This window comes from Legionellales bacterium (assembly GCA_026125385.1).
Lineage (GTDB): Bacteria > Pseudomonadota > Gammaproteobacteria > JAHCLG01 > JAHCLG01 > JAHCLG01.
Window position 1 is genome coordinate 1 of record JAHCLG010000002.1, and the last position, 57,671, is coordinate 57,671.

At 38.7% G+C, this 57,671-nt stretch carries 58 protein-coding genes and 1 tRNA gene (1 of these 59 running past the window's edge); 38 read left to right on the forward strand and 21 right to left on the reverse strand.

All coding sequences use genetic code 11. From position 1 onward, the window contains the following. Positions 1 to 41: 41 nt before the first annotated feature. Positions 42 to 701, forward strand: coding sequence for a carboxylesterase (locus KIT27_00940; protein ID MCW5588204.1), 660 nt, complete (start codon positions 42 to 44; stop codon positions 699 to 701). 13 nt (positions 702 to 714) lie between these two features. After that, entirely contained in the window at positions 715 to 1,032 is a 318-nt protein-coding gene (locus tag KIT27_00945) for an NGG1p interacting factor NIF3 (GenBank protein MCW5588205.1), read from the forward strand. Here KIT27_00945 and KIT27_00950 read toward each other — a convergent pair. Both KIT27_00950 and KIT27_00955 read right to left on the reverse strand, forming a co-directional pair. Next, the gene (locus tag KIT27_00950) at positions 1,016 to 1,966 is read right to left on the reverse strand and encodes a nitronate monooxygenase (GenBank protein ID MCW5588206.1); all 951 of its coding nucleotides are present in this window, start codon (positions 1,964 to 1,966) and stop codon (positions 1,016 to 1,018) included. The two genes, KIT27_00945 and KIT27_00950, sit on opposite strands and share 17 nt — an antisense overlap. A gap of 32 nt (positions 1,967 to 1,998) precedes the next feature. Further along, positions 1,999 to 2,072, reverse strand: a tRNA-Arg gene (locus KIT27_00955). 82 nt (positions 2,073 to 2,154) lie between these two features. Here KIT27_00955 and KIT27_00960 point away from each other — a divergent pair. From KIT27_00960 to KIT27_00975, 4 genes are read left to right on the forward strand one after another with little or no spacing between them, the layout of a single operon-like run. Beyond that, the gene (locus tag KIT27_00960; GenBank protein ID MCW5588207.1) at positions 2,155 to 2,658 is read left to right on the forward strand and encodes a cytochrome c5 family protein; all 504 of its coding nucleotides are present in this window, start codon (positions 2,155 to 2,157) and stop codon (positions 2,656 to 2,658) included. Further along, the gene (gene folA, locus KIT27_00965; protein ID MCW5588208.1) at positions 2,658 to 3,146 is read left to right on the forward strand and encodes a type 3 dihydrofolate reductase; all 489 of its coding nucleotides are present in this window, start codon (positions 2,658 to 2,660) and stop codon (positions 3,144 to 3,146) included. Before KIT27_00960 ends, folA begins: the two co-directional genes overlap by 1 nt. 8 nt (positions 3,147 to 3,154) lie before the next feature. Further along, on the forward strand, positions 3,155 to 3,607 hold the full coding sequence (locus KIT27_00970) for a thioesterase family protein (GenBank protein MCW5588209.1): 453 nt from the start codon (positions 3,155 to 3,157) through the stop codon (positions 3,605 to 3,607). Between the two features lie 7 nt (positions 3,608 to 3,614). Beyond that, positions 3,615 to 4,202, forward strand: a complete 588-nt coding sequence (locus KIT27_00975; GenBank protein MCW5588210.1) for a DotI/IcmL family type IV secretion protein — start codon at positions 3,615 to 3,617, stop codon at positions 4,200 to 4,202. 197 nt (positions 4,203 to 4,399) lie between these two features. Here KIT27_00975 and KIT27_00980 read toward each other — a convergent pair whose 3' ends face one another. Both KIT27_00980 and KIT27_00985 read right to left on the reverse strand, forming a co-directional pair. Then, positions 4,400 to 6,322, reverse strand: a complete 1,923-nt coding sequence (locus tag KIT27_00980) for a hypothetical protein (protein ID MCW5588211.1) — start codon at positions 6,320 to 6,322, stop codon at positions 4,400 to 4,402. A gap of 286 nt (positions 6,323 to 6,608) precedes the next feature. Continuing rightward, complete coding sequence (locus KIT27_00985; protein ID MCW5588212.1) at positions 6,609 to 9,839, reverse strand: cobalamin-dependent protein; 3,231 nt, start codon at positions 9,837 to 9,839, stop codon at positions 6,609 to 6,611. Between the two features lie 125 nt (positions 9,840 to 9,964). On the opposite strand from KIT27_00985, the gene KIT27_00990 reads away from it, so the two are divergent. The 6 genes from KIT27_00990 to KIT27_01015 all read left to right on the forward strand — a co-directional run bounded on the left by KIT27_00990 (position 9,965) and on the right by KIT27_01015 (position 15,935). Continuing rightward, positions 9,965 to 10,744 (forward strand): thioredoxin domain-containing protein, encoded by a 780-nt coding sequence (locus KIT27_00990; protein MCW5588213.1) that lies wholly within the window; start codon positions 9,965 to 9,967, stop codon positions 10,742 to 10,744. A gap of 136 nt (positions 10,745 to 10,880) precedes the next feature. After that, on the forward strand, positions 10,881 to 11,789 hold the full coding sequence (gene glyQ / locus KIT27_00995) for a glycine--tRNA ligase subunit alpha (protein ID MCW5588214.1): 909 nt from the start codon (positions 10,881 to 10,883) through the stop codon (positions 11,787 to 11,789). Further along, a complete protein-coding gene (gene glyS, locus KIT27_01000; protein ID MCW5588215.1) occupies positions 11,786 to 13,858 on the forward strand; it encodes a glycine--tRNA ligase subunit beta in 2,073 nt (690 codons plus the stop codon). Before glyQ ends, glyS begins: the two co-directional genes overlap by 4 nt. 2 nt (positions 13,859 to 13,860) lie before the next feature. Next, entirely contained in the window at positions 13,861 to 14,406 is a 546-nt protein-coding gene (gmhB, locus tag KIT27_01005; protein MCW5588216.1) for a D-glycero-beta-D-manno-heptose 1,7-bisphosphate 7-phosphatase, read from the forward strand. 66 nt (positions 14,407 to 14,472) lie between these two features. Further along, a complete protein-coding gene (gene murB / locus KIT27_01010) occupies positions 14,473 to 15,486 on the forward strand; it encodes a UDP-N-acetylmuramate dehydrogenase (protein MCW5588217.1) in 1,014 nt (337 codons plus the stop codon). A 47-nt stretch (positions 15,487 to 15,533) separates the two neighbouring features. Continuing rightward, positions 15,534 to 15,935 carry a hypothetical protein gene (locus KIT27_01015; GenBank protein MCW5588218.1) on the forward strand — a complete coding sequence of 134 codons (402 nt, stop codon included), beginning with the start codon at positions 15,534 to 15,536 and terminating at the stop codon, positions 15,933 to 15,935. A 160-nt stretch (positions 15,936 to 16,095) separates the two neighbouring features. Here KIT27_01015 and KIT27_01020 read toward each other — a convergent pair whose 3' ends face one another. The 4 genes from KIT27_01020 to gshA form a co-directional block, all read right to left on the reverse strand. Further along, on the reverse strand, positions 16,096 to 17,772 hold the full coding sequence (locus KIT27_01020; protein MCW5588219.1) for an EAL domain-containing protein: 1,677 nt from the start codon (positions 17,770 to 17,772) through the stop codon (positions 16,096 to 16,098). Positions 17,773 to 17,940: 168 nt separating this feature from the next. Next, positions 17,941 to 18,606, reverse strand: coding sequence for a ribulose-phosphate 3-epimerase (rpe, locus tag KIT27_01025; protein MCW5588220.1), 666 nt, complete (start codon positions 18,604 to 18,606; stop codon positions 17,941 to 17,943). Positions 18,607 to 18,608: 2 nt separating this feature from the next. Continuing rightward, entirely contained in the window at positions 18,609 to 19,544 is a 936-nt protein-coding gene (gene gshB / locus KIT27_01030; GenBank protein MCW5588221.1) for a glutathione synthase, read from the reverse strand. After that, a complete protein-coding gene (gshA, locus tag KIT27_01035) occupies positions 19,541 to 20,824 on the reverse strand; it encodes a glutamate--cysteine ligase (protein MCW5588222.1) in 1,284 nt (427 codons plus the stop codon). Before gshA ends, gshB begins: the two co-directional genes overlap by 4 nt. A gap of 80 nt (positions 20,825 to 20,904) precedes the next feature. Here gshA and KIT27_01040 point away from each other — a divergent pair, with 80 nt between their 5' ends. Further along, the gene (locus KIT27_01040) at positions 20,905 to 21,162 is read left to right on the forward strand and encodes a hypothetical protein (protein ID MCW5588223.1); all 258 of its coding nucleotides are present in this window, start codon (positions 20,905 to 20,907) and stop codon (positions 21,160 to 21,162) included. Positions 21,163 to 21,195: 33 nt separating this feature from the next. Here the strand turns inward: KIT27_01040 and KIT27_01045 are convergent, their stop codons facing one another. Then, the gene (locus KIT27_01045) at positions 21,196 to 22,371 is read right to left on the reverse strand and encodes an ATP-binding protein (protein MCW5588224.1); all 1,176 of its coding nucleotides are present in this window, start codon (positions 22,369 to 22,371) and stop codon (positions 21,196 to 21,198) included. A 199-nt stretch (positions 22,372 to 22,570) separates the two neighbouring features. Here KIT27_01045 and KIT27_01050 point away from each other — a divergent pair, with 199 nt between their 5' ends. Next, the gene (locus KIT27_01050; GenBank protein MCW5588225.1) at positions 22,571 to 23,107 is read left to right on the forward strand and encodes a hypothetical protein; all 537 of its coding nucleotides are present in this window, start codon (positions 22,571 to 22,573) and stop codon (positions 23,105 to 23,107) included. Here KIT27_01050 and KIT27_01055 read toward each other — a convergent pair. Further along, positions 23,085 to 23,849, reverse strand: a complete 765-nt coding sequence (locus KIT27_01055; protein ID MCW5588226.1) for a class I SAM-dependent methyltransferase — start codon at positions 23,847 to 23,849, stop codon at positions 23,085 to 23,087. The two genes, KIT27_01050 and KIT27_01055, sit on opposite strands and share 23 nt — an antisense overlap. 112 nt (positions 23,850 to 23,961) lie before the next feature. Here KIT27_01055 and KIT27_01060 point away from each other — a divergent pair, with 112 nt between their 5' ends. After that, positions 23,962 to 25,761 (forward strand): protein kinase family protein, encoded by a 1,800-nt coding sequence (locus KIT27_01060; protein MCW5588227.1) that lies wholly within the window; start codon positions 23,962 to 23,964, stop codon positions 25,759 to 25,761. Between the two features lie 35 nt (positions 25,762 to 25,796). Here KIT27_01060 and KIT27_01065 read toward each other — a convergent pair whose 3' ends face one another. The 5 genes from KIT27_01065 to KIT27_01085 all read right to left on the reverse strand — a co-directional run bounded on the left by KIT27_01065 (position 25,797) and on the right by KIT27_01085 (position 30,789). Further along, entirely contained in the window at positions 25,797 to 27,083 is a 1,287-nt protein-coding gene (locus tag KIT27_01065) for a Glu/Leu/Phe/Val dehydrogenase (GenBank protein MCW5588228.1), read from the reverse strand. A 566-nt stretch (positions 27,084 to 27,649) separates the two neighbouring features. Then, positions 27,650 to 28,372, reverse strand: a complete 723-nt coding sequence (locus tag KIT27_01070; GenBank protein ID MCW5588229.1) for an outer membrane beta-barrel protein — start codon at positions 28,370 to 28,372, stop codon at positions 27,650 to 27,652. Between the two features lie 306 nt (positions 28,373 to 28,678). Then, on the reverse strand, positions 28,679 to 29,257 hold the full coding sequence (locus tag KIT27_01075; protein MCW5588230.1) for a YggT family protein: 579 nt from the start codon (positions 29,255 to 29,257) through the stop codon (positions 28,679 to 28,681). Between the two features lie 13 nt (positions 29,258 to 29,270). Beyond that, on the reverse strand, positions 29,271 to 30,098 hold the full coding sequence (locus KIT27_01080) for a pyrroline-5-carboxylate reductase (GenBank protein MCW5588231.1): 828 nt from the start codon (positions 30,096 to 30,098) through the stop codon (positions 29,271 to 29,273). A gap of 13 nt (positions 30,099 to 30,111) precedes the next feature. Continuing rightward, positions 30,112 to 30,789: a YggS family pyridoxal phosphate-dependent enzyme gene (locus tag KIT27_01085; GenBank protein ID MCW5588232.1), complete on the reverse strand. Its 678-nt coding sequence runs from the start codon at positions 30,787 to 30,789 to the stop codon at positions 30,112 to 30,114. 34 nt (positions 30,790 to 30,823) lie between these two features. Between KIT27_01085 and KIT27_01090 the strand changes: the two genes are divergently transcribed. After that, complete coding sequence (locus KIT27_01090; protein MCW5588233.1) at positions 30,824 to 31,861, forward strand: type IV pilus twitching motility protein PilT; 1,038 nt, start codon at positions 30,824 to 30,826, stop codon at positions 31,859 to 31,861. Positions 31,862 to 32,046: 185 nt separating this feature from the next. Here the strand turns inward: KIT27_01090 and KIT27_01095 are convergent, their stop codons facing one another. Then, entirely contained in the window at positions 32,047 to 33,618 is a 1,572-nt protein-coding gene (locus KIT27_01095; protein MCW5588234.1) for a phosphoenolpyruvate carboxykinase, read from the reverse strand. A 90-nt stretch (positions 33,619 to 33,708) separates the two neighbouring features. Here KIT27_01095 and KIT27_01100 point away from each other — a divergent pair, with 90 nt between their 5' ends. From KIT27_01100 to KIT27_01120, 5 genes are all read left to right on the forward strand, one after another. After that, positions 33,709 to 34,323, forward strand: a complete 615-nt coding sequence (locus KIT27_01100; GenBank protein MCW5588235.1) for a YqgE/AlgH family protein — start codon at positions 33,709 to 33,711, stop codon at positions 34,321 to 34,323. Further along, a complete protein-coding gene (gene ruvX, locus KIT27_01105; protein MCW5588236.1) occupies positions 34,323 to 34,748 on the forward strand; it encodes a Holliday junction resolvase RuvX in 426 nt (141 codons plus the stop codon). Before KIT27_01100 ends, ruvX begins: the two co-directional genes overlap by 1 nt. Then, positions 34,741 to 35,676: an aspartate carbamoyltransferase catalytic subunit gene (locus KIT27_01110; GenBank protein ID MCW5588237.1), complete on the forward strand. Its 936-nt coding sequence runs from the start codon at positions 34,741 to 34,743 to the stop codon at positions 35,674 to 35,676. Before ruvX ends, KIT27_01110 begins: the two co-directional genes overlap by 8 nt. A 72-nt stretch (positions 35,677 to 35,748) precedes the next feature. Beyond that, on the forward strand, positions 35,749 to 36,351 hold the full coding sequence (locus KIT27_01115) for an outer membrane beta-barrel protein (protein MCW5588238.1): 603 nt from the start codon (positions 35,749 to 35,751) through the stop codon (positions 36,349 to 36,351). Then, complete coding sequence (locus KIT27_01120) at positions 36,351 to 36,848, forward strand: disulfide bond formation protein B (protein ID MCW5588239.1); 498 nt, start codon at positions 36,351 to 36,353, stop codon at positions 36,846 to 36,848. The genes KIT27_01115 and KIT27_01120 overlap by 1 nt, the downstream gene beginning before the upstream one ends. A 522-nt stretch (positions 36,849 to 37,370) precedes the next feature. On the opposite strand, the gene KIT27_01125 is transcribed toward KIT27_01120, so the two are convergent. Further along, positions 37,371 to 38,543, reverse strand: coding sequence for an alpha/beta hydrolase (locus KIT27_01125; protein MCW5588240.1), 1,173 nt, complete (start codon positions 38,541 to 38,543; stop codon positions 37,371 to 37,373). 55 nt (positions 38,544 to 38,598) lie between these two features. Here KIT27_01125 and hemB point away from each other — a divergent pair, with 55 nt between their 5' ends. Together hemB and KIT27_01135 are read left to right on the forward strand one after the other, a co-directional pair. Continuing rightward, a complete protein-coding gene (gene hemB / locus KIT27_01130; GenBank protein MCW5588241.1) occupies positions 38,599 to 39,585 on the forward strand; it encodes a porphobilinogen synthase in 987 nt (328 codons plus the stop codon). A 103-nt stretch (positions 39,586 to 39,688) separates the two neighbouring features. Continuing rightward, the gene (locus KIT27_01135; GenBank protein MCW5588242.1) at positions 39,689 to 42,145 is read left to right on the forward strand and encodes a protein kinase family protein; all 2,457 of its coding nucleotides are present in this window, start codon (positions 39,689 to 39,691) and stop codon (positions 42,143 to 42,145) included. A 17-nt stretch (positions 42,146 to 42,162) separates the two neighbouring features. On the opposite strand, the gene KIT27_01140 is transcribed toward KIT27_01135, so the two are convergent. After that, positions 42,163 to 42,681 carry a hypothetical protein gene (locus KIT27_01140; GenBank protein ID MCW5588243.1) on the reverse strand — a complete coding sequence of 173 codons (519 nt, stop codon included), beginning with the start codon at positions 42,679 to 42,681 and terminating at the stop codon, positions 42,163 to 42,165. A gap of 207 nt (positions 42,682 to 42,888) precedes the next feature. On the opposite strand from KIT27_01140, the gene ubiE reads away from it, so the two are divergent. The 12 genes from ubiE to KIT27_01200 all read left to right on the forward strand — a co-directional run bounded on the left by ubiE (position 42,889) and on the right by KIT27_01200 (position 53,895). Continuing rightward, entirely contained in the window at positions 42,889 to 43,632 is a 744-nt protein-coding gene (gene ubiE, locus KIT27_01145; protein MCW5588244.1) for a bifunctional demethylmenaquinone methyltransferase/2-methoxy-6-polyprenyl-1,4-benzoquinol methylase UbiE, read from the forward strand. A 9-nt stretch (positions 43,633 to 43,641) separates the two neighbouring features. Beyond that, a complete protein-coding gene (locus KIT27_01150; protein ID MCW5588245.1) occupies positions 43,642 to 44,238 on the forward strand; it encodes an SCP2 sterol-binding domain-containing protein in 597 nt (198 codons plus the stop codon). Further along, positions 44,235 to 45,899, forward strand: a complete 1,665-nt coding sequence (gene ubiB / locus KIT27_01155; GenBank protein MCW5588246.1) for a ubiquinone biosynthesis regulatory protein kinase UbiB — start codon at positions 44,235 to 44,237, stop codon at positions 45,897 to 45,899. The genes KIT27_01150 and ubiB overlap by 4 nt, the downstream gene beginning before the upstream one ends. An 86-nt stretch (positions 45,900 to 45,985) precedes the next feature. Further along, positions 45,986 to 46,174, forward strand: coding sequence for a twin-arginine translocase TatA/TatE family subunit (gene tatA / locus KIT27_01160; protein MCW5588247.1), 189 nt, complete (start codon positions 45,986 to 45,988; stop codon positions 46,172 to 46,174). 9 nt (positions 46,175 to 46,183) lie between these two features. Next, on the forward strand, positions 46,184 to 46,408 hold the full coding sequence (tatB, locus tag KIT27_01165) for a Sec-independent protein translocase protein TatB (GenBank protein ID MCW5588248.1): 225 nt from the start codon (positions 46,184 to 46,186) through the stop codon (positions 46,406 to 46,408). Between the two features lie 3 nt (positions 46,409 to 46,411). Next, on the forward strand, positions 46,412 to 47,146 hold the full coding sequence (gene tatC, locus KIT27_01170; GenBank protein ID MCW5588249.1) for a twin-arginine translocase subunit TatC: 735 nt from the start codon (positions 46,412 to 46,414) through the stop codon (positions 47,144 to 47,146). 75 nt (positions 47,147 to 47,221) lie between these two features. Continuing rightward, the gene (gene trxA, locus KIT27_01175) at positions 47,222 to 47,548 is read left to right on the forward strand and encodes a thioredoxin TrxA (GenBank protein MCW5588250.1); all 327 of its coding nucleotides are present in this window, start codon (positions 47,222 to 47,224) and stop codon (positions 47,546 to 47,548) included. Between the two features lie 256 nt (positions 47,549 to 47,804). Continuing rightward, complete coding sequence (gene rho / locus KIT27_01180) at positions 47,805 to 49,061, forward strand: transcription termination factor Rho (protein MCW5588251.1); 1,257 nt, start codon at positions 47,805 to 47,807, stop codon at positions 49,059 to 49,061. Between the two features lie 78 nt (positions 49,062 to 49,139). Next, positions 49,140 to 50,615: a 4-hydroxy-3-polyprenylbenzoate decarboxylase gene (gene ubiD, locus KIT27_01185; GenBank protein MCW5588252.1), complete on the forward strand. Its 1,476-nt coding sequence runs from the start codon at positions 49,140 to 49,142 to the stop codon at positions 50,613 to 50,615. Continuing rightward, entirely contained in the window at positions 50,608 to 51,399 is a 792-nt protein-coding gene (locus KIT27_01190; GenBank protein MCW5588253.1) for a hypothetical protein, read from the forward strand. The genes ubiD and KIT27_01190 overlap by 8 nt, the downstream gene beginning before the upstream one ends. 97 nt (positions 51,400 to 51,496) lie before the next feature. Next, positions 51,497 to 53,134, forward strand: coding sequence for a hypothetical protein (locus KIT27_01195; protein ID MCW5588254.1), 1,638 nt, complete (start codon positions 51,497 to 51,499; stop codon positions 53,132 to 53,134). Between the two features lie 50 nt (positions 53,135 to 53,184). After that, positions 53,185 to 53,895 (forward strand): dienelactone hydrolase family protein, encoded by a 711-nt coding sequence (locus tag KIT27_01200; GenBank protein MCW5588255.1) that lies wholly within the window; start codon positions 53,185 to 53,187, stop codon positions 53,893 to 53,895. A gap of 20 nt (positions 53,896 to 53,915) precedes the next feature. Here KIT27_01200 and KIT27_01205 read toward each other — a convergent pair whose 3' ends face one another. The 3 genes from KIT27_01205 to KIT27_01215 all read right to left on the reverse strand — a co-directional run bounded on the left by KIT27_01205 (position 53,916) and on the right by KIT27_01215 (position 56,088). Further along, positions 53,916 to 54,614, reverse strand: coding sequence for an RES family NAD+ phosphorylase (locus KIT27_01205; GenBank protein MCW5588256.1), 699 nt, complete (start codon positions 54,612 to 54,614; stop codon positions 53,916 to 53,918). Position 54,615: 1 nt separating this feature from the next. Continuing rightward, the gene (locus KIT27_01210) at positions 54,616 to 55,008 is read right to left on the reverse strand and encodes a hypothetical protein (protein MCW5588257.1); all 393 of its coding nucleotides are present in this window, start codon (positions 55,006 to 55,008) and stop codon (positions 54,616 to 54,618) included. A 165-nt stretch (positions 55,009 to 55,173) separates the two neighbouring features. Further along, positions 55,174 to 56,088 carry a LysR family transcriptional regulator gene (locus tag KIT27_01215; GenBank protein MCW5588258.1) on the reverse strand — a complete coding sequence of 305 codons (915 nt, stop codon included), beginning with the start codon at positions 56,086 to 56,088 and terminating at the stop codon, positions 55,174 to 55,176. A gap of 112 nt (positions 56,089 to 56,200) precedes the next feature. On the opposite strand from KIT27_01215, the gene KIT27_01220 reads away from it, so the two are divergent. The 3 genes in view from KIT27_01220 to rdgB are tightly spaced (at most 5 nt apart) and all read left to right on the forward strand, a layout consistent with a single transcriptional unit that may run on beyond the window. After that, positions 56,201 to 56,689: a hypothetical protein gene (locus KIT27_01220; protein MCW5588259.1), complete on the forward strand. Its 489-nt coding sequence runs from the start codon at positions 56,201 to 56,203 to the stop codon at positions 56,687 to 56,689. A 3-nt stretch (positions 56,690 to 56,692) separates the two neighbouring features. After that, a complete protein-coding gene (locus KIT27_01225; protein MCW5588260.1) occupies positions 56,693 to 57,259 on the forward strand; it encodes a hypothetical protein in 567 nt (188 codons plus the stop codon). A gap of 5 nt (positions 57,260 to 57,264) precedes the next feature. Continuing rightward, positions 57,265 to 57,671, forward strand: partial view of an RdgB/HAM1 family non-canonical purine NTP pyrophosphatase gene (gene rdgB / locus KIT27_01230; protein MCW5588261.1) — the 5' portion only. 181 nt of this gene lie beyond the right edge of the window; the window shows 407 of its 588 coding nt (coding positions 1–407); the start codon lies at positions 57,265 to 57,267; its stop codon lies off the right edge, out of view.

Genomic DNA, 57,671 nt, shown 5'->3' on the forward strand with positions numbered 1-57,671 from the left:
TGCCTACTGAGATTATCCCGCTTGATGAAGGTAAATATTGCATGAATGAACAAGAAATTATTATTCACCACGGCTCACCCATCCACTATGCGGTAATTTGGTTGCATGGATTAGGTGCCGATGGCCACGATTTTGCCTCGATTGTGCCAGAGCTGCGGTTACCTTCAACGCCTGGAATACGGTTTATTTTCCCGCATGCGCCAGTCCGCCCAATTACTATTAATAATGGTTTTGCCATGCGCGGTTGGTATGATATTAGCGGATTCGATTTGAATGCCCGCGTCGATCGCGAAGGCATTTTAGCCTCAGAATTAATGATTCAACAATTAATTACCACCCAAATTGAACAAGGAATTCCGGCAAATAATATTGTACTCGCAGGGTTTTCTCAAGGCGGCGCGATGGCACTGCATACCGGTTTGCGTTTTCCAGAAAAATTAGCCGGTATATTAGCATTATCCTGTTATTTACCGTTACCTGCCGATATTCCACTAGCAACCTCAGACGAAACAGCCATTCTGCAAATTCATGGCGTATACGATCCGATAGTCCCCTTAAAATTTGGCGAACTATCTCGCGATCAATTACAAAAATTGAATTATCGAGTGGATTGGCAAACGTTTGCGATGGAACACAGTGTGTGTGCTGAGGAAATTCGTATGATAGGTGATTGGTTAGTACAAACTTTATATAGCCGATAGAGTGAGCATGATGATGACAGCGATTAATTATCTTTTAGGTGTTTATGTCCCAATGAATGCTGTAGAAAAAGTAAAATCGGCCTTGTTTGCTGCGGGTGCAGGAAAATTTAAACATTACGATCAATGTTGTTGGCAAACGCAAGGGGTAGGTCAATTTCGCCCACTTGAACACAGTCAACCCGCTATTGGTCAATTAAATCAACTTGAATATGTGGAAGAAATTAAATTAGAAATGATTTGCGCGCATCAAGATTTAAAATCTATTATTCAAGCCTTAAAAGACGCTCATCCCTACGAAGAGCCTGCGTATCACCTTATTCAATTGTTTTGAGTGTCGCTTTAAATTCTTGCATAATTTTATTAATAATTTCTTCTGCTGATAAAATTTCGTGGATTAAATCGAGATTTTCGCCGGCAAAAATGCCAGCAATATCATAATTATTGTTATCGACCGCTTGCTGATATTCCTGCTGAATTTTTTTATCGATTTTTTGTTTGAGATTGTCTTTATTTTCCCACTGTTGAGTGAATTGATTTTTCAGCGCACGTGCAGTGTAAGGTTGGGGCCACGTTAAGCCTCGCGCAAAATCAAAAATAGTTGAACGAAAAGTATCATCTCCACTTGCAGCAATTAAACGTTGTTTTGCTTGCACAGATCCCAAGGCTTCTGGCGAGGCATAAAAACGCGTTCCTAATAATCCACCTGTGGCGCCTAACATAAATGCTGCCGCTAACCCGCGACCATCTGCTATGCCACCGGCGGCTACAACGGGAATATTTTTCACTGCATCCACAATCGCGGGAATTAACGTAAAACTACCACGACTCGCACCATGCCCACCTGCTTCGCTGCCCTGCGCCACAATAATATCGACACCAAATTCTTGTGCTTGTTGCGCTTGCGCGACGGTTTGCACTTGGCAAATTAACATAATATTTGCGGCTTTAATTTTTTCAACAAACGGTTCAATATTTCCAAACGATAAAAAAATCGCACGCGGTTGATGGGCAATCGCCAGATCTAAAACTGCCGGAAATTCTGCTAAACGCCAAGTAATAAAACCAATTCCAAATTGACGTGGTAGGGCATATTGCAATTCTTGTTTAATCCATGCTTCATGACAATATCCTCCGCCAATAAATCCTAACCCCCCCGCTTTGGTTACCGCACTCGCTAACTTACCACCAGCCACATTGGCCATCGGCGCGGATAAAATGGGATATTGAATATTGAGCAATTGCGTCAGCGCGTTGGTAAAATTCATGAAAATATTCCTGAATTAAAACAATTGAAATGCGCGCCCGAGTGGACTCGAACCACCGACCTTTGGCTTCGGAGGCCAATACTCTATCCAGCTGAGCTACGGGCGCATTGCTAAGAAATTTTGCGCCAAGCGCAAGGAGGTGTATGATACTCGGGTTTTTACAATCCGTCTATGGAAGGGGAACTTCAATGTTACGTCATCTTATGTTTTTTATTGCAGGCTTAAGTTTAGTCGCTTTATCGTTTGGTTATGAAAACAACGATTCCAAGCACGCTATTGCCGAGCGGATTAAACCCGTTGGCAATGTGGCTGTCGCTAAAGAAGCACCAGCAACTCCAGATAATGCCAAAAATGCACCAGCGCCCAAAACCGATAATACCCCGACGACGACGAGTAAAGTGACTCTCACCCGTGCCCAAGAAATTTATACGGCACATTGCAAACTTTGTCACGATGCGGGTATCGCAGGTGCGCCAAAATTTGGCGATAAAGAGGCCTGGAATGCGAAATTAAAGGCTAATGCAGGTAATACGCCTGAAGAAAAATTTGCGGCTATGCTAGCGCAAGCCATCAAAGGCATTAATGCCATGCCAGCGAAAGGCACTTGTACTACTTGCAGCGATGAAGAACTCGCTGCCACCATTCATTACATGATTTCAAATGGTAAATCGATTAGCGCTGATAAAAAATAATGATTTCATTAATCGCCGCTCTCGCACATCATCGGGTAATTGGTTATCAAAACCAATTACCCTGGCACATGCCAAACGATTTAGCCTTTTTTCAAGAAAAAACCTTATATAAACCCGTGATTATGGGACGACGCTCGTTTGAAAGTTTAGGTAAACCGCTACCGCAACGTCGTAATATTATTGTTACTCGCAATCGCAATTATCAAGCTGCGGGCTGTGATGTTGTTCATTCGTTAACTGCGGCGATTGAACTAGTCAAACAGGAACCTGAAATTATGATCACTGGTGGTGCTCATATTTATCGCGAAAGTTTAACGATTGCCGATCGCATGTATTTAACCTTTATCGATGCCGAAGTTCCTGGCGATACTTTTTTTCCTGAATGGGATAGTGATGCTTGGGAAATTATCTCGCGTGAGGAATATTCAGCAGACGATAAAAATCCCTATGATTATAGCTTTGTAATTTTCGACAAAATTAAAAATTGAGAGATAGCATGTCCGCTGAACAATTCAAACAACTGGTTAAACAAGTCATGGAATCTATTCCATTCAGTCGATTTTTAAATTTAAAAATTGATGATATTTCTCACGAGCGAGCTCTTGTGAGTCTAGCAAAACAACCACAATTTATTGGTAATCATATTCAAGGGATTTTACACGGCGGTGTGATTTCTTCGGTACTCGATACCGTGGGTGGAGTAATCGCCATGTATAATCTTTATTCGCGAGTCGAAGATTTATCATTTGAACAACAAGCTGCTAAATTAGCCAAAGTTGGTACCATCGATATTCGCGTGGATTACTTGCGACCAGGACGGGGCGAACGTTTTCATGCCACTGCTGCGATCTTGCGCGGGGGAAATAAAGTCGCAGTCACCAAAATGGAATTCTACAATGAAACCCAGGAATTATTAGCCTGTGGTACGGGAACTTACTTAATTGGATAAGGAACTTATGATGAAAAAAATTTTATTTGCACTCGTCGTTGCGAGTTTATTAATACTAACACCCTTATGGGCTACTGAACAGGTAAAACCATCACCAGCAAACGCAGCACCCTCTCACATCAATCCCTATGCCACCCCAGAATATTCTGACGCGTTTATTTCACAATGGATTAAAAAAATTGCAGCACTTCCGTTTAATTTTGATTATCAAAATTATCAACAGCAAGTCACGATTAGCTCAAGTTTTTTTACTGAAGAAGCCTGGAAACAATTTTCACCCACATTAATTCGCTATGGTACGCCTGAACAAATTCAAAAGCGCCGTTTACGCGTTTCAGCAAGCACGCGTGGAACGATTCGCATTTTACGCAAAGGCATTATTCAAGGCCATTTTAGCTGGGCAGTCTCCTTACCCTTGAGTGTCTATTTTCGCGGATTCGATGGCAGCTATCGTCATCAATCATTACTCGCCACCATAGTCATTTCGCGAGTCGATCCTAATCAAACACGAGATGGTTTAATTATTGTGAGCTACACCACCACCATCCAATCCGTCGTAAAAAATAAAACACCCCCAACCAATATGCTGGGATAAATAAACTTGGGTCAAAGCACGTAGCCTGGAACGGAGCGTAGCAATGTAGCCTGGAACGTAGCGCAGCGAAGATCCAGGGTAAAAACCAATTTTTTAACATGGATTAATTATTTGATAGTTTTTCTGATTTTTTTATCCTGGATCTCCGCTGCGCTACGTTCCAGGCTACGCCGCTATGATTCAGGCTACGGTTCATTTCATTGTTTGGGTTTTAAATTAGTACACTGTCCATTATCTGGATAAGATTGATTAAAAATTCCTATACTTTCCTCAAAATTAGATTCATTTAATACTACAATAGTATCTTCCAAACTGGATTTGAGTTGTTCTAATTTTTCAATAGAGATGTTTTTTATGCTATCTTCACTCAACAATGATTGGTATTCCGAACTAAATTCTTCAAGATTATTATTTTCGTTTTGCGATCTTGTATTAATTAGATTCCTATACCTTGACAACAAACTATCAATACAATTTAATAAAATTATTTTTGACATTGAATGCTCTTTACTAATATTCTTAAAAACCAGCGGTATATTATGATTATCACTGTTTGTTATTGAAGTCATGATTTGATTAAATTTATGAAAAATTTCTATTTCGGAAAAATTATCACAAACTATATTTCTACTAGATAAGAAACCACGAATGCAACTTAATAGTAAATCATAAGAACGAAAATGACATTTTGGATAAAATTTTTCAGCCCGGGTTTCTTTAAAAGAATTAAAATACTTTTCTAGTTTACCATACTCATTATCTAAACCCTGACTTTTACTTACCGCGATTTGTTCTGAATAAATTAAGTCGTAAGACAGGTCTAGAAGTAGCTCAGTGTTGGCAATAATTATCTTTAACAAGATAGAGTTAACATTTTGAATTTCTTTAAGAAGGTTTTTAATCTTAATCTTAATCTTAATATTTCTATTTTTATAAAGAGGCACTAAACGAGCATGTTCAAAATCATCCTCTATTACTTGCTGTTCGAAAATTTCATCTTTCCTTTTGATTAAAATCTCATATTTTTCTTTAATATCCTTTAATAAAAATTCTATTTCTGAACAGGTAACAAGATTACCTGAATCAAGCATCAAAAATTTATGGATATTAACATCGATATACTCCAAGAGAGAGCTGCATTGGCTAAATGATTTTAATAGAATAGTCTCTTTATCATTGGGATGTTTAGAGACAATACTTCTATTAATTGCTTGTAAAATTTTTATAAATCGACTATGTGTTGGTCTGTAGCGAACAGAACAATCAAGATAATTTCTAACTGTAATATCTGTTTTATTGTTATCAACCTTATTAACCATTAAATCTAGTAAAGAATTATCATTTTCAATTAGAGTCAGAATTTCCTTAATGCACTTTATTATATCCATCACAAAACCAATTTTGTTTATATTTATTGAAAACTCTTTAATAAGTTTTTTATCGGGTCGGAAAGCAAGTTTTTTCTTAATTTGTGACTCGGATATTGAACCGCCATGTTTTTTTAAAATACTTTTTTTGGGTTTTGCATCTATATTGAATTGACGCTGAAAAAATGAGGGGTCAAAATCAGTGAACCGGTTATTAGGATAATAATGATTAATACTATTAATAATAATTTTCACCGCGTAGATATGCCAAATATTTTTGGGATTAGTAATTTTAGATGAAAGATAATCGTATAAGTTCCTACACTTGCTAATAGAATCATCATTAAATATCACTGATTTCAAAAACTCTTCTTTGGTATTAAGTTCATCAATAGAAATTATTTGTTGTCCGTTATGTGTGGCCTGCTCATCCTGAGAGGAATTATCTATCGTTTGAAATATATCCGCTAGTTCGGGATCATAGTGGGTAGGGGGTGAGCTTTCGGGTTCGGGTTCTTCATCCTTTCTTGAAATTAATTCATATTCAATATAATTAATCTCTGCTAACAGCTCATCTTTGATTTTTTGAAGTTCATTTTTGGGGCAATTTTCGAAATTATTATTAAGTTTATTAACAATATTAATATTATCTTCTGTATTTTTTAATTTAATTAATTCTTGAAATCTTTTATATAAGAATCTAACATCATTTAATAAGCTATTTTCTAATTGCCCTGTGATTTGGCTATACATTTATCTAAAACCGTATGTATTAATTTGAGATTTTAACAGATGAATATTAACTCACTATGGCAAAAAGAATTATTTTGGTGCCAGTGAACCTGGAACGTAGCGGCGTAGCCTGGAACGGAGCGCAGCGTAGATCCAGGATCCAAATAATAAAAATATTTTATTTTTCAGTATGGTATTAATTATTTGAGAGTTTTTCTGGTTTTTATCCTGGATCTTCGCTACGCTCCGTTCCAGGCTACGCCGCTACGGCGCCGATCCAGGCTACGCTTCGTTGCAATTTCACGGCTCACATATTGCGTCGATATTCGCCGCCGACGTTGAATAGTGCTTGGGTGATTTGGCCAAGAGAACAGCATTTTACGGTTTCCATTAACTCTGCAAAGACATTGCCATTTTCAATTACGGTTTTTTGGAGCCTTGCTAACGCTTGAGAGGATTCTGCTTGATGTTTTGTTTGAAAAGCCTCTAAGCGAGTAATTTGCGATTCCTTTTCTTCCGCCGTACCGCGACGTAATTCTAATTTAGCCGTTTCGGCGTGAACATCCATATCGGGATTGATGAAGGTGTTAACACCCACAATCGGGTATTCTCCTGAGACTTTGCGTCGTTCATAATACAAGGATTCTTCTTGAATTTTACTGCGTTGATAACCCAATTCCATGGCGCCTAAGACCCCACCGCGTGAACTCAGTCGTTCAAATTCTTGTAAAATGGCTTCTTCGACTAAATCGGTTAAGGTTTCAATAATAAAAGAACCTTGCGTGGCATTTTCATTTTTATAAAGACCATATTCTTTATTAATAATTAATTGGATCGCAAGTGCGCGTCGCACCGATTCTTCCGTGGGGGTGGTGATGGCTTCATCGAAGGAATTCGTATGAAGAGAATTGCAATTATCATACAGCGCCGTTAATGCTTCGAGGGTGGTGCGAATATCGTTAAATTGAATTTCTTGCGCGTGCAATGAACGTCCACTGGTTTGAATATGCGCTTTTAATTTTTGTGAACGACTATCAGCATGATAACGATCACGCATCGCAATCGCCCAAATGCGTCGTGCAACACGATTAATTACTGCATATTCAGGGTCCATCGATAACGAAAAGAAAAACGATAAATTGGGTGCAAATTCATTAATATTCATGCCGCGTGCCAAATAATATTCGACAAAGGTAAAGCCATTGGCCAAGGTAAATGCCGCTTGACTGATGGGATTCGCGCCCGCTTCAGCAATGTGATAACCTGAAATAGAAACTGAATAAAAATTACGAATTTGATGTTCAATAAAATATTCTTGAATGTCACCCATCATTTTTAAAGCAAAATCAATGGCAAAAATACACGTATTTTGTCCTTGGTCTTCTTTTAAAATATCCGCTTGCACAGTTCCTCGCACATTGCGTAACGCATGGGCTTTTAATTCTCTATATTCTTGATCGTTCGGTTGCCGATTATGTTGCTGAATAAATAATTGGGCTTGTTGTTCAATTGCGGTATTTAAAAAGAAAGCTAAAATAATCGGTGCCGGTCCGTTAATTGTCATTGATACTGAATTATTTGGCGCGCATAAATCAAAGCCATCGTATAATAATTTCATATCTTCCAAAGTACAAATTGAAACTCCAGACGTTCCCACTTTGCCGTAAATATCAGGACGTTTCGCGGGATCTTCTCCATATAAGGTTACAGAATCGAAAGCGGTTGATAAGCGTTTAGCTGGTGAATTTTTCGATAAAAATTTAAATCGTTCATTGGTGCGTTTGGCATCACCTTCACCGGCGAACATGCGCGTGGGATCTTCATCGTTACGACGAAACGGAAATACCCCCGCGGTATAGGGAAAATAACCTGGCACATTTTCTTTTAAAATCCAGCGCAAGCGATCACCAGGGTTACGATAACGTGGTAAAGCAATTTTAGGAATATTTAAACCGGATAACGAGACATGATATAAGGGCACACGAAATTCTTTTTCGCGAACGTGATAGGTAAATTCTTTTTGTTGATAATCCTCAGCAATTTTATCAAACTGCGTTAACGCTTGATGACTTTCTGGATGAATTTGTTGTTGGATCTGTTGTAATTTTTGTTGCAGCGTTTGATTTTCGCCAATTAATTTTAAACTATTTTCTAATTGCCAAACGGCTTCCACTAATTGTGCTTCTTTTTCGACTTGTTGATGATAATCGCGAATGGTCTGCGCAATATCCGCTAAATAGCGTGCCGATTGGCTGGGAATAACCACGGTTTTTGCATTCGTAACTTTACTTAACGGTTGTGAGTAGTGTGACTGCCAAGTATTTTTATTTAAAGAAGCAATCACATCATAATATAATGCCGTCACACCACTATCATTAAATTTTGCCGCAATCGTGCCATATACTGGCATGGATTCCAGATCATCATTGAAGAGTTTGTGATTGCGCTGATATTGTTTGCGCACTGCCCGCAAAGCATCTTCAGAACCATTGTGTTCATATTTATTAATCGCAATAAAATTTGCAAAATCAATCATATCAATTTTTTCTAATTGCGAAGCAGCACCATATTCTGCGGTCATCACATATATCGTTTTATCCACCAATGGCACAATTGCCGCATCGCCTTGGCCAATGCCCGCGGTTTCCACTAAAATTAAATCGAATCCGGCTAATTGGCAAAGCTTAATCGCATCTGGCAAGGCCGGAGAAATTTCGCAACCCACTTGACGCGTGGCAAACGAGCGCATAAACGCCCGTGGATTTTTTAACGAATTCATGCGAATACGATCGCCCAGTAATGCGCCTCCAGTACGACGACGCGAGGGATCAACCGATAAAATGGCAATATGTTTATCTTGAAAATCATGCAAAAATCGTGTGACAAGTTCATCCGCTAATGATGATTTTCCAGCACCTCCCGTTCCAGTTAAGCCTATCACCGGAATTTGAAGATGAGTATCCTGATTTAATAGCGTTTGCAGGCTAGCAGGTAATTGTGCCTTCCCTTCATGGACTAATTCCAGCGTAGTTAACGCACGAGCAAGTAAGCCTGGTTGGGTATAATGAATATTTTTTAAGGTATAGTCTAAATTTAATTCTGGAACAAAATCACTTAGCCGCATTAATTCATTGATCATGCCTTGCAAACCATGATGGCGACCATCTTCCGGCGAAAAAATTTTACTCACACCAAATTTTTGGATTTGCTCAATTTCGCTAGGCACAATCACCCCGCCGCCGCCGCCAAATACTTTAATGTTGGCATTGGCTTTTTGTAGTAATTGCATCATGTAGTGAAAATATTCGACATGTCCACCTTGATAGGAACTTACCGCAATGGCTTGCACATCTTCTTGAATGGCGGCATTCACCACTTCATTCACCGAACGATTATGCCCGAGGTGGATCACTTCTGCCCCAGTATCTTGAATGACGCGACGCATAATATTAATGGCTGCATCATGCCCGTCGAATAAGGAAGTTGCTGTTATCACCCGAATATGATGTTGTGGTTGATATGGTGTTGCTTGTTGCATGAAAATACCTTTCTTAATAACGTTAGCTAAAGCCTATTGTAGCGTTTAATATTTTGGACTCAAGACGTTGACTTATTTCTCGCTTCGCATTAGGGTAACCATTCCATGATTATGAGGATTTCACTGTGAAAAAATATGCCTTTATTTCGGTTTTTGGATTGATTTTTGCAATACTGAATGTTTTTGCTAGTTCTACAAGTTTTACTCCCGAACAAACTCAAGCCATTCAAACCATTGTTCATGATTATTTAGTTAATAATCCTCAAGTATTGGTGGAAGCGTCCCAAGCCTTACAAGTCCAACAGCAGAAAAAAATGCGCGACGCCGCCTTAAAAGCCATTCCTAAAATTGCTAGCGATTTATTTTATGGTAAAGGTACTCCGGTGATTGGCGATGCTAAAGGCCATATCAGTTTAGTGGAATTTTTTGATTATCGCTGTCCTCATTGCAAAGACATGACGCCAATCATAAATAACTTAATGAAAAAATATCCGCACTTACGCGTAGTCTATAAAGAATGGCCTATTTTTGGCGGCCCTTCCTTATTTGCGGCGCAAGCGGCATTAGCCGCTCAACAACAAGGTGATCATTATGCAGCGTTTCACGAAGCATTAATGAAAGCCAATTCTAATATGAGCAACCAAGATGTCTTGAACATTGCCAAAAAATTAGGCCTCAATGTCGATAAATTGCAGCAAGACATGAAAGCCAAAGAAATTATGGATTTAATCAATCAAAACTTTAAATTGGCTTCGCAATTAGGGTTACAAGGCACACCCGCTTTTGTGATCGCTAAAACTCCGGTTGAAGGCAAAGCAGCATCCGCCGAAGAATTGCAAGCAACCTTAATTCCAGGCGCAACCAGCGAAGATAAATTAGTTGCTGCCATTCAAGCGATCCATTAATTACGTACCCTGGATTGAACTTCGTTAAATCCAGGATCAGAACTTGTTAAACGTCGATCCTGGATTGAACAAAGTTCAATCCAGGCTACGGTCAATCCGGGCCACCGCATATTTGCAAAGGATAAAAAATATTCCGATGAAAAATCAGTATAATCTTAAAACATTTCAAGGCATGATTTTAGCGCTGCAAGATTTTTGGGGGCAACAAGGTTGTGCGTTAATGCAACCCTTGGATTTAGAAGTGGGGGCTGGCACCTTTCATCCTGCCACTTTTTTACGGGCGATAGGTCCTGAACCTTGGGCGGCCGTCTATGTTCAACCTTCAAGGCGACCCACCGATGGGCGTTACGGAAAAAATCCCAATCGTGTGCAACATTATTATCAATTGCAAGTGGTGATTAAACCTTCCCCCAAAAATATTCAACAATTGTATCTCGACAGTTTAATCTATTTAGGTTTCGATCCGTTAATCCACGATATTCGTTTTGTCGAAGATAATTGGGAATCACCCACTTTAGGTGCGTGGGGATTAGGTTGGGAAGTGTGGCTAAATGGTATGGAAGTCACGCAATTTACTTATTTTCAACAAATCGGTGGCTTAGAATGCAAACCCGTCACCGGCGAAATTACCTATGGATTAGAACGTCTTGCCATGTATATTCAAGGCAAAGACAATATATTCGATTTAATTTGGGCGGATGGTCATCTGGGAAAAATCACCTACGGCGATGTGTTTCTCCAAAATGAAATTGAAATGTCGACCTATAATTTTGAACAAGCCAATACCGATATTTTATTTCAACAATTTAACCACTGCGAATCCGAATCACAACGCTTATGTGAAATAGGCTTACCCTTGCCCGCCTATGAAATGGCGTTAAAAGCCTCCCATTTATTCAATTTACTCGACGCGCGTTATGCGATTTCCGTTACCGAACGCCAGGCGTATATATTACGAATACGTCAATTAACACGTCGGGTTGCGAATGCGTATTATCAATCCCGCGAACAATTGGGATTTCCGATGTGTAAGGAATTAGCATGAGTGATTTTTTATTCGAACTGGGTTGTGAAGAACTCCCTGCAAAAATTTTAGAAAATTTAAGTCAGCAATTACACCAATATGGCAGTGAATTATTAAAATCCCAAGAAATTAACTTTGATGATATAAAAATTTTTGCAACGCCCAGACGTTTAGCGCTATTGATTCACAATATTGCCCTTCAACAACCCGATCGTCACATTGAACGTAAAGGACCTGCGTTAAAAGCTGCGGTGGATGAACATGGTAATCCCACACCAGCGGCATTAGGATTTGCGCGTTCCTGTGGCGTTGAATTTAGTGAACTTAGCAAAGTAGAAACGGCAGAAGGCGCATGGCTTTGTTATCGTCAACAACAATCCGGCAAAAAAACCCGTGAGTTATTACCAGAAATTCTCGCTACGATTTTCAAAAAACTCAGCATTAAAAAAACCATGCGCTGGGGAAATGACACAGTCACGTTTTCTCGTCCTGTGCAATGGCTTGTCGCCTTGTTGGATAATGATATTATTCCTTTAAAATTATTTAATTTAAACAGCGATCGCGTTACTTACGGTCACCGTTTTTTAGCACCAGCCGCATTAATTCTCAAACAGGCACAAGATTATGAACAGGTGCTAGCACAACAAGGACAGGTAATTGCCGACTTAAATCAGCGTCGCACGCTTATTAAACAACAAATCACGGCAATTGCCGAACAACAACACGCACATGTCCACATTGATGAATCATTATTAGATGAAGTCAGTAATTTAGTCGAATGGCCATGCGCATTATTAGCCAGTTTTGATAAAAAATTTCTGGCAATTCCACCCGAAGCGCTGATTACCTCCATGCGCGAACATCAAAAATGTTTTGCCTTATTGGATCAACAAAATCATTTGTTACCCTATTTCATTACTGTCAGTAATATTAATAGTCGCGAGCCACAACAAGTGATCGCCGGTAACCAACGCGTGATGAGCGCACGTTTAGCCGATGCCGATTTTTTCTATCATACCGATCAACAACAAGCATTAATTAATCGCATCGACAATTTAAAAAATATTACCTTTCAACAAGAATTAGGCAGCCTATTTGCTAAAACAGAACGCATTGGAGTGTTAGCAAGTTTAATTGCCGAAAAATTATCAGCCGATATTGCTCTTACACAACGTGCTGCATTATTAATTAAAGCCGATTTAACAACCAGCATGGTGGGAGAATTTCCCGAATTACAAGGCGTGATGGGATATTATTACGCGCAACACCATGCCGAAGATCCATTGGTCTGTTTGTCCATCAAAGAACATTATTATCCTCGTTTTGCTGGCGATGAATTACCCACACAACCTATCAGCTATGCTGTAGCAATCAGTGATCGATTAGATACCTTACTAGGCATTATTGGCACGAAAGGTTTACCCGCAAGTGACAAAGATCCCTTTGCCTTGCGCCGCGCAGCTTATGGCGTATTACGAATTCTTATTGAAAAAAAATTAAATCTCGATTTAAAAGAATTATTAGTTTATTTACAACAACACGCCTTTAATTCCATTCAATTAAATCAAGCTGCCATTGAAGATGTGCTACAATTTTTCAATCAACGCCAACGCGTTTGGTATAAAGAACACGGGATTAATGCCGATGTTATTCAAGCGGTGATGAGCCAATCGTTATTTAATCCCTACGATATCGATTTGCGTCTGCAAGCGATGGCACAATTTCAACAACAACCTGCCGCAATTAGTTTAGCAGCCGCACATAAACGCGTTCATAATATTTTAACCAAACAAGCACAACACTATGGGCAGTGTGATTTGAATAGCACATTGTGTCAAATGTCCGAAGAAATACATTTAGTTTCTGCCATGCAAAATTTACAACAACACCTTCAACCTTTGTTAGCGCTTCAAGATTATGTGGGCATACTCAATCAATTAGCCACGTTAAAAGAACCTGTAGATGCTTTTTTTGATAAGGTGATGGTTTTGGTAGAAGATGAAGCGTTACGAAAAAATCGTTTAGCCATTTTACAACAATTACACCTGTTGTTTTCTACTGTTGCTAATCTTGCAGAGTTACAAGGTTAATTATGAAAAAATTAGTGATCCTTGATCGTGATGGTGTCATTAATTACGACTCGGATGACTATATTAAATCACCGGCTGAGTGGATACCTATACCAGGCAGTTTGCAAGCCATCGCCAAATTGACTCAGCAAGGTTATGACGTGGCGATTGCCACCAATCAATCGGGCTTAGCGCGTGGCTATTACGATAAGGCCATGTTGACTAAAATTCATGAAAAACTATTGGAATACGTGGCAATTTACGGCGGAAAAATTGCAAAAATTGTCTATTGCCCCCATCTGCCCGAGGATCAGTGTGAATGTCGCAAACCTAAGCCTGGATTATTACAACAATTAGCTGACTATTTTTCGTGTGATTTGCAAAACGTACCCGTGATTGGTGATTCGTTAAGAGATATACAAGCCGCTCTCGCCGTTTCCGCCCGACCAATCCTGGTATTAACCGGAAATGGTTTAAAACATCAAGAGACTGTGCGCGCTCTTGGTAACATTGAAATTTTTGCTAATTTAAATACCGCTGTAGATAAGCTCTTAACGATTCATCATTGAAGACCTTATAGCAACATTTCTGTGAAAAATGCTAAGATGTCTTCAGCAATATTCAACGAGTCACGTATGATGTCATTAATCCAAGAATGGGTGGATTTATCGTCTTTAAATACCTTTCATTTACCCGTGAAGGCACGTTATTTTTTAGAAATTAATCACCCTGAAGATTTTTGGCCAGTGAAATCTACTGATAAGTATTTAATCCTCGGTGGAGGCAGTAATATTTTATTAACTCGCGATTTTCCTGGTACTGTTCTGAAGGTTAATTCTCGTGGCATTGACATCTGTGAAGAAACAGAAAACACGGTGACGCTCGCTATTGCTGCTGGAGAAAATTGGCACGAGGTAGTGAAATTTTGTATCGATCACAATTTTGGAGGAATTGAAAATTTATCGTTAATTCCAGGCACCATTGGCGCAGCTCCTTTACAAAATATTGGCGCCTATGGCGTAGAGTTTGAACAAGTATTTAAGCAATTAATGGCCATTAATTTATATACTGGTGAAAAAGTTTATTTTAGCAAACAAGATTGTCAATTTAGTTATCGTCATAGTATTTTCAAACAGCCCGAGTATAAACATTTTTTGATTAGTAAAATTTGGATTACTTTAACCAAACACTCACATACATTTAATATAGAATATGGGGCTATTCGCTCACAATTGCAAAAAATGAAGATTAAAGATTTATCGCTACGTGCGATTAGCGATGCGGTGATTCAAATCCGCCAAGAAAAATTGCCCGACCCTGCACAATTAGGCAATGCGGGCAGTTTTTTTAAAAATCCCATTATTACGCGTAATCATTATCAATCATTATTACACCAGTATCCGCAATTACCTCATTATCCTGTTGCCGATCACACTCAAGTAAAAATTCCTGCAGCCTGGTTAATTGAGCAAAATGGTTTGAAGGGTTGGCGCGAAGGTAATTGTGGCATTCATAAAGAACATGCCTTAGTGTTAGTCAATTATGGCGGTGCCAACGGGCAAGAAATTTGGAATTTAGCACAAATGGTAATAGCAAGTATTAAAAAGCAATTTCAGGTTGAACTAACTCCTGAAGTGAATGTTTATTAACAGCTAAAACTTCGTTACAATGGCTTTTTGCCCATGGAAATAAGATCATGCGACAAACGATGAAAGAATATAGTGTTTATGTAATCATGGCCGTGCTTGGCTTTGTGATTACTTATTGGCTCGCTGATATAGGCCCTTTGCAACCGATTGGTATTGCCTTACCCGCCATTGAAAAAAACCTGCCCCCAGCCAACCCACAATCACTGAAAATTTATAATCAATTGCCCGCAGGAGCACAATCCGTAGGATTTGTGCGCGTGGAAATGCATTTTAACCAGGTTAATTCATCACAAGAACAACAAACCCTCAATTACGCTAAAACATTAGCCGCATCATTAGGTGCCAATGGTTTAGTAACCATCGGGGTGAATGTTACGCCAGCAGGCTCTGAACCCAGTGAGTTAATGAAATATTTTTTAATCGGCGAAGCAGTTAACGTCAGTCAATAATAGGGCGTGTTGACAATTCGCTATGCTGAGACGTAGCTTGTTATTTTTGAGCACTAGCGCGCAGTTTACACGAAGTAAATGAGCAGCGGAGCACAAAAAATCAACGAGATACGGCCTGCAGAGTAGAATTGTCAACACCCCCTAAAAACGATCCAGAATTTTAATTAATGATTTTATCGTTCAAACATTCGATTAGTTCTTCATTCTTCATGGGTTTACCGAGAAAATATCCTTGGCCATATTGGCATTGATGTGTGCGCAAAAATTCGTATTGTTCTACTGTTTCGATGCCTTCTGCAATCACTTTCACCCCTAAACGTTGAGTTAAATTAATCACGGAACTAATCACAGCAACATCGCTGGGATTATCGGGAAGTCCATGAGTAAAGACATGATCAATTTTAATGCCATTGGCAGGTAATGATTCAAAGTAAGCCAAGGTTGAAAATCCTCGTCCAAAATCATCAATATAAACATCAACACACATACTACGTAATTCTTGGATCACTTGCTGAGTATTTTTAATATCTTTAACTAAAGCAATATCCGTAATATCAAATCCTATGTGGTGGGGGGCTATGTGATGTTTATTCAGTACGTGATGAAATAAAGTAATAAAATCCGGTTTTAATTGACGAGAGGCGATATTAATGAATATTTTCTCTAATCCTATATTATTTTTTTGCCATATATCAAAATGACGACACGTTTCTTCTAATACCCAGCAACCAATTGGCTCAATCAATCCAGTACGTTCTGCATAGGGGATAAATTCATTAGGAAAAATATCACCCAAATATTTATGTTGCCAACGAATCAAAGCTTCCACACTAACAATTTTTTTTGTATAAAGATCAAAAATAGGTTGAAATACTAAATAAAATTCACCATTTTTTACTGCATCGTGCAAATCATCATGGATCATATTTTGTTGATCAAAATTATGTTGAGGTGTTTCACAAAAATTTTGATAAAAGCTAATATTTTTTTTACGAATAAATTCTAATGCTTTGTTAGCGTTATTGATGAGAAGCTCGGTACATTCTCCATCTAAGGGAAAATTTGCAATACCGAGTTTGACAATAAACTCGTCTAAATCAATATCATTGAACTGAAATCCTGGTATGCTTTCTAAAATTCTTTCTGCAACAGATGAAGATTCAAATAATTTATTCATGTCATTTAAAATAATTCCAATCTTATTCTCATCGAGAATACCCACGATATCCACATGTCGCACCACCTTGCTAATATATTTTGCTAATGCGCGGGTAAATTCTTGTTGCTGACTGCGCTTATTTTTTAATAATTTAACTTCACAGATCATTAACGCCAGCAAACGATGCCGCTGTTTAGCATGCATAATGCCATGGGTTAATAACTCGGTAAATTGTTCACTTTCGGGAAGAAAATTTCGCTCAGCAGGATGATATTTTTTATAATAATTAAATTTAAACTGAGCTTTAGCTTCAAAAATTGCTATTTTCAATGCCTCAGCACTGAGTTGGGATTTAATTAAAATGCCATTGACTCCTGCTTTTTTAATTTTTTCATGTGGGATGGTTTTATCTTCGTTGACTAATAAAATAATCACGCTATTTTTAGCTTTTCTTTTAAAGGCTTCAAGCAATGCCAAAGTCGCTTGCTGAGTGGGATCGGCATTTAACATAATACAATCGGGGGTATGCTCATCAAATTGGATCAAGGCATCGTGAGTATCTTGTATAACCAGTGCTTGATAATGCGGCGGCAAATAATGAGCAATGAGTGTTTTAAAAGCATTATTTTCCTCCTTGCTCCCGCCCGTTAAGAGTATACGCGTTATCGACCTATCCATGGCCAATATCCTTGTGTCGCTATCCTGTTGTATAAGTATAGACGATTAATTACGAGGTAGAAAAGCATGCTTGGGTTAACAGAGGATGAACAAATCATTCTGCTCTGATTAATCGCATCCTGCATTGTACTCTAGTGTTCTAAAATCAAAGACCTAAGCTGCAATGAGTTAATCTGGCAATTGATCGAGTAAAGCTTGCAGAGTTGCAGAATAGGATGGTGTATTAAAGAAAGCCGATCCCACAATAAATGTAGTAGCACCCGCCGCGGCAATTTGTTTGATATTATCGATTTTAATGCCGCCATCTACGGCAATTTCAATTTTTTTATTTTTTATCAGAATTTTTTCGTGCAACAATTTTATTTTTTCGAGCATGGCTGGAATAAAAGTTTGCCCACCAAAACCCGGATTTACCGACATAATTAAAATAAAATTTAATTTATCCCAGAGATGATCAAGACAGTCTAAACTCGTTGCAGGATTTAACGCTAATCCTGCTTTTATATTCAATGAATGAATTAATTGCAAAGAACGATCGACATGTTTGGAAGCTTCGGGATGAAAACTTATCGCACTGGCGCCTGCATTAGCAAATTGTTCAATTAAATTATCGACAGGTTCCACCATTAAATGCACATCGAGTGGCGCTTGAATGCCATAATCACGTAACGCGCGACATATTGGTGGACCAAATGTTAAATTAGGCACGTAATGATTATCCATCACATCAATATGAATTTGATCAGCGCCAGCATCCAAGGCCGCTTGAACTTCTTCACCAAGGCGGGCTAAATCTGCTGATAATATCGAGGGTGCAATGGTATATTTTTTCATGCTCATCCTAAACTTTCGATAAATTGCCCAGCAATATCGAGTTGATATAAGTGATTTAATTCCCGAATACAAGTGGGACTCGTGACATTGATCTCAGTAATGTAGTCGCCAATGACATCAATGCCCACAAAGTCTAAACCTAATTTCACCAACCGCGAACCAATTTGTTCACATAAAAAATAATCGCGTGGCGTGAGTTCACGGCCTTCACCGCGACCACCAGCCGCTAAATTAGCACGCGTTTCCTGCGCTTTGGGAATTCTTGCTAAGGCATAGGGAATAGGTTTTCCCTGAATGAGTAAAATTCGTTTATCACCTTGGCTTACTGCGGGTAAAAATCGTTGCAACATAATGGTACGAGTAAATTGTTGGGTAATCGTTTCTAAAATAGAATTTCGATTTACATCATCCTGGCGAACGCGAAAAATTCCACGACCACCCATGCTATCGAGCGGTTTAACAATAATATCCTGTTGGTTGTGGATAAAATCTTCCATAATTTCACGATTGCGAGTGACTAAGGTTTCTGGAATACACTGTGGAAATTGCGTAATAAATAGTTTTTCATTGGCAATTAATACACTACTGGGTTTATTAATCACTCGGCCACCCGTGTAATTCACTAAATCGAGCAGTTGAGTTAAATAAATATATTCTAAATTTACCGGCGGATCTTTACGCAACAATACGACATCTAATTCGTCCAGTGCCAGCGTTTGAGTTTTTTGAATCGTGAACCACTGTTGCGGATTATTTTTTACTGCGATAATTTTAGCGTGTCCGAAGGTGCGGTTGTTATGAATGAATAAATCATCTTGGGTGAAATAAAATAAATTTATTCCACGTTCTTGCGCTGCCAGCAGCATCGCCAGTGAACTATCTTTTTCAGGGTGAATGGATTGAATGGGATCCATTACCATGCCTAATGTTTTAATCATGGTTTTTTCACCAATTCACGTGCCGCAGCGGCTAAGGCGAGTCTTGCGATCACGCCATAAGTATAAAAGTGTTTGGATTTTTCATCGGCACAGGGATTATTACAACATTGCGAAAAAGCCAATCGTTCAAAATGCATTCCAGGTGAATTTAAATTTTCACTCATGCCGCGTTGTGAGTGTACGCGATAAAATCCGCCAATCACATGTTGACCTAACATATAAACTACCGGTTCTGCCGTATATTTATGTTCGCCCCAAGTTTCAAAAGTGTGAACACCTTCTTGCAAAATAACTTTGCGAATATCGGTATTGCCTTTCGATTTAATCATATTACTGCGTTGTTTACGATTTAAATTTTGTAATTGTTCAATGGAATCAATCATCATAATGCCCATGCCATAGGTACCGGCATCGGCCTTTACCACAATGAACGGTTTTTCTTGAATATCGTATTCTTGATATTTACGTTTTATCTTGGCAAAAAGTTGTTCTGCATTACTGATTAAGCAGTCTTCGCCTGCACCATTTTTAAAATCCACTTCGCCACAATTATTAAATAAAGGATTAATTAACCAAGGATCAATATCAATTAAATCCGCGAACTCATTCACAACTTGATCATAAAAAGCAAAATGTTGAGACTTTAAACGGCTTGACCATCCCACATGCAAAGGTGGGCGAATACGTTGGGAAATGTTTTTTAATATTTCTGGCACGCCATCGGAAAAATCGTTATTAATTAAAATTAAACACGGTTCAAAGCCTTCAATCACAACTTTGTCGTTGATTCTTTGAATGGGATTTAATTCAATAATACGTCCAGAAGGCAATTCAAAATTCTTAGGCTCTGTTAACTCGGGTAATAATGATCCGATTTTAACTTCAAAGCCTGCTTTAAAAATAATTTCTTGCAAGGTAGCTAAACTTTCAAAATAAAATATATTGCGAGTATGATTTTCAGGAATAATTAATACGCGCACCGCACCCGGGCAATTGTTACATAAGGTCATTTGCGCAGCTTGAATTGCCAGCGGCAAAAAATCGGGATTTAAATTATTAAAACCTGCAGGAAATAAATTAGTGTCAATCGGTGCTAATTTAAATCCAGCATTGCGTAAATCGACAGAGCAGTTAATCGGAGCTGGAGTTTGCAGCCATTGCTGGCGCAGCCACGCTTCGATGCTTACTTGATGCTGTTGAATATGTTGTTCGAGTATTCGCAACGGGCCGCTTAAGGCGACTTGCACTTGGGGAATTTGAATATCAGCAATTGAGCGCATGGAGTTTCATCCTCAGCTATTTCTGTGGATAATAGCGTGTATTTTGCTTGCCGACAATTCTAATACGATGGAGGTTTTTCATGAATGAGTTTCTGCAAAATGTCAGCGCCCAGATACCGAATTTGCAAATGATGTTAATGATAGTGAATGCTATTTTACATGTACTATTTGCTGGAGCCGTGGCTCGAGATGCAGGTCAAATGCATAAAATTGGCCGCCGCCCTGCTCTCGTGGGTGCTGTCACCTGGTCATTTGCGACCTTATTAGGTGGAATTGTGACGGTTGCGATTTATTGGTTTATTCATTATTCACGCTTGAGTACGCGGCAAAGTGATTAGCAGACTTGCAGGTAGACTTAAGCAACAGATGCATTAAATAATTGTTTTATCCCATAGATTATTTAAAAATATTTCCCACGGCAGAATATCAATTTGCAGCTTCTCATCGAGAATTAATTTTTGAGGTTTAGGTACATTACAAACGACTATCGATCGTTTAGGTTTTGCATAGTCATAGAATGCTAATAAACCATTTAAATCTGTCTTATGGATGCTTTCAGCTATTTTTACTTCAATAGCGATTTCGCCATCATCAAGAATAAAATCAACTTCTTGTCCTGTTTGGGTCCGCCAATAATTAATTGTAAAATCTAAATCATTTAAACCGCGATAAGCTAGAATTTCGTTAAAAATATAATGCTCGAACATAGCACCCGCTTGTGCTCCCTTAAGCTCCATGATTTTTCTTTTACATAGACCATTGACTACACCCACATCAAATAAATAAAATTTAGGTGTTTTTACTGGAATATGATCACGCTTTTTACGATGAAAATAAGGCTGTAGAAAGTAGCCTAAAAGCGTATCTTCCAATATGTGGTAATACTCTTTAACCGTTTTGCTATCGATTCCACAATCTCGAGCAATATTGCTAAAATTAATAATTTCTCCATTTGAATAGGCGGCCAGTTCTAAAAATCTAGAAAATGCGGTTAGATTACGAGTTAAACCCTCAGCTTTAATCTCTTCGGTTAAATAGTCGTAGATATAAGATTTAATCGTTTTATGCCAATGTGTTGCTAAATAATGTGATGGAATTAACCCTTGATTCAGTGCGCGTAGTAAATCAAAATTTGGAATTTCTGGATACACTAAAGGATAAAATTCATATCGCCATGCTCTGCCCCCCAGCATATTGGCACCTTCTTTTTTTAATTTTCTAGCACTCGAGCCACACAATATAAAATAAGCATTACTATTTTCAATCAGCCAATGAACTTCATTTAAAAGTTGCGGAATTTTTTGAACTTCATCGATAATAATCGGATAACGTTGTTTTTCTGGCGGTAGCGCTAATATTTCGGCACGTAATGTTTGAGGCTCATTTAAAAAACGCCAGTACTCCTCCGTTTTTAATAAATCATAATACTGACTCTGCGGGAAAGAGTGCTTTAAAAAGAACGACTTGCCGGTTTTACGGGCACCCCATAAAAAAGCGGATTGCCCCTGCGGTAAATCAAGTGTTAAATAACGGTTGAAAGCAGTCATTTCGGAGTTAACTCCTAATTTTGGTCGAAATTTCGGAATACATTCCGTAAAATATAACAGATATATTCAAAAAATCAATAAGATGCTGTTTCTGAAAGTCGACCAGAATAAATTGGATACCGTTTAAGGTAGAAATGATTGCACATTAATTTTGCACATTATACAATCCTGCTCAACGATAACTCTAAGAATAATAGCGATGTATATACAGTTTCCCCCTACGGGCTACTCAGCCAGTTTTTTTCATTTTTCACAAAAAGACTTTGCGAAAAGACATCATCTGCCGTTAAAGGATGGCATTTGCAATTCCATCTGTAATGCGTATCTTTATTTAGTGTTAACCAAACAGTATTCCAGTTGGAGTGACCCTTCATTTTTATCTTCAGTAAAAATGATGTTAAGGTATGAAATTCTGCTGGCTAAACGAGGAGATGATCCGAATGCAGTGGGGTTTATTCGGGCAGGATTTCATCCACACACTCACGTGATCCGCAAACAGCAATTAACTCGCCTATTAAAACAAATCCCTTATGCCATCATTAATGTAAAAACCAAACAGCATCCGCATGCGTGGGCTTATGTGCAATTAAACGATAATCACTGTGCATGGCTTGATCCCAATCGCGGAGAAACACGAGACACGTGTGCTAATATTTACGAGGCCATGCAAAACGCCTTAAAAGAACGCTACCAGGTGAACGATCAGGACGTAGTCAGTGTGATCCATTCACTGTAGTAGCCCCCGCTCGATCATAAACATCATAACGAATAGCGCTACCGCTTAAACTGAAGCTGGGGGTTTCTAAACCTAAGGGTTTGGCTAAGCGAGGTAATTTGACAACCACGCGAGAACGGGCAACTGGTAGCGCGGCTGCTAATAAGTGTTCAGCATCGGTATCGTCACCGACTAAGTGTCTTAAGAGGCGCATGGATTTTTTATTCAGCGCGGATTTGGCACGATGCGGATACATGGGATCGAGATAAATCACATCAAACGCTGTGGGTGTGGTTTGCAAAAATTGCAAACTATCGCCTGGAATAAAATGAAATCGTTGTTTAATATCGTCATCGTCTAGGTGATGAATGGCATCGGCAATCAACAGGGCTAATATGGGTGAGCGTTCTAATAAGGTGAGCTTAGCACCTAAATTTGCGAGGAGAAAAGCATCTTGAGCAAAGCCGGCGGTGGCATCTAAAATACTGGGATGAGCCATTTTATGCAAACCACAGGCACGCGCGATTAATTGTTTTTTTCCTTGCTGATGAATACGTTGTTGAATGAGTTTTCGATCCCATTGCACGGTGAAAGATTTGGTATTTTTTTCATTATCGGCAAGCGCTAAGCGTTCGCCAACCGTTAAATAATAATCATAGTCTGCGGATTTATGGCTAACAACCGGCAAACCTAATTCGAGACTATAGTGTTGAGCCTTTGGATGATAGTAAGGTGATTCAGGCAGTATCGCTAACTTAGGCATGAGATACCCTTTTGTAAAATAGGCATTTTTTATTGTGATAATAGAGTATTGTGCATGTGTTGACAATAGGATAAGATATGTGATATTAAAATTATAATCAAGTACTTGTGGTATGTTGTCGAATCTTCCTGAAGATATTCTCAAGCGAATTAAAGAGTCACCGACTTCGCAACCTTATTCTTTGATCAAGTTTGAACAAGCTAATAAATCGTATACATTGTTTTGCGTACAAAATGATGATGATTCTTCTAAACCTAGAAATTATTATATTACAAAAGAAAATACTATACTCAATAGGGGATCATGCGGTTCCGTATCACCCATTTATTCAGTAAATGCTGCAACGGGTGAAATTAGTAATGATGAGAGCTTAGTTATTAAAACATCAGCAATTTCAACTCGTGAATCACGCGCAATTGCAAAATTAGAAATAGCGAATTTAACAAAATTAGGACACGATTATTATCTTCATGCCTTAGGAGATAATAATTATGCTTATATCATCATGCCGAGAGCACCCGGCAAAGATATCTTTGAAATCGCTACTGATGAAAACCTTACTCTGACTTGGTCACAACGACTTGAAGGCATTCTGGGATTTTTATTGCGTTTACAAGAATTGCATCAAGGTCATAAACGCACTCCTGCCATCTTACACGGGGATCTCAAACCTGAAAATGTCATGTTTGATCCAGAAACGCTCATCACTACGGTGATTGATTTTGCCGGCGCTAGTGTCCGTAAGCCTAATGAGGCTAATGAAATACCGAATGCTGCTTACTTCTTATTATCGACAAAAGAATATAGAAATCCCTCAGCAGAATTCTTAACAGAAGAAGAAGATATTTATTCCGCCAGTTTTATTGTTGAAATGCTCGCATTTAACCATACCAATATTACTGAAGCAAATATTAATCATTGTGGGCAGATCCACTATGAAGCCTCAGCCAGTCGACAAGTCTTTAGGCAAAGAAATCGCGATGCGTTAAGAAAATTATCAGCGGTAAAATCAGCTCAGTTAGAATCTGGGAATGCAATTCCCCGAGTTGTGCAATCTAATCCTCAAAATACACAAGATGAGAGACGAGAGGCGCAATCAAAGGCGAATGCTGAACAAGAATCAGCGATAGCAAAGGAAAGAGAGACTATCACTCAAGAGTTGTACGAAGAATTTTCTAAACAACAGTTACTTGCTATCCTTAACCTCGTAAAACAAATGCGAAATCGTGATAGCACGAAAAGAATAAGCTTAGAAGATGCGATCCACAACATTACAAACATTCTGCGCGACTATATTCAATTTGTGGAATGCCCTGAGCAGACAAAAATAATTGATACAATTAAATCGACAGCACTTGAGTTAATTAACACATTAAATGGTAATAAGAATAGTATAAGACAATTTTTAACTCAAACTATTAAATTAAGTGAACAAATTATAGAGGACATGGGGCTAATTGGTTTTACAAATATGCTTATTGAAGAACGCCTATCTTTACTTTTAGAAAAATTTATAACGCATTTAAATACAAAAAAAACAGAAGATTTAATCAGCCTAATCAATAATCATGATGATTTTGTTAACGAATTCCACAATTTTAAAAAAAATAAGACTAATAATATTAAATTTATATATTCAGATAAAGAAAATGAAGAAATTATTGCTCAAGCAGAAAAACTAATTAATGACCAATTAGTTTCAAAATTTAAAGAGGAATATAAAAATCAATGCAAAAACAAATGGGTTCCTACATTTTTCCGTAGTACTTTTGCGAAAAAATACGTATTTTCAGATCGAAAAGATATTCAATTCTCAGAGATTCAAAAATACTCCGAAAGTAATACACATACTAAAAGATCAACTGACGTTTTTAAAAGTATTAAAGGAAAAAAAATTACTCTAACACAATAGAGTACTCAAACCTCACCCAATCTTATTTACCCCCCTCATTCCTCTTTACGAAAAAAATTGCGCGTGCCTTTGGCGCTGATAGCATGGCCAATGCGATTGAGTGAATGAACATACGCCGCGGTGCGCATGTCGCACTGATGTTGTTCCATTAAATTATAAATATTATGAAATTCGCGTGACATGATTTTTTGCAGTTTGTCGTGAATTTCATCCACATCCCAATAATAACCCGCGCGATTTTGCACCCATTCAAAATAACTCACGGTCACGCCACCGGCATTAGCAAGAATATCTGGCATGACTAAAATATTTTTTTGACGCAGAATTTCATCGGCTTCTGGCGTGGTGGGGCCATTGGCAATTTCAACAACTACGTTTGCTTTAATACGATGAGCATTGTCTTTGGTGATTTGGTTTTCAAGCGCTGCGGGAATTAAAAAATCGACATCCAGTTCTAACAGTTCTTCATTACTCACGTGCTCGGCGTGAACATCTTCGCAGACGGAGCCATTACAATAAACCGCACGGATTTTACGCGTGGCATTTTTATTTTGGATGAGACTCGGCACATCAAATCCGTTCGGACTATAAATGCCCCCTTGGGAATCGCTGACGGCGACAATGCGAAAACCGTCTTTATGCAATAATTCGGCGATGACTTGTCCGGCGTTGCCAAAACCTTGCACGGCCACTTTGATGTGTTTAGGATCAATCCCACGTTTGGCACAAAATTCTTTAATGCAATAATAAGCGCCGCGACCTGTGGCATCTTCACGCCCTAGGCTTCCACCTAACGGAATGGGCTTTCCAGTGATGACGGCAGGCGAATAATGGCGTTGAATTTTTGAATATTCATCCATCATCCAACCCATGATCATGGCATTGGTATAAACATCGGGCGCAGGAATATCGGTATCGGGGCCAATAAAATCGACAATCTGCATAATAAAACCGCGGCTTAAACGTTCTAATTCCATTTTGGATAATTGTTTCGGATCGACAATCACCCCACCTTTACCGCCCCCATAAGGAATGCCAACCACCGCACATTTAAACGTCATCCACAACGCTAACGCTTTCACTTCTTCTAAACTGACATTGGGATGAAAACGAATACCGCCTTTGGTGGGACCGCGCGTATCATCGTAGCGCACGCGATAACCCGTGAAAACTTGCAGCGATCCATCGTCCATGCGCACGGGGATCGAAACTTCTAATGCCGCTTTCGGATGTTTTAAGCGTTCTAATGCTTCTTGATCGATATTCGCGTATTGAAAAGCGGTATCTAAGCGAGAAAGTGCGTCCTCGAAAATATTACTCATGATGATCCCTTTAATGAGTGATGTGATTGATCGTATTAAAGCAAATTCTATTCTTAACTACAATCGACTTATGAGCGTAGCCCATATTAAACAAAGTGAAATACCGGAAAATTGATCCGATTTGATATGCTCGCGCGGGAAGATTCACGAGATTTAAAACTATCGCGTTTTCAAATCCTTTTACTAAAATCTCTCGGCAACGAAAATACAAATTTTTTTTGATCCTAGATTATCCCGCCTCTTACATTTTATTTTTTTCGCAAAGTTCAGTGTCAGAGAGAGGGTAGCTTAATCGACAGGTGGGATTTGGCGTTGATCAGCCTTAATCTAAGAGCCTGTCCAAAGGTTTATTACTGCCCGCCCTTAGAGTCTGTTCAAAATCTCCAATCTTGGTCATAAACTGCCGATTTTCTGTGCTCCGGTGCTCAAAAAATTGACGCTTTCTGACTCAGGCTTGGAGATTTTGAACAGGCTCTTAGTGGGAAGAGGTATTGGAAAGAAAGAAATTGAATTTATATAAAAAAAAGCCCGAGATGAAACTCGGGCTTTTTTACTTTAAGGTTAAATTAACCTAAAGAATTTAAACCGCCGCCAATGTTAGCAACATCGCCGATTGTGTAAACAGCGCTTACTAAGAATTGATCATTGGTGTTTTTAAATGTTAATGTTTGGTTTAAAGCTGTGTTTGGTACAGTTCTGCTTTTATTGCGAACTTGTGTCCATTCAGCACGTAAACCTAATTGGTTGGTTAAGTTAACTTCCATACCACCACCGTAACGGAAACCATTACGTTTGTAGTTGTCGTTAGCTGTAGTAGCTACACCAGCAACTGTTTCAGTTTCAGTTGTTTTGTAACGAGTTTGTTGCCAACCTAACACTGCATATGCTTTGGTATTTGGAGTTACGAAGTAACCTGGACGGAAATCTACACCCCAAGCAGCTCTAGCTTTTTGTTCAAAAGTATCACTAACAGTATTCGTGGTATCGTTAAGAGTGTTAGTAATTTTCGCACCGGACATTTGGCCGTTTAATTCAACACCTAACCATAAGTTATTGCTTAAGCAAAAGCCATAACCCACAAAAAGTGTTCCTAAAGCGCCATCACCTTGCAATGTCATAACGTGAGAAGTTGTAACAGCGTTTGTTGTATCAGTACCGGTGATTTTGTTAGCTAACGTTTGGTAACCAACGCCAGCACCGACATAAAGACCACCAGCAGCTGCTAATGCTGCAGAAGAAGCAACGGCTAAGCCAGCTGCAACGCTAAATAATGCAATTTTCTTTAACATAATTATGTTCCCTTCCTCAAAAATAAAAAATTTTTTAAACCCACTTCTGCTACCCACAGAAAATGTTGGGGTTATCGCCTAATTGAATAGTTCGAACTCATACAGCACAACGTGCGTGGTACTGCAGAAGTTACGCAATTATGCCACATCAATTTTCAAGAGCCAATGTTTTTATAAAAATAATTCGATATTTTTAATAAAAAAATACGAATTACATACAAAGCAACTCGATTTGTTCGGATAACGTCATTTCTAAATTATCTTTTTCATCCTGAATAGTCACAATTGATTTTACCAAAATTTAATCTAGCTTAACGCCATGTATAGTCCATAATTCGTTAACGGTGTCGCCACGAGTATGTGTAATACCCCTAACACCATCATCACAGGAATGGGCGATAAATCGATCCCAGAAATTGGCGGAAGAATACGTCGAATAGGACGCATAAGAGGTTCGGTTATTTTATATAAAATAATACTTAATGCTGAGTAATTACGTTGATTAATCCAAGAAAAAACTGCTTGAATGATGATCACAAAAAAATAAAATTGAATAATAAATCCAATTAAATCCCCCGCGGCCCAAATTAAAAGGCCACCGATATTAGGCCAAGCCAATAATACGAAACAGCTTATTATTAATTTTAACACTTCGAGTAAAATTAATAGCGCAACGATGGCTAAATCAAATCCATAAAATCCAGGAAATAGTTTTCGCAAGGGTTTTACTAATGGATCGGTTAATTTAATACAAAGTTGCGAAAGTGGATTATAAAAATCGGCTCCAATTTTTTGCAAAATTAAACGCAAAAAAACAGGCAACATGCAAAACATAAAAATGGTATTAATTAAAAACATAAATGCTTGTTGAAAATAGGGTCCCATTTTATTCTCCTGTTTATTGTTGAAATAAATCTGCTAATTCTTGCGCACGCAGACTGGCTTGTTGAATTGCTGTTTTAATGGTCGTTGAAAAATCGTGCTCGACAAAAACTTGTAAGGCTTTTTCGGTGGTACCTCCGTGAGACGTCACTCGCTTGCGCAATTCCGGTAATGCCACATCACTTTCTAACGCCATTTTGCACGCGCCAAAACCAGTTTGCAATGTAAACAACTTGGCAATCTCAGGCGCAATGCCCAAATTAATTGCCGCTTCTTGCATGCATTCCATTAAATAAAAAAAATAAGCAGGGCCACTGCCGGATAATGCCGTTATGACATCTAATAAATGTTCTTCGGCAAGCCAAGCCACGATCCCCACTGATCGTAAAATAGATTCTGCGAGATTTTTTTGTTGAGGACTGACTAACTCATTGGCAAATAATGCTGTCGCACCACTTTGACATAAGGCCGGTGTATTAGGCATGCAACGCACAATCGGCAGGTTGCATCCTAACCATTGCTCAATTGCCTGAATGCGTATGCCTGCGGCAATTGAAATTAATACACATTTATTTTTCTGGGTAACAATTTCTTTAATTTCTTCCACGACATTTTTCATGACTTGGGGTTTTATTGCCAGCACAATAACATCCGCATGCGACACCGCTTCTGCATTATCTGCCGTGACATGAATACCCAAACGTTGTTTTAAATGTTCTAATATTTTTGGATCAGAATTACTGGCATAAATACGTTGCGGATCATAACCATCGGCGTGCAAGCCACCAATTAAACTGCTGCCCATATTTCCAGCGCCAATAAAGGCAATATTGGGATGTAACATAATTTTTCCTCTCTTAACGCGCACCAAAAATTCCTTGACCAATTCTAACTAAGGTCGAACCCGCTGCAATCGCAGCTTCTAAATCATTGCTCATACCCATTGATAAGGTATCCAAAGTGAATGCGTGTTGTAATGCCTTAAATTTTTCCTGTAACGGTAAAAATAAATCGTATTGTTCAGCAAAATTTTCACATTGCGGTAAAATAGCCATTAATCCTCGACAATGCAACCGTGGAAAGGTTTGAATGTCAGCAACGAGATCCTCAATTTCATGCAGAAGAACACCTCCTTTATTGACATCATTACCTAAATGAACTTGCACACAAATATTTAATCGCGGCAAATTAAGTGGCCGTTGATTATTTAAACGCTGCGCCTGTTTTTTATGCGTGACGGTTTGCACCCAGGCAAAATTTTCCGCTAAATAGCGTGTTTTGTTGCTTTGCACTTCGCCAATAAAATGCCATTCAATTCCTAAACCTCGTAGTGCAGAAATTTTAACTAAGGCTTCGCGTAAATAATTTTCGCCAAATGCCGTTAAACCACAATTTAACGCCGTTTTTAGCTGATGAACCGATTGGCTTTTTGTTACCGCTAATAATTTTACCGTTCCTTGAGCACGATGATAGGCTTTTTCCGCATTCTTAATTCTTTGGTCTATACTGTTAATATTCGCTTGGATTTTGTCCATGTAATCACTCTATTCTTTTTCTGGGGGAAGTTAAATGAATATTAACGAGTTACTCGTCTTTAGTGTAGAGAATAAAGCATCGGATTTACATATTTCTGCGGGATTACCCCCTTTAGTGCGTGTCGATGGCGAATTACGCCGCATTGATGTGCCGCCCCTCGATCATGAAGGGGTGTTAGCGCTGATTGAGCAAATCATGAGCGACAAACAAAAGAAAGAATACGAAGAACGACTGGAAACCGATTTTTCTTTCGAAGTAAAAGGCTTAGCGCGTTTTCGGGTAAATGCATTTAATCAAGATCGCGGTGCTGCCGCCGTATTGCGAACCATTCCTTCAGAAATTATTTCTCTGGAAAAACTCAATGCCCCGGAATGTTTTCGTTCGCTGTCGTTATTACCCCGTGGCTTAGTATTAGTCACAGGTCCCACGGGTTCAGGTAAAAGTACTACGCTGGCAGGCATGATTGATTATGTCAATTCTAATAAACACGATCATATCTTAACTATCGAAGATCCCATTGAATTTGTTCATCAAAGTAAAAAATCGTTAATCAACCAGCGCGAAGTTCATCGCGATACGCATGGGTTTACCGAAGCCTTGCGCTCGGCGTTGCGTGAAGATCCCGATTGTATTTTAGTGGGTGAAATGCGCGATTTAGAAACCATCCGTTTAGCCTTAACCGCAGCCGAAACAGGTCACTTAGTCTTTGGTACCTTACACACGACTTCAGCAGCGAAAACAATTAATCGTGTCGTTGACGTATTTCCGGCGGCGGAAAAAGCTATGGTGCGATCGATGTTATCGGAATCTTTGCAAGGTGTGATTGCGCAAACCTTGTTGAAAAAAATTGGCGGTGGACGTGTCGCGGCGCACGAAATTATGATTTGCACTCCCGCAATCCGAAATTTAATTCGCGAAGATAAGGTAGCGCAAATGTATTCGGCCATTCAAACGGGTGCTTCAATTGGCATGCAAACTTTGGATCAATGTTTGCAAAATTTATTAGCCAAAAAATTAATTACTCGCGAAGCAGCCCATGAAAAAGCGGCGAATAAAGAGCAGTTTAATTAGACAATATTAAGCCTGCAAAAAAGAGACTGATCACAATTGGGTTTCTGCATCCTTATTGGCGATATACTTACCATGCTGAATTTTGGGCTCTATTGCCGAGTAAAGTTGCTCAATCGTGTATCCAAGATACACTCCCTCACATTTTGAACTCGGCGCCTCACTTAAAATTCCATGGTTTTGAGTTTTTACATTAATCCATCTAACTGCGGTCCTGCATTAAGAATATCTTCACTGACTTTAAATTTTTTGAAATTTTCGCGGAATTTTTGAATTAAAATTTTCACGGTTTCATCAAATTTTTGTGGATCTTGCCAGGTATTACGAGGATTTAAAATCGTCGTGTCGAGGCCTTCGACGGCAGTTGGAATGGCAAAGTTAAATCCTGGCATTGTTGTAAAAGTGGCGTTACGCAATTTACCTTCGACAATTGCACTCACCACTTTGCGTGTGGCTGGAATAGCAAACCGTTGTCCACCTTCACCATACGCACCACCCGTCCAGCCAGTGTTAACCAAATAAACTTCTGCACCCGATTCCGTGATACGCTTCATGAGTAAATCGGCATAAACATAGGGCGGGCGAGGAAAGAATGGCGCACCAAAACACGTGCTAAAGGTGGGTTTAATTCCACCACCACTACCCACTTCCGTGCTACCCACTAATGCCGTGTAACCACTTAAAAAATAATAAGCCGCTTGCATGGGATTTAACCGCGCAACCGGAGGTAGTACACCGTATAAATCGCAAGTTAAAAATAAAACGGCACTGGGTTCGCGCCCCATATTATTGGGCACGCGTTGAGGAATGTATTCACGCGGATACGCAGCACGCGTATTTTGAGTAAATTTATCATCGTCGTAATTGGGAACAAAGGTCACAGGATCTAAAGCGACATTTTCTAAAATAGTGCCGTGGCGAATGGCATCCCAAATTAAGGGCTCACTTTTTTGCGATAGGTTAATGCATTTCGCATAACAGCCACCTTCAAAATTAAATACCCCACTACTGTGCCAACCATGTTCATCGTCGCCGATTAAAAAGCGATCGGGATCGGAAGATAAAGTGGTTTTTCCAGTGCCGGATAAACCAAAAAATAACGCAACGTCACCTGTTTTGCTGGCATTAGCCGCGCAATGCATGGGTAAAATTTGGTGTTCTGGCATTAAAAAATTCATCACTGAAAACATGGCTTTTTTTAATTCGCCGGCGTAGAGCATGCCGGCTAGTAATACTTTGCGTTCACTAAAATTAAACATCACCGTACCATCGCTTGGGGTACCATCCCGTTCAGGGATTACTTTAAAATTAGGAGCACTTAAAATTGTCCATGGTTGTTGATGACCGCAATAATTATTGTCAGGTGTGATAAATAAATTTCGAGCAAATAAATTATGCCAGGCTAATTCGGTGATCACTTTAATTGGAATAAAATAATCTGGAGAAGCGCCCACACGCAAATGAGAGATAAAATGTTCGCGTTCGACGAGATAGGCCTCGACTTTATTCCATAACGCCGCAAATACTTCGGGCGCAATCGGTTGATTAATTTCGCCCCAAGCAACTGTATCGCGAGTTATGGCATCGTTGACGATGAAACGATCTTTAGGTGAACGTCCAGTGCGTTTACCGGTATACGCCGTAAAAGCACCATTGGCAGCCAAGACTCCTTCTTGGCGTTGCAGCGCAAATTCGCACAGTTCATCTCGATTTAAATCCACATGGATCTTAATTGATGATACACAATCGTCGCTAATCATAGTAATATTCTCCTAACCGCTGCTGCGAATAAACATCCAAAAAATATTTGGGTTATTCTACAGTATTCCAATGAAAACAATAGTAGTAACATGATAAAATTTAACGAAAGCACAACAAAATACCGTAATCTTAACCGTATGAGCAACTCTAATTATTTAACCAATCAAGTTCTTATCGCTATGCCCAACCTGGCGGATCCCACCTTTTCCGGTACGGTGATTTACGTATGCGATCACAACGAAGAAGGCGCAATGGGGATTATTCTTAATCGCCCGATGGCGATTTGTTTAGGCGATATTCTTGAACAAATGTCGATTAAGAGCGAACTATCTCATGTAGCAAGCTCTCCCATTCTCGCAGGCGGTCCTGTTAGTAAAGAACAAGGATTTATTCTTCATCACTACGACACTTTCACTTGGCAATCGACGCTGAAAATGTCGGATACTCTGGCCTTAACCACATCGAAAGATATTTTACAATCTATTGCCGAAGGGAATGGCCCACCCAATCATTTGGTTTCATTAGGGTATTCTGGATGGACCGCGGGTCAACTGGAAAAAGAAATTATGCAAAACTCTTGGCTGAGTGTGCCTGCAGATGATTCAATTATTTTTAAACAACCGTTTGGCAAACGCTATCAAGCCGCAATTGCAAAATTAGGCATCAATTTAAGCCATTTATCTTGGCAAACAGGCCATTGTTAATGAAACTATCTGGCACTTTTTTTGGTTTTGATTTTGGTGAAAAACGCATTGGTGTCGCAACTGGTCAACTCATTACCGCAACGGCCAGCATTCTTACGGTCATCCCTGCCAATCAAGGAACTCCGGCCTGGGATAAACTCGATCAACTCATTCAACAATGGAAGCCTATTGCTGCTGTTGTGGGCATTCCCTACGACATGGATAATCAAAAAACGGCGATTACGCATAAAGCTTTACAATTTGCTGAGCAATTACGCCAACGTTATTCTTGGCAAGTATTTGAAATAGACGAAAAATTGAGTTCGTTCGCGGCGCGAACAGAAATCAAAAAATCGAACAAACCGTTTGTGAAATCCGCAGTCGATCAACTTAGTGCTAAATTAATTTTAGAGAGTTTTTTGCAGCAATGGAGATCTCATGAATAAGTCAGTGCAATATTCTCCTCGAGGTAAATTACAACATTTACTCGATATAGCGACCTTAAAAAAAGAAGATTTATTAGACTTACTGGAACGCGCGCAATTTTACGCAAATAACTCACCTACCGTCTATTATCAACAATTGCAATTTGATTATCTTGCCAATTTATTTTTTGAAAATAGTACGCGCACACGCTGCTCGTTTGAAATTGCCGCTAAAAAATTAGGCGCTGAAGTCATTAACTTAGATATTGCTATTTCTTCAACTCAAAAAGGCGAATCTCTCCGCGACACCATTCATAATTTAGCAGCCATGTCTATTAACAAGATGGTCATTCGTCATCCACAAAACCATGTGTTACATGATTTAGCCCAACAGATTTCCGATAACATTCATCTCATCAACGCCGGCGATGGCCACCACGAACATCCGACCCAAGCTTTATTAGACGTTTTTACCATTCGGCAATATCATCAGGATTTTTCCAATTTGAAGATTGCGATTGTCGGTGATATACGACATTCCCGCGTCGCACGCTCGACTCTATTGGCACTAAAATTATTAGGCGCTAATCATATTTGCTTAATTGCACCCGATGAATTGCTTCCCGAAAATCTTGCAGAGTATGGTGTTGCCGTGAGCAATGATTTACGCTCTCAAGTAAAATCCCTCGATATTATCATGACACTCCGTTTACAACACGAACGCATGAATGATGATATTGCCCTCGATATAAATCATTATCATCAAAATTATGGATTGAATGCCGATAATTTAAAATCAATAAAACCAACTGCGCTTATCATGCATCCTGGGCCGTTAAACCGTGGCGTTGAAATGAGTGACGAGATTGCCAATTGTTCACACTCTGTCATTTTACAGCAGGCACGCAACGGAATATTCGCGCGCATGGCGGTATTATCTATTTTTTGATTGAGCTTCTGAGTAAAAATAAGTACCATTCATTTTTGCAGCGGTTTATTTTGTTTAAAGGGGATTTAATCAATGCGCTTAGTTCATCAATTTTTTCTTAGTTGTGTATTAGCAGGTTTCGTAGTTCCAACGTTTGCTGGAACATGGTTTTTAGGTGGCGGGATTGGGCGTTCTCACGATTCTGCTAAAAGTTCTAGTTTTTTAAATTCACCTACTTTGAATAATTGGAATACGGGCGGGAAAGCCTTTATCGGTTATCAGTTCAACGATAATCTTGCGGCTGAATTTCAGTACATGCAATTTGGCGCGGTTAAAATTCTTAACCAAGGACAAATTCGCAATAGCACCTTAGTGGGCGATCTCGTCGGCATTTTACCCATCGATCGTTTAATCGATATTGGCGCTTCCGTAGGTTTAGCGCACGTTCAATACCGCATCGATAACGGAATTCAATATTCCGACAATCTCGACCGTTCGCCGCGTTCGCAATTGGCGTTTGAATATGGCTTATTTGCGCAATATGAAATAGAACAAAATGCCTTTGTACGTTTAGCCTGGGATCAAGTATTACCGCGCGCTAAAGATGCTCACATGAAACTGAGTTATGGTTTGGCCTCCATTAACTTGGTTCTCAATTTAGGCGACACCTACGATAATATCGATACTCAAGCCTAATGAACTCTGTTCGTGTAAATTTCTTATGTGCGTTTTTAATCAGTTGCGGATTGCTAGGATTCGCAACTTATTTACAATTTCATGCTGGATTAAAACCTTGCGTACTTTGCGTGATGCAACGTTTATGTTATATCGGTCTCGCCATTATTTTTTTCGCCGCATTTCTTCACCGCGTGAAATCGCGTGGCGTGAAAATTTATTGCCTGCTCGCCGGACTGATTAATTTATTCGGGATCTATTTTGCTGCTCGCCAAGTGTGGATACAACATCAACCACCCGGTACAGTAGGATCGTGCGGTCCAGATTTTAATTATTTAATCCAACATTTACCCTTAGGCGATACCCTCCAATTAATTTTTTTAGGCTCCGGTGATTGCGCAGTGGTGAAATGGCGATTCTTAAGCTTATCGATTGCCGAATGGAGTTTGCTGTGGTTTAGTCTTTTTATAGTTTTTATTCTTTGGCAAATTTATCTTACCAGAAAATCAACGTATTAATTCGATTCGAAAAGTTTAGCAACGAAATAATTTTTTATGCCCAATAAAAAAGGGTGGCTATAATCACCACCCTTTACTGGCTTGCCCCGAGCATCCATGCCCAAAACTACATCCCTGTTGCCATCCATGTTGGCCTTTTTCGGACCCTATCCATCCTTGGATAGTCCTTTAACTTTAGCAAACCACTTAGAAGCTGCAACAAGCAAATACGGACAAACAATAAACAAACCATAGCATAAAAACTGAAATTAGCTATTTTTAATTATATTTCAAAGAGTTACATCACTTCACCAAGACCCATTTTATTAAAGGGCTTACACGTTTTTGAGCGATCTCGCACAAATATACTATCGATTCCCTGTAAGCCATCTTTTAGACTCCAGCGACGCACTGCCCACTTTCCGTGTTAATCAGTCAGTGTGGCTCACCAACATTTCGCATTTTATCATGATTTCAACGGCCAACATGCCCTTTAACAGTTTTGCCTATCTTTTGACCGGATTGGTGATTTTGAACCATCACTTACTCAACAAATTGGGCTAACTCTGTTAATAAATCGTTAAAATAGGGGTTGTAAGTTACGCGCTGTAACCAGGTTTTATGGCTTTTGTCGCATAATACAGTAGCACCTTTGACAATATTACCTTTAATTTTGCCTATCTCTCTTGTCGAATAGTGATTAAATCGCGGATAGCGATCGGCTCGGCCTAAAAAATAATTTTCGGGCGAAACGGTCAATGAAATGTGTGAAGTGGAAATAATATTTTCCTTTTTACACACCGATTCCATGATTTTAATCCGTGGATCAGCAAACCGTGGGTTGCTAGTAGCATAATATAAAAGTTTACTTTTCAAATGGGCATGTTTATGAAATTGTTGTAGGGCTGGTTGATTATCAATCGTTTCATCGTGTTCACTGAGCGCCATAAAAATGGGAATATTCAATGGCGCTATCGATTCCAATTGTAGACGCACTCGTTCCATAAAATTAAAACTGGTTTCTGCAGCATTAATGGGATAACTGAAATAGCTAACCGGATTAATATAGGGTGATGTTTCCGCCCATTGCCAATGAGCATTGAGTTTTCCTAACAAAAAACGAGTTTTTAAAATTATTTTTTTATAGTTTAAATTTAACGCCGGAACAAATAAAATTAACCCTTTAATATGAGGATCTTGCATCATACTTTGAGTGTATAGCGAAATAGTTGAGCCAATTGAAATACCACATAAATAAATTTCATCGCAGGTTAATAATAATTGTTGAGCCACCTGGCGAATATATTCAGTCCACATTTTTTCCGTACAATACCATAAATCCGCACTTACAGTACCACAACCGGGTAATAATAATCCGCGAGCCAAGAATCCCAATTCTGCAAAAAAATGGCCTAAATCTTGTAAAAAGCAAGGCGAATCTAATAATCCATGTAATAAAATAATACCTCGCCGAATTTTTTTTCCTTGTTGTAATTGTTCTGCCACTCGCGAATTTTTATATTCAAAATTGCTATTCGCCGTGATAATCATTTCGCGCGCGGGATTGTTGGTTAAATCGATGCGCGATTGGCTAATATACGACTTGATTATCTCGATATGCTCTGCAAAGCTTTGTTGCTGTGCTAACAGTGGGAAAGGCATTGCGGAAGGATGCCGATGACGATACTCCTGATCGACGAAAAAATTTTCCAACATGTGAAACAATCCTGATAAAATAATTGCATTATATCTTATCTCTGAGCAAAGACCGATGGCAATCGAGCAATTATTAAAACGTCCCAGACGCTTACGCCGAACACAAGCGTTGCGGGATTTAATCCGCGAAACTACTCTCACACCGCATGATTTGATTTTACCCCTATTTATCCGCCCTGGACGGCAGCAACAAATTCCCATTGCCAGCATGCCAGGCCATGCTCAGTTAACCCTTGATTATCTTCCAGAAAAAATTTCTGAAATTGTCAATTTAAATATCCCTGGGATCATTCTCTTCGGCATTCCTGAACAGAAAGATGCCATTGGTTCAGCAGCTTTTCAAGACAATGGAATTATTCAACAAGCCATTCGTTGTATCAAAGATTGTGCGCCCAATTTATTAATTATCGCCGATGTCTGTTGCTGCGAATATACCGATCATGGCCATTGCGGTGTGCTCGATCAACATCACGATGTGGATAACGATAAAACATTAGATCTCTTGGCTCAACAGGTGGTGAGTTTGGCGCGCGCGGGCTGTGATATGTTAGCACCGAGTGGCATGATGGATGGCATGGTAAAAAGCATTCGCCAGGCCTTGGATACAGAAAATTATTCACACTTACCGATTTTAAGTTACGCCATTAAATATTGTTCAGGATTTTACGGCCCATTTCGCGATGCCGCAGAATCATCCCCTAAAAGCGGAAATCGGCAAACCTATCAAATGGATTATGCCAACGCTAACGAAGCACTCAAAGAAGCGGCCTTGGATATTGAAGAAGGTGCGGATATGCTAATGGTAAAACCGGCATTAAGTTATTTAGATATTATTTATCGCTGTAAACAACGTTTTCCAGAGTACCCTTTGGGGGCGTATCAAGTCAGTGGCGAATTTGCCATGATCAAAGCCGCGGCAGAAAAAGGTTGGATCGATGAATCACGCGTGATGTTAGAAACCTTAACTTCCATCAAGCGCGCGGGCGCAGATTTTATTATTAATTATTTTGCGAAAGATGTAGCGCAGTTGCTTGATCCATAAATCCTTTGCACTTCTTGCGCATTTTATATACAATCCAGCGCATCTTATAACAAAAAACTCAAGTCACGCTATGTGGCTAAATTTTTATTAAAAATAAATCGTCATGCCAAATATCAAATTAATTTATAACAGACAAAAATATTCTTTCGTAATTGATCCTAATCAAATTTTTTCACGACCAGGATTAAATCTATCCTTCAAAATAAACGATGAAGCCCTAGGAGAAGGGGGATTTGGTGCGGTATTTTCCACCTCTGATCCAACCTTAAATCAAGAAAACAATTTTCTGATTAAAATCTCGCTAGGAGATTATCAAAATCCTTATGCTGTAAAAACAACTATACAAAAAGAAATAAGTTTTTGGCAGCAATACGATCCTAATTTTATGAATAACTACGCTTCATTATGTGAAAATCCATTACAAATTATTGTCAAACAGCAGAATCAATCGTTCTATAATCATGCTTATGGATTTATCATTCCTTATTACAAGAAGACTATCCCTCTGGATAAATTCCTCTTAGACAACTATAACGCTCTCACTGAAGCAAAAATAATAAAGCTACTTTTAGCCATTGTAAGTGAATATAAAAAACTACATTTTTTCCATAATGATTTTTATCCGAGAAATATTTTAGTAACCTGTGAAAATGATAATTATGCAATTAAAATTATCGACTTTGGCCTCTCGCAATCGTATGATGATCAACATCAAGATTATACCGATATTCAAAAATTTTTAAGCAACATTTATGCTCGAAGAGATTTAGAATTCACTGATAATTTACTTTGTTTTTTCGCTTACTATTTAAGCTTAAATTCCTTTCAAGTAGATAGTATGATTTCTGATTTAGAATTTATGCTAAAAGTACGTGATCAAGCAATATTGCCTGGACATATTATCCTCGATAAGAATACGATTAAAGATCATCCTGCTTTAAAAAAAGCAGATATTAGCTATCAGTTAAGAAAAATAGGTAAATTTTTTAATCTTAAGAAGGAAGAGGTGCTAAATATAGCCCCCGAAAGTGAACCTGAAAAAATTGAAATACTCTATTTAATTGCCAAGAAATTTCGAAATTTAATTGTGAAATTACCTGCTAATAAAATAGACGAGATTATTGCTAGGTATAAAAACCTTTATAATTTTCACTATCTAAGTAACATTTTATCAAGCACTCTGAATAATAAATTTCAATTATTTTACACGTACTGTCGTCGTAAAATTATTTGCTGCAGGCACAAGGACTTAGGAGATTTTAAAGTTGACACTGCTGATATATATCCTGGTTACGGTGTTATTAATTTTTTTAAGACTTTAAAAAATCATGTGAATCCTTCAGAAATTTTGTTGGGCTTTTTTCAATTGCTTTTAGAAAAATTACCAGATAGCGAATTCCATATGGATTATATTTTAATCACTCATGACCCATTCGCTGTAAGCGTAATAGATTTTAATTATGCTTTACCTAACATTGGATTTTATCATTCGATGAGAATTTTAATTGAACAATTAAAATCTATGGTGACTAGTAATGGAATTACGCTATCAACCTCCATTAATAGATTTATGGAATTATTTCTAGATGGCTTTTATTACCCCGTCAATCTTAACGACATAAAAACCATTTTAGCTTCAGTGAGACAAGCTGGAAATGAAGATGAGAGAATACAGGTTTTAGCGCATGCGCATGAGAAATTTAATCAAACATCAATTCCATATTTTATTGCATATTACTATGAGATAAATTTAAGACCTTTGTTCATTGACGCTAACGAACCCAATGCAAATAATAATGCAACTTTGTTTATTGAGTCTAAAGAACACGCTATTAAAGAATTCTCGGGATCTATGTTACATACTGACAGAAAAAATGTTATTTGCTTTTTAATTCTTTTTTCGCAAATACTCAATGAAAAAATTCTAACAGATAAAATTAACACGCTGGATCGGCAACAAAAACTTGATAGATTTAACTTTTTTCATGATTACTTACCAAAGCTCTTAGCGTTACCCCAAGATCCATGGTACTCTCCCTTCACTATCGTTCAAGGTCAACCTAATTCAATACGAATTAGAAAATTAATCTCTTTTTGTTTAATTGATTATTTTGATCAAATGAAGGCTTTACATAACATGGGTTGTGATTTATTTAATATGACTCTCGATACATTCAAAGACAATCTGGATACTATTAACAGGTCTCAGATGTCTGTTTCTAACAAAGAGTCAGCAATATTTGCAATTATAAACATCCAGCCTATCTGGGTTATATGTCAATATTATCAGCAATTTTTCTGCCGTAAACGGTCATCAGAAAGTTATAGTTGTCTATTTTCGTCTCGCAATTCGATAGAGTTTGAAAATAATACTACGCAATCATTGTTTGATTTTTATTCCCAAACAGAAAACACGCGTAAAATGGACTATTACGATGGCTTGATTACCGCTCATAATTTAATGGGGGTTGATCGTGCCACAGCAATTTTATATCAAACATTGAGCGATAAAATTCATGCTAATTTACAAACGAGCCTGAGCTGTTGGCCAGGCAAGTGACTAATCATTTTTACAACTCAAGCAAAGAAATAAACAATACTAATCCCACCGGCTTTAAAAAATAATTGGCGTTTGGTTAATGTTATTAACCCGGCGACATCACGCAGTTTTTCGTAGCTGTAGCGATACGGATTAACCCAGCTAGTGATGCCAAATTGTTTACTGAGAAAATAATTTACGCCAATATAGGGGCCTATAGCATAAGCGCGAACAATTCGTTCATTGAGGCGTTTACCAATTTCTTGACCGTAATCCAAGCCTGCGGTTAATTCAAATTCTTTACCAATGGGTTTATGTATTCCAAAAAATACCGTGGGTTCATAGACATGCGAATTATCATCATAGTTATCATCTTGTAAATCCACACTACCCGATACACCGGTTTCGATGACATCGCCATAATAGCTGATGCCAAATTCTTTGCCTTCACTGGTTAATTTGCCTTCGATAGACCATCGAGGTGCCGCAAAAGTTTGAGACATAAAAACGATAAGGGCGGTGATTAAAAAAAGCAATGGGGCGCGGCTTAATTCCATCAGGTGGTCTCCATGAGTAAGTCGTTCATTCAGCAGATTATTTTTTAAGTCCCCTGGCATTTTACAGAAATATCGAGCGCTGACAAGCGAAAATTCTCCAGCCTTTTAATTGATCGCTCGCGATATTTTATTCAAGACATATTATCGTACCCATTACACGCAAAATTGAGTATACTCCTGCAACATTCTTACTATTTACAATAAATCATGACCAACCATACCGATTTCGGCTACCAAGAAGTTGAGGTGAGTGAAAAAGCCAAGCTGGTGAGCAAGGTGTTTACCTCGGTTGCTAGCAAATACGACCTCATGAATGATTTAATGTCCATGGGCATTCATCGTCTGTGGAAACGCTACACCATAGACACTGCCAATGTCCGAGCCGGACAACACATATTAGATATTGCAGGAGGAACCGGCGACTTAACGTCAGCATTTGCACAACGTGTTGGGAAAAATGGACGAGTTATCTTAGCCGATATTAATTCCGCGATGTTAAAGGTGGGGCGCGATCGCTTAATCGATGAAAATCGTTTCTACAATATCGACGTGGTCCAAGCGAATGCAGAATGTTTACCATTCCCCGATAATTATTTTGATCTGATCAGCATTGCCTTTGGCTTACGCAATGTGACCGATAAACAACAAGCGCTACAATCCATGATGCGCTGTTTAAAGCCGGGTGGGCGTTTATTAATTCTAGAATTTTCGCAAGTCACCTTATCGCCATTGAAATGGATTTACGATCAATATTCTTTTTCTGTTTTACCTCTCCTAGGAAAATTTATTGCTAACGATGAAGCGAGTTATCGTTATTTAGCCGAATCCATTCGCATGCACCCTGATCAAGAAACCTTGAAAACAATGTTATTAACTGCGGGATTTGATGAATGCCAGTATCATAATTTTTCCGCAGGCGTTGTCGCACTGCATATAGGATATAAATATTAGGATATGATCATGTACGCCATTGAAGTAGCTTTACCGATTATTAATAAACTGTTAAATCAGTATTTGCAATGCGATCCAGAAAGCTTAACCAAGCTCAGTCAATTTTCAGGGAAAAGCCTAAAAATTATTATTAATAGCCTTGATATACACTTAGTTGCCCGTATTTTAAATAATCAAGTAGTATTGAGTTTTGATAAACATGTGGTGGCAGACAGTACCATTGAAGGCAGCGCCTTACATTTATTGCAATTATTAAAAGGCCATCATGCCCCCGATCGTGAAATTACCATTAAAGGCGATATGGAGTTTGCCCAACAATGTCAAATTATTTTAGCGAATTTACAGATTGACTGGGAAGAGCAACTGGCAAAAATCACCGGTGATGTCGTAGCGCATCAAATCAGCTATCACGCACAAAAAGTTAAACAATTTTTTTCGGATGCCAGTCAACGTTTGCAAAGTAATCTGGTGGAATATTTACAACACGAAATTCGTTATTTAGTATCTGCACTCGAAATTAATGATTATTGCCAAGATGTCACGATTCTTTACCATGATGTAGAACGCTTACAAGCGCGAATTCGGCGTTTGCAGGAGGCCAAGTGAATCCTATCCGTAAAATGTTACGTTTGTTGTATATTTATTATATTTTTTCGCGTCATGGTATTGATGAAATCGTATTGGAAATAAAATGGTTTGCACCACTGCGATTTTTAGCATTTTTAAATCCATGGTATTACACTCGCCGTAAATTAAATCGTGGTACCCGCATTCGCATTGCCCTTGAAGAACTGGGCCCTATATTCGTAAAATTCGGGCAAATGTTATCAACGCGCAGAGATCTCATTCCAGAAGATATTGCCGATGAACTTGCGCTATTGCAAGATCAAGTCCCACCGTTTTCAACAAAAATTGTTCATCAAATTTTAAATCAAGTCTATCAACAACAATTAGAAGAATTATTTTTAGATTTTTCCTCAACTCCGTTGGCCTCTGCCTCCATCGCGCAAGTTCATAGCGCACGGTTAGCAAGCACGGGTACCGAGGTAGTCATTAAAATTTTACGTCCTGGCATCAAAAAAATTATTAAACGCGATCTAGCGCTAATGTATAGTTTTGCCAAACTTATCGAACAATTTTTTGCCGATGGTACAAGACTGCGGCCCCGCGAAGTGGTTGCTGAATTTGAACGTTGTTTATTAGATGAACTTGATTGCATGCGCGAAGCGGCTAATGCTTCACAATTACGCCGTAATTTTTTACATTCTCCGAGCCTATATGTGCCCGAAGTCTATTGGAATTATGTGCGCCCGCAAGCGTTTGTTATGGAACGTGTTTATGGTATTCGCATTTCTGATATTGCTGAATTAAAAAAACAGCATATTAATTTAAAAAAATTAGCAGAACGTGGCGTAGAAATTTTCTTTACTCAAGTTTTTCGTGATTGTTTTTTTCACGCCGATATGCATCCAGGTAATATTTTTGTCTCTCCCGATAAACCAAACGATCCACAATATATTGCTATCGATTTTGGCATTGTGGGCACGTTAAGTCGCAATGATCAACGTTATTTAGCTGAAAACTTTTTAGCCTTTTTTAAACGTGATTATCGTCGAGTCGCTGAATTACATGTTGAGTCGGGTTGGATCCCCTATCATACCCGGGTAGATGAGTTTGAAGCTGCCATTCGCACCGTTTGCGAACCCATATTTGACAAACCCTTAAAAGATATTTCTTGCGGTAATTTATTATTACGTTTATTTCAAACCGCTCGCCGTTTTAATATGGAAATTCAACCTCAATTGGTATTATTACAAAAAACCCTATTAAACATCGAAGGGTTAGGCCGACAATTGTATCCTGAGTTGGATCTGTGGAATACTGCAAAACCTTTTTTAGAACATTGGTTGCATAAACAAGTGGGCGTGCGGGCAACCGTGCGTAAATTACGTGAACAAATGCCGTTTTGGTTAGAAAAATTACCAGAAGTGCCGGACTTACTCTACGACGCCATGCAATACGTACGCGATAAAAAACATCAAACTTCCTTAGTCACTCTCGAAGTTTTGCGACATGAAAAATTATTACGTCGTCAACGCAAACGCAGTTTTATTGCAGGAATAGGCTTAAGCTTAATTACCGTAGCATTAGTAACCATTGGTATCGATCATCACGTATTTGGCTTAACGTTAAGTCCAGAAAATGTTTCTTGGTGTATTGCGACTGTGGGACTGGCATTGCTGGCGTATTTTGGTTGGAAAAAATAGCGCTTAACGAAAATTATTGTTCACTACTTGGTGAACCGTGTTAATTGAGTTATGATGATCATACTTATTTTAAGGGAGTAAACGCTATGTTACATGGAATCAGCCCTTTATCCTTAATTCTCATTTTTTTAATTGTCTTAGTGTTATTTGGCGCCAAACGCTTGCGTAATATTGGGCAAGATTTAGGAGCAGCGGTTAAAAGTTTTCGCCAAGGCACCCAAGAAACTGACAGCAGCGAAAAGGAAAATAAAAATTCCCAGCATGACAATAAGTGATGCTTCATAATGGGAATCGGCGAACTGTTAATCATCTTAATTATCGCGTTAATTGTGCTTGGGCCAGAACGTTTACCCGAAATTGCCAAAAAGGCAGGTCAACTTTGGCATAAGTTTACAGAGTTTAATCAGCATATTAAGCAAGATCTTTCTGAAGAAATGAATCTTGCTCAACTAAAACGAAATACTGAACTTGCCGAAAAAGCCGAAAAAAAGCAGCAGGAACATTCTTAACATATGACAACCCCCATTCAACACAGTAATTTTGTTCAACATTTATTGCTACTACGAGTTTGTTTGGTGCGCTGTTTAATTGTGATCGGCCTATTATTTTTAGTGTTTCTCTATTTTGCTCAAGAACTTTATCATTATATCGCGCTACCGATTTTATCCATTCTGCCTTCTGGTTCTTCCTTGATTGCCACCAATGTAATTTCTCCCTTATTGGTACCGCTAAAATTCGCCTTTATTTTTTCTTGTTTTTGTGGCATGCCCTATATTTTATTTCAACTTTGGCAATTCATTGCGCCAGGTCTTTATAGCGATGAAAAATATTTTGCATTCACGTTATTAGGATTAAGCACCTTATTATTTTATTTAGGAGTAGCTTTCGCATATTTTATTGTCTGCCCGATTTTATTTCGATTTATTCTTAATTTTGCCCCCGTGGGGATTAAGGTCACACCGGATATTCAATTTTATTTGGATTTTATTTTGCGATTTTTATTTGCGTTTGGCATTTCCTTTGAGGTGCCTGTTGTAATGCTGTTATTGCAAAAAATTGGCATCAGTAATTACGAATCCTTAAAACAAAAACGACCTTACTTTATTGTAATTGCGTTTATTATCGGAATGCTGTTAACTCCACCTGACGTGTTATCACAAATATTATTAGCCATTCCCTTATGTTTATTATTTGAAATCGGTCTGCTATTATGTCGTTGCTTTAGCAGAGAAGTTTTGACAGCCTAATCAAAGATGATTATGCTTAATTCAACAACCCTTAGGGTGTAATCCACAACCTAATCAAATTCTTAAGAGGCCAGCATGAGTAAACACGTAATTGAAGTGAATGATAATGATTTTGATCAAAAAGTATTACAAGCCGATAGCCCCGTACTCGTTGACTTTTGGGCAGAATGGTGTGGTCCTTGTCGCATGCTTGCCCCCATTTTAGAAGAAGTTGCACCGAACTATGCTGGGAAAGTTACCATTGCAAAAGTAAATACTGAAAATAATCCTGAAACACCCGCTAAATATAATGTTCGCGGCATTCCCACCTTAATTCTTTTTAAAAATGGCGAAACGGTGGCCACGCAAGTCGGTGCGCTCACCAAATCTCAGTTAACGGCATTTTTAGACAGCAACATTTAAACTTCGCAGAATTTAGTGTGCAATGCGTTTGAGTAAGGCTATGAGTAAAAATACTAGACGCATTGCAATTATAGTGATATTGTAACGTCGTTATTGTGGACAATCGTTTTGTCGATAAACGACCTGCCAAACACCACAACCGGACGTGCTTATCTTAATTAGACTCAAACATTGAATTTTAGACTTGGCAACAAAGCCTAAAATTAAAGCGTGAAGAGTAAACCCTTTTGTTCAACCCAACAGTAAGATACAGGATATGAATCTCACAGATCTGAAAGAAAAAACACCTCAAGAATTACTCACCATTGCTGAAGAAATGAATATCGAAAACTTGTCGCGCATGCGCAAACAAGATGTAATTTTCGCTATTCTCAAAACTCATGCCAAAAGTGGTGAAGATATTTACGGCGATGGCGTCTTAGAAATTTTACAAGATGGCTTTGGCTTTTTACGTTCTTCTAATGCCTCCTATTTGGCGGGGCCCGATGATATTTATGTATCACCCAGCCAAATTCGTCGCTTCAATTTGCGCACCGGCGATACCATTTCTGGAAAAATTCGCCCACCTAAAGAAGGTGAACGTTATTTTGCCTTATTAAAAGTCGACCAAATCAATTTCGACACCCCAGAAAGTGCTCGCAATAAAATTTTATTTGAAAGCTTAACACCATTATTTGCCAATGAACGTATGCGCATGGAAATTGGCAATGGCAGTACCGAAGATATCACAGCGCGCGTTATCGATTTATCGGCGCCCATTGGTAAAGGTAATCGTGGTTTGCTGGTGTCGCCACCGAAGGCCGGTAAGACCATGATGCTCACCAACATTGCGCATTCCATCAGTCATAACCATCCTGAATGTTATTTAATCGTCTTATTAATTGACGAACGCCCTGAAGAAGTCACGGAAATGACGCGTTCCGTACGCGGCGAAGTGATTGCTAGCACCTTCGATGAACCAGCAAGCCGTCACGTCCAAGTGGCTGAAATGGTATTGGAAAAAGCCAAGCGATTAGTTGAGCACAAACACGATGTGGTCATTTTATTAGATTCCATCACTCGTCTTGCTCGCGCTTACAACACGGTCATCCCTTCTTCTGGAAAAGTATTAACCGGTGGTGTGGATGCCAATGCTCTGCAACGTCCGAAACGTATTTTTGGTAGCGCTCGCAATATCGAAGAAGGCGGTAGTTTAACCATTATTGCCACCGCGTTAATTGAAACCGGTTCTAAAATGGATGAAGTGATCTACGAAGAATTTAAAGGTACCGGTAATATGGAAATCCACTTGGATCGTCGTATTGCTGAAAAACGAGTATACCCTGCGATTAATATTAATCGTTCGGGAACACGCCGCGAAGAGTTGCTCACGTCACCAGAAGAATTGCAAAAAATGTGGATCTTACGCAAAATTCTACATCCGATGGATGAAATTGCTAGCATGGAATTTTTGATTGAACGCTTGCGTGCAACCAAAACCAATGACGAATTTTTTGATTCCATGAAACGTTAATTTTCGCACGCGAAAATTAACAGCGTTCCTGTTCCCTACATTTGTAGGGAACAGGAACCAGGATTAAGTTACTCAGTTATGCAATATCACGATTTGCGCGAATTTCTCGATCACTTAAGTCGCATGAACGAATTGAAAATCATTCGTGCAGAAGTCGATCCGTATTTAGAAGTCACTGAAATTTGTCGGCGCACCCTGGCACAAAAAGGACCTGCCTTATTATTTCAACACCCTAAAAATTCATCGATGCCATTATTGGGCAATTTATTTGGTTCAATCAAACGCATCGCGCTGGCCATGGGGGCAGAAGATATTCATAAATTGCGCGAAATTGGGGAATTACTGGCGTTTTTAAAACAACCCGATCCGCCACAAGGCTTGCGCGATGCTTTCAGCAAATTACCCATTTACAAACAAATTCTGAATATGGCGCCGAAAAACATTTCCCATCCTGTTTGTCAAACTCAAGGCATGGAATTTAACGACGTCGATTTATCTCGTTTACCGATCCAAACCTGTTGGCCTCTCGATGCGGCACCGTTAATCACTTGGGGATTAGTGATAACGCAAGGCCCCCACCAAAAACGCCAAAATTTAGGTATTTATCGTCAACAAGTGATTGCGAAAAATAAAGTGATCATGCGTTGGTTAGCGCATCGCGGTGGCGCACTGGATTTTCGCGCGTGGTGTGAAACTTATCCGCAAGAACGTTTTCCCATTGCCGTGGCATTAGGTGCTGATCCTGCAACCACATTAGCAGCAGTCACGCCCATCCCAGATAATGTTTCAGAATATGCGTTTGCCGGATTACTGCGCGGTAAAAAAACTGAAATAGCCCAATGCTTAGGTAATTCATTAGCGGTGCCTGCCCACGCGGAAATTATTTTAGAAGGCTATATCGACCCACACGAAACCGCTCTTGAAGGACCTTTTGGCGATCACACAGGTTATTATAACGAAGTAGAACGTTTTCCCGTGATGACTGTTGAACGCATCACTCATCGACCCAATCCTATTTATCACAGCACGTATACCGGACGTCCGCCCGATGAACCGGCTATGCTCGGCCTTGCCTTAAACGAAGTATTTATTCCCATTTTACAAAAACAATTTCCTGAAATTTGCGATTTTTATTTACCGGCAGAAGCCTGTTCTTATCGCCTAGCCATTGTGACCATTAAAAAACAATATCCTGGTCACGCTAAACGAGTGATGATGGGCGTTTGGTCTTACCTCAAACAATTTATGTATACTAAATTTATTATCGTCACCGATAACGATATTAATGCGCGCGATTGGAATGATGTGATGTGGGCATTATCGACACGAGTGGATCCCATCCGTGATAGCGTGATGATGGATAACACCCCGATTGATTATTTAGATTTTGCCTCCCCCATTGCTGGCTTAGGTTCTAAAATGGGGATCGATGCCACGCACAAATGGCCAGGTGAAACCACACGCGAATGGGGCAAAGCCATTCACATGGATCAAAAAACTCAACAACGCGTTGATGATCGGTGGCAAGAATTCGGAATTTTTAGCGATGACTGAGTATTTTCATTATCGAATTATTAAAAACCGCACCTTAGCAAAAGATATTTACGAAATTATTTTGCAACCGGTCGATCAAGGCATTCACCATTGTGCTGGCCAATACACGCAAATTGTATTGCCCTCGGGAGAAATGCGTCCTTATTCGATTGCCAATGCTCCACACCCTGATCAACACCTCGAATTACACATTCGCTATGCGAATTTGCCTTTTATGGATGAATTATTCACGGAATTTAATCAAAATCGTGAAATCGTAATCACCAAAGCTAATGGCAAAGCCATTTATCCTGTGCAAAACAAACCACATTCTCTATTATTTATTGCAGGTGGGACAGGATTTGCACCTTGTAAAGCTATTATTGAAAGCGCATTAATCCATAAACCGTCATCCCCCGGCTTGAACGCGAAATCCAGTGAAAATTGTGGAGATCCCGCAGTTAAGTTGCGCGATGACGATACTTTAGATTTTTGCATTGATGAACGAGATATACCATTACATTTACTGTGGGTTGCGAAAAATATCGATGAATTATATTACCATCCATTAGCATTGAGTTGGCAAAAACAGTTTTCACATTTTCATTACACGCCTTTTTTAAAAAATCCTCCTCCACAATGGACGGGGGAAAGTGGCGGAATGATGGAATATGTTTTACAACATTACCCCGATTTATCAACCACAATTATTTATGTGTTCGGCCCAGAAAGTTTAGTGCAACATGTGCAAACATTTTTACGTCACCATAATATTTGTCCCCAAGCCATTTATTCGGATTATTAAATTTTTTCTAATATGAATTATTTTCTTAAGGTAATGATGATATTTTTTATTTAGTTTTGAGCAAAGTAATGGAATAAAAACAATAGGGGATGTGTGCATGTTTTCAGTTTTTCGATTAACTGACATTTTTAAAAATCAAACAGAAAAACTATTCAATCAATCGAAAGAGCTATTCAACCAAACAGGAAAATTAATTATAAGTAAAGGACGTGATTTTTATGCTGGCATAAAAACTCAAGCGAACACACTTCTAAAAAAAACAGGGGGAGTTATTACGCAAACAGGACGTTATGTTTATTCTAAACTCCCCGCTTTCATTCAAGAACATAGTGATCCTTATATTACTGACTTGAGCTCTGAAAAATTTACCACGTTATTTTTTGATGTGGCCAAGCATGCTTTTAATTTAAAGCTTTTATGGCTGATTAAAATGCAATGGCGTCATTATTTTTATGATGAAAATGGAAAAGCCATTCATCCTCTTGCTGCTGATATCGATAATATCATTTCTTTTATTGCATTTTTCTATAGTATAAAACCTATGATTGTTATAGCAATTGCTCCTGCTGCATTAGCTCAACAAGGAAATAGCGCACAATCTATTCATGAAAAACTAAGCACTAACCTAACAAAAATTTCCTTTGGAGAAAATAATAATGAGTATGATACAGAAATAATCCATCAAAATTGTTCAGATAGAAATTGTCCATCACTGAAGATTCAACTATTTTCTGCGGTAAATGATATCCCGCTATGGATTATTTTCTTTCAACTCCTGCCCAAAATTGAAAAATTTCAAGCTCTGGTTTTTACTCTGGGAATGATTGGCCGAGGCGCTTTATTCACGAGCAACTCAGCTCCAAACAAAAACATTTGTGCTAATCATCGTTACTTACTGATTGATGAAAATTTATTATTAACGAGTCTAATTGCCATTTTATATGAAGTAAGCAACATCTCTATCAAAAATTTCTCCGCATGTGTTAATAATATCCCTTATGTCGGAATTATTTCACCGATTATCAGTGGCGTTCTAATTGAAGTTCTAGCGCTAATAGTCCAACGTATTTCGATGACAGCTATTGAAAAAAGTCCCATTGACCTTGATTTAGAAAACCCTCATCCGTTTTATGATTTAACGAATTATCTTGCGCAATTCAGCAGTCAGCATTTACCCAAAATATTACCTAAACCTAATCCCAATGGAAAATTAGTTGATTACTTTTTAATTATTCTAGGAAAAATTTATAGCAGCATTACACAATCAGATACTATTTCTGACTATCTACAACAGGTATTTTCTTCTCCAGCCATTGAGCCCTTTATTCGGAAACAACTTGAAGGAATCATTGAAATTTTTGAGTCAATTCTAAAAATAAAAAATAAGAGTTTTTTAGTTACGTTAAGTTTAGCTACAGCAGAATATCTTACTCACTTTAATACATTCCTTGATACTGCGTTAAGTCAAATAGCAAAAAATTTTAATATCCCAGAAAAGCAAATACCACTAATCAAAAAAATAATTAATCTTATTGAGCAAAACGGGGGATTAGAACAGTCCATATTACAATTAAAATTTTTTGTAGAAAAACTGCAACCTAATAGTGGTTTTGATATAGTAGATATGTCAGAATTAAATCTTCATGAAGAACAAAATGCTCACTTTGTTCAAAATGGTGTTAAAATTCAAGATGATTATTTTGTTATCAAGACGTTTAAAACATTAACTTATTAGCCCTCATCCCATTTTTCAGGTTACAATACCCCTCAAAATAGGAGATATTTATGAAAACTCAACTCATTACTTATTACGATCATCAACAAGCGCTGCACGGTCATCTTTTTACCGTGGTCAATCCAAAATCCACCATTATTTTATTCCCCGCCTTTGAAGGGCCGAGTGAATTTGCATTAAATTATGCTAAACATTTATGTGAATATCATTTTAATGTATTTGTCGCCGATATTTATGGTAAGGGTAAAACCGCAACAACGCTCGAAGGCTGTTTTGAATTAGTCACACCATTTTTAAATGATCGCAATTTAGTACGTCAACGAGCAAATTTAGCCGTTGAACAAGTAGCGCAACTGCATTTAAATACTCCCATCGATGCGATGGGATTTTGTTTTGGTGGCATGTGTGCGCTTGAGGCGGCGCGTAGTGGTAAAAATATTCGTCGATTGGCGGGCTTGCACAGTGCGCTGGCGAAATCTCAGTTACCCACTCATCCAATCACCAGCAAGATCTTAATCGTCAATGGTTATCGCGATCCGCAAGTTCCTCCTGAAAACTTGCAAGCTTTTGCCCAAGAAATGCAAGAAGCAAACAATCAAGATTGGACATTTGTCTTTTTTGGTAATGGCAAACATTCGTATACCGATCCGAAAACAGGAACATTTAATCCTACCAAAGAACACGAAATGGGGCGCGAATATAATCGCGAATTAGCGGATCAAAGTTTTCGCTATGTCATCGATTTTTTTGCAGCGGAATAAAGTAGCTCCGGTCGCTTATGCTAATAAATCTCTAAAATATTTTGATGAGTGCGTTCATCTAAAACGTGTATCTTTTTCGACTGAAAATTTAACTCATAGAGATAATTGCCTTGGTGTTTGGGGCGGGAGAGTACCGTTTTATTGAAAATAACCAAATTATCTCCTTTTTTATGTCGACTAGAGGGGGTAATTAATCCTGGAAATCCTTGCTCATAAAGTCGTCTTCCAATCTTCTGATTGTCAAAATAACAATTTGTATTTTGAGAAATTAATGTCGGAAAATCTGGAGTTTTTGTTCTTAAATCAATTAAATCTGAGCTACAAAACACATTAAATACTGTGCGACTGGTGTAGACCGGCACATTCTCTAAATCAAAGTCAACATCATCAATCATTGCTTTTTTCCAATGAAAAATGGTCTCATAAAAAGTAGTTTCAACATCATTAGAAGCATACCAAGCTGCAAAATGTCCATCACTAAATCGGCTCTCACACCAGGATTTTCTTTCAAAAACATAATCAATTGCATTAAAAAAAATATTTTCAGCGGTCAGTAAAAAACGATTATTTAATTCTTGAGTCACTTTGACTGCAATAGTTTGTTCATCTGCTTCATCCGTGAGATCATCAAAAAGAGTATTTTCTTCTAAAGCAAAGCCAATGGTATTTCTAAAGCATGCGCCTTGGTAAGCCGTCACTGTATCGATTAAATTCATCATTTTAACTCGCTAAATAATGCTCAAGATGGTTTCTGATTCGCAAAAGCCCCTCGAAGCCATCTTCAGTAATAACTTCAACAGGTGTTTTACTTCCAAAAGCCACATTTTTAGATTTTGGCCAAGCGTAGGCTAAGTTTCGGTTTTTGGGATAAATCATTCTGAGATACTTGTGGATCGTTAATAAATGAGCAACACGATCCCGTTTATCGCGGTCCAGTGAAAATTGCGAATCGCCTCGTTTATAACGAGCAATAGAAGTATTGGTTTTTACTGATAAACCCAGAAGCGATGCCTGTTCCTCGTAAGTTAACTTCCAATGTTCAAATAAGCGCATAACCATCTTTGTGAGTGCTTTCGCATCGTCAAAATCCAGATCGTGTTTGGCCGGTTTCAATAGTACATCCTCCCAATAGCTTTGTTTATTATAGTACCATTTGGCACTCAATTCAATGTTGCCTGGTACTATTAAAAGGGTATTAAACCTTTTACCAAGGTTCCGTGAAAAAAATACTGGATAACTTACCGAATTGTCTGTTTTAGAAACTCGATTACGTTTGTGTTAATTGTAAAAATCGTTTGCTATTACTGGCGCAATAATTTCTTGGCAGATCCGAGCAACTTCTACACAAGCCTGGTGTCGTGGTGATTGCTCGCGCCATAACATGCCGACGCTACGCGTGGCAGAAGGTGAATTAAACGGTTTAATCACTACTGCTTCATGGTGCTGAGAATCGGTGGGTAAGGCTAATTTCGGTAATAATGTAATACCTGCCCCCAAGGCCACCATTTGTCTTAGCGTTTCTAAACTGGTGGCTTGCAAGCCTGCTTCACGTTTAATTCCGACGTGATGACATACGGCTAGCGCCTGATCGCGAAAACAATGCCCTTCAGCTAGCAATAATAATGTTTCATTTTCTAAATCTTGTGGCGTTAAAATTGCTTGCACTGCCAAACGATGGTCTTTGGGGAGAGCGACATAAAAATTTTCCGTGAATAAAAACTGGGTGGTGCAATGCTCATTGGGCACAGGTAAGGCCAAAATAATGGCATCTAACTCGCCCTGCTGAAGTGCTTTGACAATAACATCCGTTTTATCTTCATGTAAATGGATTGAAAGTTTGGGCAATTGCTCACGCCAACCTGGCACTACATGAGGTAAAACATAAGGACCTAGCGTAGGGATAATCCCAATATCTAATCGACCGGCAAGTGGGTCGTGATTTTGCTGGGCTAACTGATAAAGTAATTCGACATTATGTAAGGTCGTGATCGCTTGTTGGATTATTTTTTTGCCTATGGGGGTTATCATCACAGATTTATTCGTGCGTTCAAAAATAACCACACCTAATTCTTCTTCTAGTTTTTTTACTTGCGCGCTTAAGGTCGGCTGACTGACACAGCACATTTTTGCCGCTTTGCCGAAATGTTGATGTTGCGCTACCGCTATTAGATATTTTAAATCGCGTATATTCATAACCTACGGGCTCCTTGATAGACAACGTTACAGATGCGGAGTATGATGGCTAAATATGAGAGACTATCATACTTGTGGTAATGCCGATATTTTTTAGAATAAGGAAAACACCATGTTTCAGCAGAATTGTGGCTTGTTGAGATTATCTAAAAACCCTGCGCTGGAAAATCACACCCAACTTGGTCAACAATATACCGAATTCGGTTTACAACATTTAACTCAACTCGACTATAAAAAAGCTTATCAACAATTTTCAGCGGCTATCACCGAGTGTGGCTACGCGCCAGCCTTATTACCTTTAGGCAAAATGCATGAAACGGGACAAAAGTATCCACATTCACCCGAATTAGCGTTACAATATTACCAATTGGCACTACGCCATCGGGTAAAAGAAGCTAACAAGTATATTACCCACTTAGCTGTGAAGGGATTTCAAGTCAGCGAATTAAATAATAATTCTCAACGCTTCGCCCAACAAGCACACCAACAAGGCGATGACACATTTCTCCGCGAATTATTATTAAAAGGCATGGAATATTATCGACAAGCGTTAGTAGAAGAATACCAACAACAACGCGATAAGTCCTGGCGAGGTGAATAAGTGATGATGAGTCAACATAACAGTGATGCGTTATACTCACTCGCGTGTCTGGTTTCTTCCAAAGCAGTGAATCAATTTTTATGTGATTATGATTCGGCAAAATTGTCGACGCAAGAAATTCATCATCCTGAATTAGATATCGATTTATTAGCAGATGAAGTCGATAAAATTGCCAAACAAAATCCCACTTCCCGTTTTAATCAAAGTTTGGAAGTTTTTTCCTTGGCATTGCGTTTGCGTTCGCCTGAAGCTGCAACCTGCATTGCACAGATAATCCAACATCAACATCCTTTACTGTCAGCAAAATTATATCTATCGGCGTTAATCCATTTTCGTCGTCAAAGTACTATTTTGCTTTCTAATGAATCGGCCTTTTTAGAAAATAACGTCAAACAATTTTTTCACTTAGCTCATCAATTGCATTTAACCATTCCTCAGCCTATTGTCTGCGATCCAGTGGTATTAGACACGGTTACTCGATTTTTTGGCTCGTCGGCGGTTGAAAATAATCAGATAACTTTCCACAATACCCCTACGAGCGCGAATCAAACTGTGGAAGTCATGGCATAAATCTCATGGATCAAACTATTATTTTAGCCACTCATAATTTTGGTAAACTACGAGAATTTTCTCAAATTCTAGCGGATTATCCCTTTACCATGGTTTCTCAAACCGACTTAAACATTCCGTCTATTGCAGAAACCGGTTTAACTTTTGTAGAAAATGCCCTGATCAAAGCTCGTCATGCCGCCGCATTGGCTCACCTTCCGGCATTAGCCGACGATTCTGGTTTAGAGGTTGATTATTTAAATGGAGAACCTGGTATTTATTCGGCGCGCTATGCGGAAGATCCAAAAAATAATATCGATAAGTTATTACAAGCATTACACGATGTCCCGTCCGAAAAACGAACTGCCCGTTTTCACTGTGTGTTAGTGTTGATGCGCCATGAACACGATCCTACCCCGCTGATTTGCCAAGG

What these genes read in the sequence shown, in the direction of transcription:
- KIT27_01125 (MCW5588240.1), bottom strand. Translation starts at nt 38,543, where the DNA reads ATGTTGGAAAATTTTTTCGTCGATCAGGAGTATCGTCATCGGCATCCT.
- KIT27_01070 (MCW5588229.1), bottom strand. Translation starts at nt 28,372, where the DNA reads ATGTTAAAGAAAATTGCATTATTTAGCGTTGCAGCTGGCTTAGCCGTT.
- tatC (MCW5588249.1), top strand. Translation starts at nt 46,412, where the DNA reads ATGACAACCCCCATTCAACACAGTAATTTTGTTCAACATTTATTGCTA.
- folA (MCW5588208.1), top strand. Translation starts at nt 2,658, where the DNA reads ATGATTTCATTAATCGCCGCTCTCGCACATCATCGGGTAATTGGTTAT.
- KIT27_01060 (MCW5588227.1), top strand. Translation starts at nt 23,962, where the DNA reads ATGTTGTCGAATCTTCCTGAAGATATTCTCAAGCGAATTAAAGAGTCA.
- KIT27_00945 (MCW5588205.1), top strand. Translation starts at nt 715, where the DNA reads ATGACAGCGATTAATTATCTTTTAGGTGTTTATGTCCCAATGAATGCT.
- KIT27_01040 (MCW5588223.1), top strand. Translation starts at nt 20,905, where the DNA reads ATGAATGAGTTTCTGCAAAATGTCAGCGCCCAGATACCGAATTTGCAA.
- KIT27_01115 (MCW5588238.1), top strand. Translation starts at nt 35,749, where the DNA reads ATGCGCTTAGTTCATCAATTTTTTCTTAGTTGTGTATTAGCAGGTTTC.
- glyQ (MCW5588214.1), top strand. Translation starts at nt 10,881, where the DNA reads ATGAAAAATCAGTATAATCTTAAAACATTTCAAGGCATGATTTTAGCG.
- KIT27_01100 (MCW5588235.1), top strand. Translation starts at nt 33,709, where the DNA reads ATGATAAAATTTAACGAAAGCACAACAAAATACCGTAATCTTAACCGT.
- KIT27_01215 (MCW5588258.1), bottom strand. Translation starts at nt 56,088, where the DNA reads ATGAATATACGCGATTTAAAATATCTAATAGCGGTAGCGCAACATCAA.
- KIT27_01110 (MCW5588237.1), top strand. Translation starts at nt 34,741, where the DNA reads ATGAATAAGTCAGTGCAATATTCTCCTCGAGGTAAATTACAACATTTA.
- KIT27_01120 (MCW5588239.1), top strand. Translation starts at nt 36,351, where the DNA reads ATGAACTCTGTTCGTGTAAATTTCTTATGTGCGTTTTTAATCAGTTGC.
- KIT27_01135 (MCW5588242.1), top strand. Translation starts at nt 39,689, where the DNA reads ATGCCAAATATCAAATTAATTTATAACAGACAAAAATATTCTTTCGTA.
- trxA (MCW5588250.1), top strand. Translation starts at nt 47,222, where the DNA reads ATGAGTAAACACGTAATTGAAGTGAATGATAATGATTTTGATCAAAAA.
- KIT27_00970 (MCW5588209.1), top strand. Translation starts at nt 3,155, where the DNA reads ATGTCCGCTGAACAATTCAAACAACTGGTTAAACAAGTCATGGAATCT.
- glyS (MCW5588215.1), top strand. Translation starts at nt 11,786, where the DNA reads ATGAGTGATTTTTTATTCGAACTGGGTTGTGAAGAACTCCCTGCAAAA.
- tatA (MCW5588247.1), top strand. Translation starts at nt 45,986, where the DNA reads ATGTTACATGGAATCAGCCCTTTATCCTTAATTCTCATTTTTTTAATT.
- KIT27_01055 (MCW5588226.1), bottom strand. Translation starts at nt 23,849, where the DNA reads ATGCCTAAGTTAGCGATACTGCCTGAATCACCTTACTATCATCCAAAG.
- KIT27_00950 (MCW5588206.1), bottom strand. Translation starts at nt 1,966, where the DNA reads ATGAATTTTACCAACGCGCTGACGCAATTGCTCAATATTCAATATCCC.
- gshB (MCW5588221.1), bottom strand. Translation starts at nt 19,544, where the DNA reads ATGATTAAAACATTAGGCATGGTAATGGATCCCATTCAATCCATTCAC.
- KIT27_01095 (MCW5588234.1), bottom strand. Translation starts at nt 33,618, where the DNA reads ATGATTAGCGACGATTGTGTATCATCAATTAAGATCCATGTGGATTTA.
- KIT27_01050 (MCW5588225.1), top strand. Translation starts at nt 22,571, where the DNA reads ATGTATATACAGTTTCCCCCTACGGGCTACTCAGCCAGTTTTTTTCAT.
- KIT27_01190 (MCW5588253.1), top strand. Translation starts at nt 50,608, where the DNA reads ATGACTGAGTATTTTCATTATCGAATTATTAAAAACCGCACCTTAGCA.
- hemB (MCW5588241.1), top strand. Translation starts at nt 38,599, where the DNA reads ATGGCAATCGAGCAATTATTAAAACGTCCCAGACGCTTACGCCGAACA.
- KIT27_01020 (MCW5588219.1), bottom strand. Translation starts at nt 17,772, where the DNA reads ATGGATAGGTCGATAACGCGTATACTCTTAACGGGCGGGAGCAAGGAG.
- rpe (MCW5588220.1), bottom strand. Translation starts at nt 18,606, where the DNA reads ATGAAAAAATATACCATTGCACCCTCGATATTATCAGCAGATTTAGCC.
- gshA (MCW5588222.1), bottom strand. Translation starts at nt 20,824, where the DNA reads ATGCGCTCAATTGCTGATATTCAAATTCCCCAAGTGCAAGTCGCCTTA.
- KIT27_01225 (MCW5588260.1), top strand. Translation starts at nt 56,693, where the DNA reads ATGATGAGTCAACATAACAGTGATGCGTTATACTCACTCGCGTGTCTG.
- ruvX (MCW5588236.1), top strand. Translation starts at nt 34,323, where the DNA reads ATGAAACTATCTGGCACTTTTTTTGGTTTTGATTTTGGTGAAAAACGC.
- ubiE (MCW5588244.1), top strand. Translation starts at nt 42,889, where the DNA reads ATGACCAACCATACCGATTTCGGCTACCAAGAAGTTGAGGTGAGTGAA.
- KIT27_01015 (MCW5588218.1), top strand. Translation starts at nt 15,534, where the DNA reads ATGCGACAAACGATGAAAGAATATAGTGTTTATGTAATCATGGCCGTG.
- KIT27_00960 (MCW5588207.1), top strand. Translation starts at nt 2,155, where the DNA reads ATGTTACGTCATCTTATGTTTTTTATTGCAGGCTTAAGTTTAGTCGCT.
- KIT27_01195 (MCW5588254.1), top strand. Translation starts at nt 51,497, where the DNA reads ATGTTTTCAGTTTTTCGATTAACTGACATTTTTAAAAATCAAACAGAA.
- KIT27_01080 (MCW5588231.1), bottom strand. Translation starts at nt 30,098, where the DNA reads ATGTTACATCCCAATATTGCCTTTATTGGCGCTGGAAATATGGGCAGC.
- KIT27_01045 (MCW5588224.1), bottom strand. Translation starts at nt 22,371, where the DNA reads ATGACTGCTTTCAACCGTTATTTAACACTTGATTTACCGCAGGGGCAA.
- KIT27_00940 (MCW5588204.1), top strand. Translation starts at nt 42, where the DNA reads ATGAATGAACAAGAAATTATTATTCACCACGGCTCACCCATCCACTAT.
- KIT27_01150 (MCW5588245.1), top strand. Translation starts at nt 43,642, where the DNA reads ATGTACGCCATTGAAGTAGCTTTACCGATTATTAATAAACTGTTAAAT.
- KIT27_01220 (MCW5588259.1), top strand. Translation starts at nt 56,201, where the DNA reads ATGTTTCAGCAGAATTGTGGCTTGTTGAGATTATCTAAAAACCCTGCG.
- tatB (MCW5588248.1), top strand. Translation starts at nt 46,184, where the DNA reads ATGGGAATCGGCGAACTGTTAATCATCTTAATTATCGCGTTAATTGTG.
- murB (MCW5588217.1), top strand. Translation starts at nt 14,473, where the DNA reads ATGATGTCATTAATCCAAGAATGGGTGGATTTATCGTCTTTAAATACC.
- KIT27_01140 (MCW5588243.1), bottom strand. Translation starts at nt 42,681, where the DNA reads ATGGAATTAAGCCGCGCCCCATTGCTTTTTTTAATCACCGCCCTTATC.
- KIT27_01200 (MCW5588255.1), top strand. Translation starts at nt 53,185, where the DNA reads ATGAAAACTCAACTCATTACTTATTACGATCATCAACAAGCGCTGCAC.
- KIT27_00975 (MCW5588210.1), top strand. Translation starts at nt 3,615, where the DNA reads ATGATGAAAAAAATTTTATTTGCACTCGTCGTTGCGAGTTTATTAATA.
- gmhB (MCW5588216.1), top strand. Translation starts at nt 13,861, where the DNA reads ATGAAAAAATTAGTGATCCTTGATCGTGATGGTGTCATTAATTACGAC.
- KIT27_00980 (MCW5588211.1), bottom strand. Translation starts at nt 6,322, where the DNA reads ATGTATAGCCAAATCACAGGGCAATTAGAAAATAGCTTATTAAATGAT.
- KIT27_01205 (MCW5588256.1), bottom strand. Translation starts at nt 54,614, where the DNA reads ATGATGAATTTAATCGATACAGTGACGGCTTACCAAGGCGCATGCTTT.
- KIT27_01090 (MCW5588233.1), top strand. Translation starts at nt 30,824, where the DNA reads ATGAATATTAACGAGTTACTCGTCTTTAGTGTAGAGAATAAAGCATCG.
- rho (MCW5588251.1), top strand. Translation starts at nt 47,805, where the DNA reads ATGAATCTCACAGATCTGAAAGAAAAAACACCTCAAGAATTACTCACC.
- KIT27_00985 (MCW5588212.1), bottom strand. Translation starts at nt 9,839, where the DNA reads ATGCAACAAGCAACACCATATCAACCACAACATCATATTCGGGTGATA.
- KIT27_01065 (MCW5588228.1), bottom strand. Translation starts at nt 27,083, where the DNA reads ATGAGTAATATTTTCGAGGACGCACTTTCTCGCTTAGATACCGCTTTT.
- KIT27_01075 (MCW5588230.1), bottom strand. Translation starts at nt 29,257, where the DNA reads ATGGGACCCTATTTTCAACAAGCATTTATGTTTTTAATTAATACCATT.
- ubiD (MCW5588252.1), top strand. Translation starts at nt 49,140, where the DNA reads ATGCAATATCACGATTTGCGCGAATTTCTCGATCACTTAAGTCGCATG.
- KIT27_01085 (MCW5588232.1), bottom strand. Translation starts at nt 30,789, where the DNA reads ATGGACAAAATCCAAGCGAATATTAACAGTATAGACCAAAGAATTAAG.